The organism is Microbulbifer aggregans, from assembly GCF_020524005.1.
Lineage (GTDB): Bacteria > Pseudomonadota > Gammaproteobacteria > Pseudomonadales > Cellvibrionaceae > Microbulbifer > Microbulbifer aggregans_A.
Window position 1 is genome coordinate 519,044 of record NZ_JAIVKK010000003.1, and the last position, 57,671, is coordinate 576,714.

General features: G+C 57.5%; 46 protein-coding genes and 1 other RNA gene (2 of these 47 running past the window's edge). 15 read left to right on the plus strand and 32 right to left on the minus strand.

The annotated features are described in order from the left end of the window. Positions 1–400 carry the final stretch of a D-alanine--D-alanine ligase gene (locus tag LC093_RS07080; protein WP_226663601.1) on the plus strand. The gene continues 617 nt to the left of window position 1, outside the view, so the window shows 400 of its 1,017 coding nt (coding positions 618–1,017); its start codon lies off the left edge, out of view; its stop codon occupies positions 398–400. Between the two features lie 18 nt (positions 401–418). On the opposite strand, the gene LC093_RS07085 is transcribed toward LC093_RS07080, so the two are convergent. Continuing rightward, entirely contained in the window at positions 419–991 is a 573-nt protein-coding gene (locus LC093_RS07085; protein ID WP_226663603.1) for an HNH endonuclease, read from the minus strand. 808 nt (positions 992–1,799) lie between these two features. Between LC093_RS07085 and LC093_RS07090 the strand changes: the two genes are divergently transcribed. Next, positions 1,800–3,284 carry a PQQ-dependent sugar dehydrogenase gene (locus tag LC093_RS07090; protein ID WP_226663605.1) on the plus strand — a complete coding sequence of 495 codons (1,485 nt, stop codon included), beginning with the start codon at positions 1,800–1,802 and terminating at the stop codon, positions 3,282–3,284. Here LC093_RS07090 and LC093_RS07095 read toward each other — a convergent pair. The 4 genes from LC093_RS07095 to LC093_RS07110 form a co-directional block, all read right to left on the minus strand. Continuing rightward, a complete protein-coding gene (locus tag LC093_RS07095) occupies positions 3,281–3,829 on the minus strand; it encodes a response regulator transcription factor (protein WP_226663608.1) in 549 nt (182 codons plus the stop codon). The genes LC093_RS07090 and LC093_RS07095 overlap by 4 nt on opposite strands. After that, complete coding sequence (locus LC093_RS07100; RefSeq protein WP_226663610.1) at positions 3,826–5,130, minus strand: ATP-binding protein; 1,305 nt, start codon at positions 5,128–5,130, stop codon at positions 3,826–3,828. Before LC093_RS07100 ends, LC093_RS07095 begins: the two co-directional genes overlap by 4 nt. A 108-nt stretch (positions 5,131–5,238) precedes the next feature. After that, entirely contained in the window at positions 5,239–6,744 is a 1,506-nt protein-coding gene (locus LC093_RS07105; protein ID WP_226663612.1) for a PepSY domain-containing protein, read from the minus strand. An 11-nt stretch (positions 6,745–6,755) separates the two neighbouring features. Continuing rightward, complete coding sequence (locus tag LC093_RS07110) at positions 6,756–8,891, minus strand: TonB-dependent receptor (RefSeq protein WP_226663830.1); 2,136 nt, start codon at positions 8,889–8,891, stop codon at positions 6,756–6,758. A 189-nt stretch (positions 8,892–9,080) separates the two neighbouring features. Here LC093_RS07110 and xseB point away from each other — a divergent pair, with 189 nt between their 5' ends. The 4 genes from xseB to LC093_RS07130 all read left to right on the plus strand — a co-directional run bounded on the left by xseB (position 9,081) and on the right by LC093_RS07130 (position 14,979). Next, positions 9,081–9,338: an exodeoxyribonuclease VII small subunit gene (gene xseB / locus LC093_RS07115; protein WP_226663614.1), complete on the plus strand. Its 258-nt coding sequence runs from the start codon at positions 9,081–9,083 to the stop codon at positions 9,336–9,338. Positions 9,339–9,356: 18 nt separating this feature from the next. Next, positions 9,357–10,244: a farnesyl diphosphate synthase gene (locus LC093_RS07120; protein ID WP_226663832.1), complete on the plus strand. Its 888-nt coding sequence runs from the start codon at positions 9,357–9,359 to the stop codon at positions 10,242–10,244. A gap of 539 nt (positions 10,245–10,783) precedes the next feature. Then, entirely contained in the window at positions 10,784–12,703 is a 1,920-nt protein-coding gene (dxs, locus tag LC093_RS07125) for a 1-deoxy-D-xylulose-5-phosphate synthase (protein WP_226663616.1), read from the plus strand. 389 nt (positions 12,704–13,092) lie between these two features. Further along, entirely contained in the window at positions 13,093–14,979 is a 1,887-nt protein-coding gene (locus LC093_RS07130) for a DUF885 domain-containing protein (RefSeq protein WP_226663618.1), read from the plus strand. A gap of 85 nt (positions 14,980–15,064) precedes the next feature. Here the strand turns inward: LC093_RS07130 and rsgA are convergent, their stop codons facing one another. Beyond that, on the minus strand, positions 15,065–16,108 hold the full coding sequence (gene rsgA, locus LC093_RS07135; RefSeq protein ID WP_226663619.1) for a ribosome small subunit-dependent GTPase A: 1,044 nt from the start codon (positions 16,106–16,108) through the stop codon (positions 15,065–15,067). Between the two features lie 1,171 nt (positions 16,109–17,279). On the opposite strand from rsgA, the gene pulA reads away from it, so the two are divergent. After that, positions 17,280–20,594: a pullulanase-type alpha-1,6-glucosidase gene (gene pulA / locus LC093_RS07140; protein ID WP_226663620.1), complete on the plus strand. Its 3,315-nt coding sequence runs from the start codon at positions 17,280–17,282 to the stop codon at positions 20,592–20,594. Positions 20,595–20,732: 138 nt separating this feature from the next. Here the strand turns inward: pulA and ribA are convergent, their stop codons facing one another. The 19 genes from ribA to LC093_RS07235 form a co-directional block, all read right to left on the minus strand. Further along, positions 20,733–21,341 carry a GTP cyclohydrolase II gene (gene ribA / locus LC093_RS07145; protein WP_226663621.1) on the minus strand — a complete coding sequence of 203 codons (609 nt, stop codon included), beginning with the start codon at positions 21,339–21,341 and terminating at the stop codon, positions 20,733–20,735. 20 nt (positions 21,342–21,361) lie between these two features. Then, positions 21,362–21,976 carry a TIGR02281 family clan AA aspartic protease gene (locus tag LC093_RS07150; protein WP_226663622.1) on the minus strand — a complete coding sequence of 205 codons (615 nt, stop codon included), beginning with the start codon at positions 21,974–21,976 and terminating at the stop codon, positions 21,362–21,364. 51 nt (positions 21,977–22,027) lie between these two features. After that, entirely contained in the window at positions 22,028–22,513 is a 486-nt protein-coding gene (locus LC093_RS07155; protein ID WP_226663623.1) for a phosphatidylglycerophosphatase A, read from the minus strand. Between the two features lie 17 nt (positions 22,514–22,530). Then, complete coding sequence (thiL, locus tag LC093_RS07160) at positions 22,531–23,484, minus strand: thiamine-phosphate kinase (protein ID WP_226663625.1); 954 nt, start codon at positions 23,482–23,484, stop codon at positions 22,531–22,533. A 10-nt stretch (positions 23,485–23,494) separates the two neighbouring features. Next, positions 23,495–23,935 (minus strand): transcription antitermination factor NusB, encoded by a 441-nt coding sequence (gene nusB, locus LC093_RS07165; protein WP_226663627.1) that lies wholly within the window; start codon positions 23,933–23,935, stop codon positions 23,495–23,497. Between the two features lie 18 nt (positions 23,936–23,953). Then, positions 23,954–24,424, minus strand: a complete 471-nt coding sequence (gene ribE, locus LC093_RS07170) for a 6,7-dimethyl-8-ribityllumazine synthase (protein WP_226663629.1) — start codon at positions 24,422–24,424, stop codon at positions 23,954–23,956. A 230-nt stretch (positions 24,425–24,654) separates the two neighbouring features. Then, a non-coding RNA gene (locus LC093_RS07175) (sX9 sRNA) lies at positions 24,655–24,729 on the minus strand. 61 nt (positions 24,730–24,790) lie between these two features. Next, positions 24,791–25,906, minus strand: coding sequence for a bifunctional 3,4-dihydroxy-2-butanone-4-phosphate synthase/GTP cyclohydrolase II (ribBA, locus tag LC093_RS07180; protein ID WP_226663631.1), 1,116 nt, complete (start codon positions 25,904–25,906; stop codon positions 24,791–24,793). 172 nt (positions 25,907–26,078) lie between these two features. Then, positions 26,079–26,741 carry a riboflavin synthase gene (locus tag LC093_RS07185; RefSeq protein WP_226663634.1) on the minus strand — a complete coding sequence of 221 codons (663 nt, stop codon included), beginning with the start codon at positions 26,739–26,741 and terminating at the stop codon, positions 26,079–26,081. An 11-nt stretch (positions 26,742–26,752) separates the two neighbouring features. Further along, positions 26,753–27,862 carry a bifunctional diaminohydroxyphosphoribosylaminopyrimidine deaminase/5-amino-6-(5-phosphoribosylamino)uracil reductase RibD gene (ribD, locus tag LC093_RS07190; protein WP_226663834.1) on the minus strand — a complete coding sequence of 370 codons (1,110 nt, stop codon included), beginning with the start codon at positions 27,860–27,862 and terminating at the stop codon, positions 26,753–26,755. A gap of 14 nt (positions 27,863–27,876) precedes the next feature. Further along, positions 27,877–28,362 carry a transcriptional regulator NrdR gene (nrdR, locus tag LC093_RS07195; protein WP_226663635.1) on the minus strand — a complete coding sequence of 162 codons (486 nt, stop codon included), beginning with the start codon at positions 28,360–28,362 and terminating at the stop codon, positions 27,877–27,879. 441 nt (positions 28,363–28,803) lie between these two features. Continuing rightward, a complete protein-coding gene (locus tag LC093_RS07200) occupies positions 28,804–29,901 on the minus strand; it encodes an extracellular solute-binding protein (protein WP_226663637.1) in 1,098 nt (365 codons plus the stop codon). 365 nt (positions 29,902–30,266) lie between these two features. Continuing rightward, the gene (gene glyA / locus LC093_RS07205; RefSeq protein ID WP_226663639.1) at positions 30,267–31,532 is read right to left on the minus strand and encodes a serine hydroxymethyltransferase; all 1,266 of its coding nucleotides are present in this window, start codon (positions 31,530–31,532) and stop codon (positions 30,267–30,269) included. Positions 31,533–31,828: 296 nt separating this feature from the next. Next, positions 31,829–32,611, minus strand: a complete 783-nt coding sequence (locus LC093_RS07210; protein WP_226663641.1) for a heme ABC transporter ATP-binding protein — start codon at positions 32,609–32,611, stop codon at positions 31,829–31,831. Positions 32,612–32,622: 11 nt separating this feature from the next. Then, on the minus strand, positions 32,623–33,684 hold the full coding sequence (locus LC093_RS07215) for a FecCD family ABC transporter permease (protein WP_226663642.1): 1,062 nt from the start codon (positions 33,682–33,684) through the stop codon (positions 32,623–32,625). A 153-nt stretch (positions 33,685–33,837) separates the two neighbouring features. Next, positions 33,838–34,695, minus strand: a complete 858-nt coding sequence (locus LC093_RS07220; protein ID WP_226663645.1) for a heme/hemin ABC transporter substrate-binding protein — start codon at positions 34,693–34,695, stop codon at positions 33,838–33,840. 68 nt (positions 34,696–34,763) lie between these two features. Continuing rightward, entirely contained in the window at positions 34,764–35,204 is a 441-nt protein-coding gene (locus tag LC093_RS07225; protein WP_226663647.1) for an ExbD/TolR family protein, read from the minus strand. Continuing rightward, positions 35,201–35,902 carry a MotA/TolQ/ExbB proton channel family protein gene (locus LC093_RS07230; RefSeq protein WP_226663649.1) on the minus strand — a complete coding sequence of 234 codons (702 nt, stop codon included), beginning with the start codon at positions 35,900–35,902 and terminating at the stop codon, positions 35,201–35,203. Before LC093_RS07230 ends, LC093_RS07225 begins: the two co-directional genes overlap by 4 nt. Before the next feature lie 39 nt (positions 35,903–35,941). Beyond that, entirely contained in the window at positions 35,942–36,685 is a 744-nt protein-coding gene (locus LC093_RS07235) for an energy transducer TonB (RefSeq protein ID WP_226663650.1), read from the minus strand. A 307-nt stretch (positions 36,686–36,992) separates the two neighbouring features. On the opposite strand from LC093_RS07235, the gene LC093_RS07240 reads away from it, so the two are divergent. From LC093_RS07240 to LC093_RS07265, 6 genes are all read left to right on the plus strand, one after another. Continuing rightward, the gene (locus LC093_RS07240; RefSeq protein WP_226663652.1) at positions 36,993–39,083 is read left to right on the plus strand and encodes a TonB-dependent hemoglobin/transferrin/lactoferrin family receptor; all 2,091 of its coding nucleotides are present in this window, start codon (positions 36,993–36,995) and stop codon (positions 39,081–39,083) included. A 63-nt stretch (positions 39,084–39,146) separates the two neighbouring features. Next, positions 39,147–39,386 (plus strand): hypothetical protein, encoded by a 240-nt coding sequence (locus LC093_RS07245; RefSeq protein ID WP_226663654.1) that lies wholly within the window; start codon positions 39,147–39,149, stop codon positions 39,384–39,386. Continuing rightward, positions 39,376–39,888, plus strand: a complete 513-nt coding sequence (gene hutX, locus LC093_RS07250) for a heme utilization cystosolic carrier protein HutX (RefSeq protein WP_226663656.1) — start codon at positions 39,376–39,378, stop codon at positions 39,886–39,888. Before LC093_RS07245 ends, hutX begins: the two co-directional genes overlap by 11 nt. A 15-nt stretch (positions 39,889–39,903) precedes the next feature. Beyond that, a complete protein-coding gene (locus tag LC093_RS07255; protein WP_226663658.1) occupies positions 39,904–40,482 on the plus strand; it encodes a HugZ family protein in 579 nt (192 codons plus the stop codon). Positions 40,483–40,651: 169 nt separating this feature from the next. Beyond that, positions 40,652–41,074 (plus strand): hypothetical protein, encoded by a 423-nt coding sequence (locus LC093_RS07260; RefSeq protein WP_226663660.1) that lies wholly within the window; start codon positions 40,652–40,654, stop codon positions 41,072–41,074. Between the two features lie 166 nt (positions 41,075–41,240). Next, positions 41,241–41,819: a hemerythrin domain-containing protein gene (locus LC093_RS07265; RefSeq protein WP_226663662.1), complete on the plus strand. Its 579-nt coding sequence runs from the start codon at positions 41,241–41,243 to the stop codon at positions 41,817–41,819. 55 nt (positions 41,820–41,874) lie between these two features. Here LC093_RS07265 and fnr read toward each other — a convergent pair whose 3' ends face one another. The 5 genes from fnr to LC093_RS07290 form a co-directional block, all read right to left on the minus strand. Beyond that, positions 41,875–42,654 (minus strand): fumarate/nitrate reduction transcriptional regulator Fnr, encoded by a 780-nt coding sequence (gene fnr / locus LC093_RS07270; protein WP_226663664.1) that lies wholly within the window; start codon positions 42,652–42,654, stop codon positions 41,875–41,877. 74 nt (positions 42,655–42,728) lie between these two features. Further along, on the minus strand, positions 42,729–44,135 hold the full coding sequence (hemN, locus tag LC093_RS07275) for an oxygen-independent coproporphyrinogen III oxidase (protein ID WP_226663666.1): 1,407 nt from the start codon (positions 44,133–44,135) through the stop codon (positions 42,729–42,731). Between the two features lie 162 nt (positions 44,136–44,297). Then, entirely contained in the window at positions 44,298–44,987 is a 690-nt protein-coding gene (locus LC093_RS07280) for an OmpW/AlkL family protein (protein ID WP_226663669.1), read from the minus strand. A gap of 275 nt (positions 44,988–45,262) precedes the next feature. Next, on the minus strand, positions 45,263–46,174 hold the full coding sequence (mmsB, locus tag LC093_RS07285; protein WP_226663670.1) for a 3-hydroxyisobutyrate dehydrogenase: 912 nt from the start codon (positions 46,172–46,174) through the stop codon (positions 45,263–45,265). A gap of 117 nt (positions 46,175–46,291) precedes the next feature. Beyond that, on the minus strand, positions 46,292–47,401 hold the full coding sequence (locus tag LC093_RS07290; RefSeq protein WP_226663672.1) for an enoyl-CoA hydratase/isomerase family protein: 1,110 nt from the start codon (positions 47,399–47,401) through the stop codon (positions 46,292–46,294). A gap of 556 nt (positions 47,402–47,957) precedes the next feature. On the opposite strand from LC093_RS07290, the gene ettA reads away from it, so the two are divergent. Beyond that, entirely contained in the window at positions 47,958–49,622 is a 1,665-nt protein-coding gene (gene ettA / locus LC093_RS07295) for an energy-dependent translational throttle protein EttA (RefSeq protein ID WP_226663675.1), read from the plus strand. Positions 49,623–49,767: 145 nt separating this feature from the next. Then, complete coding sequence (locus LC093_RS07300; RefSeq protein ID WP_226663677.1) at positions 49,768–51,639, plus strand: ATP-binding protein; 1,872 nt, start codon at positions 49,768–49,770, stop codon at positions 51,637–51,639. A gap of 189 nt (positions 51,640–51,828) precedes the next feature. On the opposite strand, the gene LC093_RS07305 is transcribed toward LC093_RS07300, so the two are convergent. Beyond that, positions 51,829–54,915, minus strand: a complete 3,087-nt coding sequence (locus LC093_RS07305; RefSeq protein ID WP_226663678.1) for a TonB-dependent receptor — start codon at positions 54,913–54,915, stop codon at positions 51,829–51,831. 625 nt (positions 54,916–55,540) lie between these two features. Then, positions 55,541–57,671, minus strand: the 3' portion of a protein-coding gene (gene katG / locus LC093_RS07310; RefSeq protein ID WP_226663680.1) for a catalase/peroxidase HPI. Its footprint extends 86 nt past the window's final position; 2,131 of the gene's 2,217 nt are visible here — the last part of the coding sequence; the start codon falls outside the window, past its right edge; it ends in the stop codon at positions 55,541–55,543.

Sequence of the window (57,671 nt, forward strand, 5' to 3'; positions counted from 1 at the left end):
CAAGGTACGCGAGCTGGAAGTGGCGGCCTATACCTATCAGGGCGAACTCAATATCACTGCGCCCGGTGAAGTCTGCGCACCGTCGGATACGTTTTACAGTTACGAGGAAAAGTATGCGGAGGGCAGCCGCGCGCAAACCCATGTTGTCGCGCAGGGGCTCAGCGATGCACAGCTGAGCTGGATTCATGAAGCGTCAAAACGCGCTTTTATCGGCCTACAGTTGAAAGACCTGTCACGTATCGACTTCTTCCTGACTGATGAGGGTGATATCTACCTTAACGAGGTCAACACTTTCCCGGGAATGACGTCCATTTCCATGTTCCCGAAAATGCTGGAAAACCACGGCCACGACTTCAACACCTATCTCGGCGGACTGATCCGCGAAGCCGTACAAGGCTGATTGACCACAGGCAGGCGCTCAGGAAGCCTGTAGCCACCGGTTCTGGCGCGGCCGCGAAAACTGGCCGCGCAGGAACTCCATCTGGTCCCCACGAATTCGCACACTATTGATCAACGCCAGGTACTCCGCGGCATTCGGCACAAACGGCAGCGCCAGCAGCTCCATCTCGATATCCTGCAATAGACGATTGCCCTTATGCTGATTACAGCGGCGGCACGCAGTCACTACATTCTCCCAAATATCTTTACCGCCACGGGAGACCGGGTGTACATGATCGCGGGTGAGCTCGCTGATAAAGAAGCTCTGCCCGCAGTACAGGCAGGTGTGTTCATCCCGGGCGAACAACGCGCGGTTGGTCAATGGTGGCCGGCGCCGCGGGCGCGCCATACGCTCACCGCCGCACGCGATAATGGCCGCCAGATCCAGTGTCGAACGCTCACCACTGCGGTTAATGCCACCATGCACGGTCTGCACTATCCCGCCCAGAGTCCAGGTCACCAGCTCGCGTACGTAAAGACACGCGGCCTCCTCCCAACTCAACCACTCCAGCGGCTGCCCCGCCAGATTCAGTCTCAGTATTTGCGCTTGCACGCGTCCACCTCCTGTTCGGCTGTCCGATATAGATGCTGAAAACAACAAAGCCCCGCGGCGGTACCGACGGGGCTGTGCTGGGAAAAAATTTGCAGGGAAAAAATAGAATGCTGAGAGGAAAACGTAGAAAAATGGAGGCGACGCAGGCTTGGCCACCGCTGAGGGAAAGGTGGCTGCGGGTATATCAGTGGCACCAAGAAATTACTGAATGCTTCATCCTCCGCGGTCGGTAAATTTCGACCAGCTAGTGGTGATTAAAGCCGAGTATTGTTACGGTTTCCAGACAACGCAGGGGAAACCGTGCACAAATTGTGCCGGCGAGCGGTCTTTTCTTATCGGGGAGCCTAATGAATGGAAACACGGATGGGGAGAGTGATGTGTACAGGGCTGCGCACTGGCGAAAATATTTCCACAGGGCAAAATGTAAAACACCGCCTGGGCAATCCGGCCCAAGCGGTGCGTCTCACAGGATGGTGCCTAATCCTTTAGGCTGGCAGCTCGATTCCAATCCTTGGAATCAGTCCCTTGCCGCCGATGTGTTCCCTATGTCGTCCTTGCAATTACATTATGGACACTCACGGAAATTAGAGTAGTGGGAAAGTGCTGAACTTGATGTAAGAGATGTCGTACACCAGTGTGACGCGCGTCACACTTTTAAGGGAAGACCTTCAGGCGGGGCAGGCAAAGCTGCACACTTGGTACATATGTGCGAAATGCTGCGCCTTACTATAGTTGCTTTTGTTACGAGTTCAAGACAGTAATGGATAAACGGTCGAGACTAACGCCAATTTTTATCACGCTCGCAAGTGTGGCACTTATTGCTTTTATTGGGCTGATCGTCGCCGCGACCAGCGGCTGGATACCCGGTATCAATGTCCCCTGGAAGCAACTGGTCGGCGCCAGCACCGACCAGCAGACAGTAGAGCACGAACTTAAGGTTGCCGAAGGATTCCGCCTGGACCTGTTCAGCCAGGATGTGCCCAATGCCCGTTTTATGGCCACCACCCGTCACGGTGATCTGCTGGTATCCCAACCCAAACTTGGCCGGGTCAGTCTGCTGAAAGCGGACCGCAATGGCGATGGCCAGTCCGATCACCAGCGTATTCTGATTGAAGACCTCAAGCGCCCTCACGGCCTCGCGCTTTACGAAGACTGGTTGTACATCGCCGAGAGTGACGGCGTTGGCCGGGTGGCCTTCGACCACTCTGACGGACGCCTCGCCGGCCGCTACCAAAAGATCGTCACCGGGCTGGGAGACACCGGCAACCACTGGACCAAGACCATCGGCCTCGGGCCGGACGGCTGGTTTTACCTGTCCAGCGGCTCCACTTGCAACGTGTGTATCGAGGAAGATCCGCAGCGGGCAACGATCATGCGCTTCCGGCCAGACGGTAGTGACTTCCAAATCTTCGCCACCGGCCTCCGCAACAGCGTGGGCTTCGACTGGTCGCCCAAAGACGGCGCGCTCTACGCCACCGACAACGGCCGCGACTGGCTCGGCAATGACTTCCCGCCATGCGAGCTGAACCGTATCGAGCAAGGCCGCTTTTACGGCTGGCCCTATGCCAACGGCAATCGCGTACCCGATCCGGACTTTGGCGTTGGTAAGGGCGAGCAGGTACAACAACGCATTGCCCAGTCTGTACCGCCTGTCTACGAATTCCGCGCCCACAACGCCCCTCTGGGGATGCGCTTTTTACGCAGCCCGGAGCAGCCACCCAAATATCGCGAAGCGGCTCTGGTCGCCCTGCACGGCTCCTGGAACCGGGATGTAAAGGACGGTTACAAAGTGGTATCCCTGCACTGGGATGAACATGGGGAAATCCATGCGCAAGACTTTGTCTGGGGGTTTCTCGACAGCAGTAAAAGCAACGTGTTTGGCCGCCCGGTGGATGTGGTGGAAGATGTGCGCGGCAATATTTATATCTCGGACGATTACGCCGGCGCGATATACCGGGTACAACCCGGCACGGCCAACGAGGTATCGGTTGCGACGCGACCACCAATCAGCGCGCCCAAGAAGCCCCTGGCCATCGATGGTGATGCCGCGCGCCAGGGCGCACAGATTTTCGCCCGCCGTGACTGCGCCCGCTGCCATACCCAGGCGCCACTGCGCGACCTCAGCCGCAAATACTCGCTCAAGCAGCTCGCGGATTATTTCGACACCCCCACGCCGCCCATGCCCAACTACGGTTTCAGCAACAGCCAGAAACGGGCCCTTGCCCACTACCTGATGGAGCGGGAATTACATAGTCAAGGCAGCCCGGGTGAGCCGCAGGATTATTTGCGCTAGTGCCCACTGGGGCGTTTCTGAAGTTTCCGCTGCAAGGTGCGCCGGTGCATGCCAAGGGCGCGGGCGGTAGCGGAAATATTGCCATCGTATTCAGCTAAAACCCGCTGTATATGCTCCCACGCCAACCGGCTCACGGATGGCGGACTGACGGAAACTTCGGGCAGCGCCACCTCCCGTGGTGCACCGCGCAAGGCGGTGCACAACTGATCGCCGCTGGCGGGCTTGCACAGGTAATCGTCCGCACCCAGCTTGATCGCGGCCACCGCAGTGGAAATGCTCGAATAGCCGGTAAGCAGCACAATGCGCGCACGTGGATTGGCCGCGCGCAACGGAGCGATCAGCTCGAGACCGCTGCCGTTGTGAATTTTTAAATCCAGCAGCGCATAGTCAAACGCCTCGTCACCGATTAGTTTCTGTGCGTCTTCCACACTTGTGGCCAGGCAAATATCGAAATTGCGCCGCGCCAATGCCCGCCCCAGCATATCCCGGGTATTGGGTTCGTCATCTACGATTAACAGCCGCTCGGTAACCTGCTGCCTGCTCACAAAACCTCTCCCTGATTTGTGCTGCCCGCATCCGCCTGGCTATGCCCCACCGGCTGTTCCCATCGTGCATGCTTTGCCGCAGGTGCTAATAAAGGCAATTCAATTGTGGCGACCGTACCCCGGCCGCTGGCTCTCGCCGACAGGTGCAGCCGCCCACCCAGTTGCGACAGGGCCGCCTCACTCAAGATGAGGCCTATCCCAAAGCCGCTCGAAGAACTGCCAGCCCCCAACCCCGGCCCGCTGTCGATAATGCATACACGCAGGCGTTGTGTAGTCCAGGTGGCCTCCACCAATATGGGTACTGATTGCTCTCCGGCACTGGCATCGGCGGCATTATTCAGCAGGTTGATCAATGCCTGCTCCAACGTCAGCGGTAACCTCGCGGCCATGTCCGCCGGACCGCTGCTGGATAATTCATAGTGCACTTCTGGGCGCAATAATTGCCAACGTTCCAGGGCACGCTGAAGAAATCCGGCAACACCCTGGACTTCATCCCGGCTTTCCGGATCGCTGGCACGGCGCTTCAACTGCGCCAGTGCTTGTTTACAAACATCTACCTGCTGCCGAAGCAACGCCAGGTCCGCTTTGGCATCAGCATCCTGATTTCCGCGCGCCTGTAATTCTTCCACCACAAGCGCCATGGTCTGCAACGGTGACGCCAGCTCGTGAGCGGTACCCGCAGCCAGGGTACCCAGTGCCAATACCTGGTCTCGCCGAGCCTGCGCCTGTTGCAACTGGTGCAAACGCCGGTCCCGCTCGCGCAGTGTGGATGCCATGCTGTTAACGAACCCGGCGATCAATAGGGAGGAAAACGCAAAGGTCGCCCACATTCCCACAAGGTGCCGGTAAAAAGCCCCACCGGCTGCGCCTGTATGCGCTTGATGGTCTTGCTCGGTGCCGGGAAACGCCAGGATCAATGCGGTATATATGGCGATACTCACCAACGCCATCATCCAGCTGTAAAAGCGTGGCATAGTGGCCGCCGCAATGGTGAGTGGCACCAACAGATAAGTGATAAATGGGTTGGCCGCGCCACCGCTCAGTGCCAGCAGCGGCGGTAGCCACAGCCAATCCATCAGCAGGTGCGCAAAAAATTCGAGGCGCCGTATGGCAACCTGCCCGCGAGTACGCCAACCGCTGACCAGCGCGGTACAAACGCCGAGTACCACGCAGGCAAGCGCGCCGCCAGAGAGGGAATGCCCGAACCACAGGCTGCTGCCGGCGTAACCACAAAGTGCCAAAGCCCGCAGCACCGTGAGGCGCCGCAGGTTTGTCATCACGATTTGGTCCAGGGGGCTCATGGTTGTGGCACTCGAAAATAAGTTGGGCTGGCTATTTTGTCGCGCTCCGGCGCAGGGGGCCAGCCCCTGGTTTCCAGTCAACACTCCGCGGTAAACACATTGTTGGTCTCAGGCAATCTGCGGTGCCTGCGAGCCCACAGCCACTTTTGACCGGCGCTGCCTACGCCGCGCCAACAGAACGCCTCCCAGTACACTGGTTACCAGCAGTAATAACAGGGTGCAGACAATCAGGCTGTCGCGCACCTCGCGCCCGGTAAGCGGCGTCAGGTGATTCCATTTATGCAGCAGCGAGAAACTCAAGCGCTCCGCGCGATCAACGTTGCGCGATTGATCCACTAACACCCCGGTCACCGGGTCGACAAAAATGGCCGTAGCGTTTTCATCTTCCGCATCAATTCGCCACACCGGCAGTCGTTTGTTGCGAAAGTCATAGTCCGGGCCATAGCGCGTGATGAGGCGTGCATTACTAAAATCCCCCCCATCCTGTCCGGCAAAATGTCCGGCCAACAGCAGTGCCTGTGCGCGGTCATCGTGGCCATCCAAACGCTGGCCCGAGCGGGCATCCACATACAGGGCCCCGGCTTCGCTGGGACGACCGTCAAAACGCTGGTTGCGGTTGCGGGGCGCACTGTCGATATCCGCAGCAAACCCCACACGGTATAGCGGCGTTCCCTCAGGGCCCGTTACCAAAGAAATATTGTTGATCGCACGCCCGTCCAGTTCGCGCAACCAATCAAATTCACCGCTGTACGCACCGGAATTAGCTACCTGCCCAAGACGCAACCCCTGTACCGGTTCAACCAGGGAAAATTGCATCAGGTGATAAAAACCGCTGGCCGACCAGCCCAGTAACGGCAGCCAGAGTAGATACCCCAACAGCCGGTGATAGCGCCGCTTACCATCGCTGATACGGCGGTGCCTGAGCGCCAACACCAGCGCAAGCCCGGTTGCGGCAAAAGCCAGCAGGGTCAGCATAAACAGGGCCACGACAAGCACGCGGCCATATTTCAGTCCTCCCAGCCAGGCAAAAGTGTGCAGTTGCCGGAATAGGCCCTGCATGGAGGTTTTGCGGTTGTCGCTAAGGGAAGCCAGCGCTCCCGTCTCGGTGTGCAAAAACAGCGTCAGCTTGTCCTCTCCAGCATATTCCACCCGGTAAACGGGTAGTAACCGGTTTACCGCTGGGTAAGCATGGTCGAAAACGGTCTGTAGACGCACGCTGCCAATTTCTGCTTCCGCGCGACCACTGTAGTGTCCGGCGAGCCAGCGCGCTTGCTGCATATCCCAATCCGCCAGCGGGACACCATCCGCAAGGCGATAGTAGCGCCGCGGCAATACGTCACTCCCGGTAACCTGTAGTAGCGCCCCCTGTGTGGAGGGAACCACCTTGACCACTTTGGCCCCGGCGGTGACTTCCGAGGTTGCGAGCAATTGTGGCAAGCCGGCAAAGTCTTCCGGTGCCAGGGTCATCGATGGCGGAAAGAAGCGTGCCGCCGAAGGACCGAACCAGGCCATTGCCGGATGCAGAATGCCAGACAGTGCCCATACCATAATCCCCACCAGCGCCAGCCAACCCAACTTGTTATGCCACTGCAACCACTGCTTTTTTAATTTCATGTTCGTGGCCCTCAGAAGCGATAACGCATGCCGGCAAAGAGTGAGCGCGGCATACCCGGGCGATACGCCAGGTCAGGATCCCCGACCTGGTTCGAGGTATAGGTGGAATAGCGCTCATCGGTAAGGTTGGAGATCCGGGCATATACCGAAAGGTCTTCACTGAATGTGTGGCTGGCGCGCAGGTTTAACAGATCGTGGCCGGCGTATTCGGCGGTATTGGTTTCGTCGGTGAAGTAGCTGCCGATATGCGACCATTCCAGCTCCATCCGCAGCCCGGCGAGCCATTGCGGCAGATAGGCCACGGTGACATTGCCGATCGATTCCGGTGCGCGGCTGATGTCATTGCCGGCGAAGTTCAAATTTTCCTGCACGTAACATGGGCAGGAGACATCGAAATGGCCGTAGATATAGGCATAGTCCCGGTATTTCTGGCGCATCGCCGCATACGACAAGGCAAGCTCCCATGCCTCACCGATGGCAGTCTGTACACTCAGCTCCACGCCCTGGTGGCTGGTTTCGCCGGCGTTGGTCGTCTTGCGGTCGCGGCCTTCGATATAGCTGACAATATCGTTTTCCGTGGCCATGTCATACAGCGCGAGCTCGTAATTCACCGACTCGCCCAGCAGACCGCGCAAGCCGACTTCCTGGCTGACACTGGTAACGGGTTCCAGCTCGGTGGTGTCGCGGGAGGAACCGGGGCGAAACAGGGTACCAACCGTGGGGGCTCGAAAAGCATGGCGGTAACTCAGATACAGCTGGTGACTTTCTGCAAGCTGGTAGACCGCACCCAGTTTCGGGCTGAGATTATCGTAGTCCCGTGACTGGGACTGCGGGCGGAAATGCGAGGAATCGGTATTCGGCGTATCGAGCTGATCCTGGTAATCCACTTCAAACAGGTCGTAGCGCACCCCTGCGTTCAAGCGCCAGCGCTCACTTAAGGCAAGCTCCCCATGCACATAAGGCGATACAGACGTCTGTTCGGCTTCAAAGCGGTATGTCAGTTCGCCGGTGCGCTGGTAACCGGTAAATATCTCGCCGTCGCGCTGCACTGCAATGCGCTCTTCACGGTATTCAGACGGTGAGTAATCAGCGTCTACCCCCAGGATCACTTCCCCCCGACCGAAGTCGCGGCGGTATTTCAGCAGCAGGCCGTAAGAGCTGAATTCGCTGTCGCGGATATTCGGGTCGTAGGTCACCATCCAGCTCGGCATCATCGCCATGGTGTTGCGGCGAATAAACGGCGTTGCCGTTACCAGACTCTCGGCATTCGACGTATACGCCAGCTCCGAGGACAATCGCAGTGCCTCCACTTCGCGATAGCCGATATCACCATGATAAAAATTCTTCTGTACGCCATTGCGGTAATCCTCCTCTTCCAGCGCCGACACCCCGCTCTGGTCGATAGACGAATACGACAGCACGGTCTTGCTGCCCCAACCTTGCGCGAACGCACTGTCGAGACGCCCGCTGATCGACGTCCGTGAGTATTCCGCCGCTTCACGGAAGCCCTCACTGCTAGTGCTGTTCAGATCCAGGCGAAAGGCGCTATCGGCTCCAAGCCCATTGCCCGCGGAAACCAGTGCGCGCTGCCAGCCATCGGCACCCAGCTCGGCATTCAGGTTTACTTCCGCCGATTCCGGGGCGGCTTTGGTCACCGCATTGATCACCCCGCCTATCGCATCACTGCCATAGAGTGCTGATGCGGGTCCCTTCGTCACTTCCAGCTGTGCGCTTTGCGGCACATTAATTTCATACAGCCCGTTGTGATTGAAAAAGCCGGTGGGGCGGGTAGGGATACCATCCTCAAGGAACAGGTAAACCCCCGCGGTGGAAATCGGCTGGCGAATGGACGTCATATGCCCTTCCCCGCCCAGGTTATTCACGTGGACTCCGGCAACCCGGTTCAGCGCATCCGCCGGATGTGCGGGGGCGATATGTTGCAGCTGTGCCTCGGTGACCACCCCCACGGATTCCGCCAGTTCCGAGCGTGATTTGGCTTCGCGGGTGGCGGTCACGATTACCTGTTCCAGCACGTTGGATGTGTCCGCGGCGGCAACACGGGTTGCCGGGGCTGCGAGCAGCAGCACCAGGACCAGCGGTACAGCAGTAGCATTGGCGGCTGGGCACGCGCGGGGGATAGAGGGCATCGACACGGCAACTTCCTTTTGTCACGGTTATTTAGCGCTCGAAATGCTATCGGAAAGCCCACTCCCGAAGGTGCGCCATATTGTCGCAGGCAGTGTGACCGCTCCCCCAAACCACGCACCAATTGACCCTCTACCCGGCAGCGGCTAAGGTTGCCCCGCACTGAGAGAGCCCTTCAGAGAGACAAGGCCATGGCAGCAAAAAAGAAAGCCGCTACCTTCGAGAGCGCACTGGAAGAACTGGAACAACTGGTGGAACGCCTGGAAAGTGGCGACCTGCCGCTGGATGAAGCACTGGCAGACTTCGAGCGCGGCGTGAAGCTCACCCGTGAGTGCCAGCAGAAACTCGCCAGCGCCGAGCAGAAGGTGAAGGTGCTGATGGAAGAAGGCGGCAAGGTCCAGGAGCTGCCTTTCGATGCCGAAGATGATTTCCCGGGAGACGCGGAGTAAGTGAGCGCTTCCAACACCATGCCTGCCGCGCTGCAGGTGTTTCTGCGCACGGCCGGTGGCCGTGTGGAGCAAACGCTAAAAGCGGCTCTTGCCGACACTTCCCCCGCTGAAACCCTGTTTGCAGCCATGAACTACTCCGCCCTCGGCCCCGGCAAGCGCCTGCGCCCGGCACTGGTCTACGCGGCGGCCCAGGCCCTGACCAGTGAGGAAGTGCTTACTGCCTGCGACCCTGCGGCGGCGGCACTTGAGTGTATCCACGCCTATTCCCTGGTCCACGACGATTTGCCGGCGATGGACGACGACGCCCTGCGCCGTGGCCGCCCCACGTGCCATATCGAATTCGACGAAGCCACCGCAGTCCTGGCCGGCGACGCGCTGCAGACCCAGGCCTTTGAACTGTTGGTTGGTGCGCCTATGACCAGCGACCTCAAGGTCCAGCTGATCGCCGAACTCGCCCGCGCCTCCGGCGCCCGCGGCATGGTCGCCGGGCAGGCCGTCGATCTCGCCGCTGTGGATAAGTCGCTGTCATTGGATGAACTTAAGCAGATGCACCGCCTGAAGACCGGCGCCCTGATCTCGGCCAGCGCGAGAATCGGCGCGCTGATCGGCGGTGCCGACAGTTCACAACTGGAAGCCATCACCCGCTACGCGGAGGCGATCGGCCTGGCGTTCCAGGTCCAGGACGACATCCTCGACGTCACCGCCGACACCGCCACCCTCGGCAAAACCCAGGGCGCCGACATTGCCCGCAACAAACCCACCTATGTGTCGCTTCTGGGACTCGACGGCGCGCGCGCAAAATCAGACGAACTGCACCGGGAAGCCAGTGAAGCGCTGGCTGAACTCGGCGGACAGACGCGGATACTGCAACAGCTTGCGGACTATATCGTGCACCGGGATCACTAATTTTCGGCGTTGATCTGCCCAAGCAAGTCACCTTACGAAGCACCAACTTTAAATCGAAAGCCGAGTGCCGGGGATTCGTTTTCAAAAGCGTCGGCGACAGGGACGTCGCCGACGCAGCGTACAGGGATGTATTCACAGCGGTTTTGAAAACGAATCCCCGGCGCTTGGGTGCCACAGGACTCATTACAGAGCACCTCCCTGGCCCGCAGACGACTCCGTAGCGTATTCCGAGGCGGGCCTGCTACCGGGGGCCATTTGCAAGACACGCCGTAAACCCATCCATGGGGGCTCGTCTGCGGCCGTCCTGGCCGCAGACGGTCTCGCAAATGGCCCCCGGTATCAGCCCCTTCACTTCTCATATCTGACTTCGCCGCACCAGATACTACTTTGCAGCCTCCACCGCCCTCCCCACAGGATGCAATCTCCCGCCTGTGGGCATACAATCCCCTACCATTATCAGTTGCAATTGATACATTGGGCCCAGTGCCAGTTAACGGCACAGGAAACGCCGCCCAAATGCCCGAATTCCAGGACTTTTGATGTTCGACCAGATACCCCGCACGCGCCCATTCACGCCGCTGCTCGACCAGATCGATGACCCGGCCCAGCTGCGCGCGTTACCGGAAAAACAACTGCCAGAGGTGGCGCGCCAGTTGCGCGAATACCTGCTCTATTGCGTCGGCCAGACCGGCGGACATTTCGGCGCCGGTCTCGGCGTTGTCGAGCTCACTATTGCTCTGCACTACATCTACAACACCCCAGAAGACCGGCTGGTATGGGACGTAGGCCACCAGACCTATCCCCACAAGATCCTCACCGGCCGCCGGGAACAGATGCTCACCATGCGCCAACAGGGCGGCCTGTCCGGCTTCCCCAAGCGCAGTGAAAGCCCCTACGATACCTTCGGCGTCGGGCATTCCAGCACCTCCATCAGCGCCGCCCTCGGCATGGCGCTGGGTTCCCCGGACGAGCGCAAAGTGGTCGCTGTTATTGGCGACGGCGCCATGACCGCAGGTATGGCCTTCGAAGCCCTCAACCACGCCGCCCACACCGGTAAAGACATGCTCGTCGTGCTGAACGACAACCGCATGTCCATCTCCAAAAACGTCGGCGGCCTGGCCACCTATTTCGCCCGTATCCTCGCCAGCAAGACCTACCTGAGCATGCGCGAGGGCAGCCGCAAGATTCTGTCTGCGATTCCCAAAGCCTGGCAGCTGGCGCGGCGTACCGAGGAACATGTGAAAGGCATGATCACCCCGGGCACTTTGTTTGAAGAGCTGGGCTTCAATTATGTGGGCCCGCTCGACGGCCACAATATGCACGACCTGGTGCACACGCTGCGCAACCTGCGCAACCAGCGCGGCCCGCAACTGCTGCATATCGTCACCACCAAGGGCAAAGGTTTTGGCCCTGCCGAGGAAGATCCGGTGGGTTACCACGCGCTCAACAAACTTGAGCCGGAACCCAAGGTTCAGGTGTCCGTGCCCGGTGAAATTAAAAAGAAACTGCCAAAGTACCAGGATATCTTCGGCCAGTGGCTGTGCGACGCGGCAGACGCCGACGACAAACTGATCGCCATCACCCCGGCCATGTGTGAAGGCTCCGGCATGGTCGATTTTGCCGAGCGCTTCCCGGATCGCTTCCACGACGTCGCCATCGCCGAGCAGCACGCCGTCACTGTAGCCGCTGGCCTCGCCTGCGAAGGGCAGAAACCGGTGGTAGCGATTTACTCCACCTTCCTGCAACGTGGCTACGACCAGATGGTGCACGATGTGGCGATCCAGAACCTGGACGTAACCTTCGCCATCGACCGCGCCGGCCTCGTCGGCGAAGACGGCCCGACGCACGCGGGAAGTTACGATCTCACGTTCATGCGCTGCCTGCCGAACCTGATCATCGCCGCACCCAGCGACGAGAACGAGTGCCGCCAGCTGCTGCACACCGCCTACGAGTTCGCTGGCCCGGCCGCGGTACGCTACCCCCGCGGCACCGGCCCGGGTGTGGAAATTGATGAGGCTTTGACGGAACTGCCCATCGGTAAAGGCCGAGTGGTTCAGGAAGGCAAAGAAGTGGCGATCCTGAGCTTCGGCACTCTGCTCACGCCCGCGCGCGAAGCCGCCGAAAAACTGGGCGCAACCGTGGTCGACATGCGTTGGGTGAAACCGCTGGACGAAGCACTGATCGACGAGCTCGCCGACAGCCATAGCCTGCTGGTAACGTTGGAAGAAAACACCATTGCCGGTGGTGCCGGTAGTGCAGTCGCGGAATACCTGAATCGCCGCGTAATTCCGGTGCCGCTTTTACAGCTCGGCCTGCCGGATAAAGTTATCGAGCACGGCAAGCACCCGCAGTTGCTGGCGGAAATTGGGCTTGATGCCCGAGGCATTGAAGAACAAATCCGCGAACGCCAATTGCTAATGCACCAGGCGCAATCAAACGGGCAAGCTGCGGCGATATAAAGCTTACGAAGTGAAGAACTCGAACTTAAGGCCGGGTGCCGGGGGCGGGTTTTCAGGATCGTCGCAAACAGGATGTTTGCGCCGAAACTCCCAGGGATGGGTTGAAGGGGGGCGCCTAGCCTGGTCCTTAAAACCCGCACCCGGTGCCCGGCCGCCACTGTACTTCGAACCGAGCTCCTATTTAGGACTCCGAAAGAAACGAAGTGGCGTCGGACCACAGGGCAAGGCTTTTCGGAACCGCTGTAAATACATCCCTGTACGCTGCGTCGGCGACGTCCCTGTCGCCGACGCTTCCGAAAAGCCTTGCCCTGCGCCCCGCCTTAAATTCAAGCTCCCAACTTCGTTGCAACCGCACGTTAAGAAAATATAAAACAGAGACAGGAAGTACGATGTCCTTTTCAAAATCTTTAAAAAAAGTTCTGACTTCTAAAGTCACTTATATCGCCGCCTCGGTCATGGCCGCGAGCCTGAACGTGCAGGCTATGGACCCCAAAGTTTTCGACAAGGCCATGAAGGCCCTGCCGAAAAAAGACCCAAGCGCTCAGCTCAAGGCCCTGCAAGACTTACGCTACCGCTGGATCATGGAAAGCTACCCGGAATCCGCCACCTATGAAGGCTACCCGGGTGTCGAGCGCAACTGGACCGATCAATCGAATACAGGCATTGAACGCCGCAAAGGCCAGACTCGCGACCTGCTCACCGCCAGCCGCCACCTGGACAAAGACAAACTCCCCGAGGCCGAACAGCTCGATTACCAACTGCTGTACCAGGACCTGCTGTTACAGGTGAAGGGTTACCAGTTCCCCGAACACCTGCTGCCGGTCAACCATATGAGCGGTGTCCAGCGTAACGTGCCGGCAGTGCTTAACGCCATGGCCAGACGCACCAGCACCGACTATGAAAATATCCTCGCGCGCCTGGACAGCCTGCCGACGCTCATCGAGCAGACCCAAATCCTGATGGAGCGCGGTGTGAAACGAAACCTCACACCGCCGCAGATCACCCTGCGCGACCTGCCCGGACAGATCCGCGCGTTGATTCCAGCGGATCCGCAACAGAGCCCACTGCTCAAGGCCTTCAACGAAATGCCCCAAAGCATTTCAGCGGCACACCAGAACCGTCTGCGCACGCGCGCCTACAATATCTATCAGAAATCACTCGTACCCGCATGGACGAACTTCGCCGAGTACATCGAGCGCGATTACATCCCCAAAGCCACTACCGATACCGCCTTTACCAAAAATGAAGACGGTATTCGCTGGTATGCCTACAAAGTCCGCGAAGAAACCACTACCGATCTGAGTCCGGAAGAAATCCACCGCGTCGGCCTCGCAGAAGTCCGCCGTATCCGCAGCGAAATGGATGCGATCATCAAGAAGACCGGCTTCACCGGTGACTTCAGGGAATTTACCGAATTCCTGCGTACCGACCCGCGTTTCTATTACAGCACCAAGGAAGACCTGCTGAAGAATTACCGCGATATCGCCAAACGCATCGACGGTGAACTCCCCGCCCTGTTCGGCACCCTGCCGCGGCTGCCCTATGGGGTGAAACCCATCCCGGGCTATTCGGAAAAGTCCCAGACCACAGCCTATTACCAGCCGGGGTCCATGGAGGCCGGGCGCGCAGGGGTGTTCTTTGCCAACACCTATGACCTGAAAAGCCGGCCAACCTGGGAAATGGAAGCGCTCACCGTACACGAAGCCATGCCCGGCCATCACCTGCAGATCGCCCTGGCTCAGGAGCAAACAGACATTCACCCGCTGCGCCGAACCAAGATGTACACCGGGTTTGTCGAAGGATGGGGGCTCTACTCCGAGAGCCTGGGTTACGATCTGGGACTCTACAAAGACCCCTATAACGAGTTCGGTGCGCTGACCTACGATATGTGGCGCGCTGTGCGCCTGGTAGTGGATACAGGGATGCACCAGCTGGGCTGGACCCGGGATGAGGCGATCGCCTATTTCATGAATAACAGCGCCAAGCCCGAGCATGACGTGGTAGTGGAAATTGATCGTTACCTGGTTTGGCCGGGACAGGCACTGGCTTACAAAGTCGGTCAGATGAAGATCAAAGAGATCCGTGCACGGGCAGAAGAGGCCCTGGGAACCAACTTCAATATCCGCCAGTTCCACGACGCCCTGCTGGGCGCCGGCGCGCTGCCGCTGAATGTTCTGGAAAGCCGTATGAATAGCTGGATTGAGGCCCAGGGCGGTGACATCAGCAAGGCTGAGCCGCTGGAAGCGACCCCGGTTGGCCAGGCCGCATCCAGCTAAGTCTCTCAAGCCCACGCTGTCGGAGGTAAAGACCGCCGACAGTGCAAAGGGGGGCCACTATTCGCGCCCCCCTCGCAGAATTCAGCTACTCATCCTCCCCGCTTTTCCGCGCGCGAGCATGTCCCTGCACGGAACGATAAAACTGACCCAGAGCCCGATCGTCTGCGCGGGTTTGAGCCAGCGTGCGGTTGTTGCGAGCCACTTCCCGCTCCAGCTTGTGCCAATTATGCAGACGGCGCTCATCCAGTTCTCCGGATTCCATCGCCTGACGCACCGCACAACCGGGTTCGGATTCGTGGGCACAATCGGCGAAGCGACACTGCTGCGCAAGCTCACCGATATCAGCAAAGGTTTCCGCCAAACCATGTTCAGCATTCGCCAGACCAAGTTCGCGCATGCCAGGACTATCGAGCAACAGACCACCGCCAGAGATCGAATATAACGCGCGATGACGAGTTGTATGGCGGCCCTTACTGTCGTCTTCACGGATACCGGAAGTCGCCGCCAGCTCCGTACCAGCAAGGCTGTTGAGCAGGGTCGATTTGCCGACGCCAGAGGAACCCAGCAGAGCCAGCGTTTCACCTGGGCCACACCAGTCGCGCAGTGGCGCGATACTGTCTGTATCGAGTGCATTGACGAGAACCACTGGCAGGTCCCGGTGATGGCGCAGGGCCTCCCGGTATTGCTCATGGTCATCGCTCAAGTCTGCCTTGGTCAGTACCAGACATACCCGGCAACCCGCTTCCCGTACCAGGGCGAGGTAGCGTTCCACCCGAGACAGGTTGAAATCGTGATTGCAGGAAGACACGATTAACACGTTGTCGACATTCGCAGCGATAAGCTGAACGCCCTGCCCGCCCGGCGCCATACGCCGGAACAGGCTGCTGCGCTCAAGGCGGCGCTCAGGCTTGCGCGTGGCCCGGTTCAACAGCAGCCAGTCGCCCACCGTGGGCTTCTCCTCGGCGTCTTCGAACAGTCCACCGCTCACCAGCACGGATTCTTCGCCCTGCTCGCCGGCCACTTCAATCTGGGAGCGGTGCACCGCCATTACCCGTACCGCTTCGCAATCACCGAGTTCTTCCAAGGACAACTGCTGCTGGAAAAAAGGTTTCCAACCAAGCTGTCGCAAGGGATTTTCCCCTGCCGACGGACCGCTTTGCGCACCAGAAGTTGCACCGCGCCGGAACGCCGGGCGGCGTGAAATAAGAGATTTACTCAAGGTTCTAAACCCTCAAATGTACCCTGCTTTTTTTGCTCAGGCAGGCATACGTCTATCAAGCCTCAGACCACAGTCTGGGCAGTATGGGATAGGGTTTCCAGTGGGGTGGGAAACCCGACAAAAGAACATTGCCGGGCAGGTGCGCGTCAGTCGCGGCTGGCCCGACGGGGGTTGGATACACTCATCAACAATCCTCCGCTGGTGGAATTTTCGCGAAATTTAACAGCCAACTCGCTCAACCGCAATAGCTCGAAATACATGCAGCCGAGAAAGGACCTGACGGCACACAATCGGTACAGGAAGTACCGTCGCGGTCAAAGGGCGGCGCGAGCGATCGAAAACCCAGCAGAGCCACGCCTCTGCGCCAGCGTTTTCGACCGCGTCGGATTTAAAAATGACAAGGACGTCATTTCCTAATCCGGCACACAAACAGTACAGGAAGTACCGTCGCGGCCAAAGGCCGGCGCGAGCGATCGAAAACCCAGCAGAGCCACGCCTCTGCGTCAGCGTTCTCGATCGCGTCGGATTAGGAAATGACACGGACGTCATTTCCTAATCCGGCACACAAACGGTACAGGAAATACCGTCGCGGCCAAAGGCCGGCGCGAGCGATCGAAAACCCAGCAGAGCCACGCCTCTGCGTCAGCGTTTTCGATCGCGTCGGATTGGGAAATGACACGGACGTCATTTCCTAATCCGGCACATAAAAAGAAAAGCCGGCTTAAAGCCGGCCTCTATATCGGATCGCTGTCGGTACATCACCTTTCTCGACCAACAACGTTCAGACTGTTTGAGTATAGACGGACTCCCTGACCCCGCCACTCCCTGAGTGACTGTACTTGCGCTTCCCTGGCAACTCCCGGGATCAGCGTCTTGCTCGAGTACAGAATGGCGTTATTTCGTTTCTCTGAAGTGACGCTTTTGTGAAGCATTCATGACACTCCTCTCCCTACTGCTGGCGCATTTTTCCTTCAACCTCACCAGGGGAGGAGGACGTTTCCATATGACTTCCGTTCAATAGACAAGGGGAAGCGATGCCCCTCCACCACTCAATAACAATAACCACCCAGAGAGAACCGCGATGCAAACAACATCCGCCGCCCGCTTGGCCCTAAGTGTCAGTCTCGTCTCACTTACACTCATCCACGGGCACAGTGCCACCGCCGCTGACACACCGAATCCAACCCAGGTGAATATTCCCGGTAACCTACAGCAAGAACTCGGCTGCACAGGTATCTGGCAACCGGAGTGCGCCAACACCCAGCTGCAATACGACGCCGCGGATGACAAATGGCAAGGCGAATTTCTGGTACCCGCAGGCAGCTGGGAGTACAAAACGGCACTTAATGGTGGCTGGGATGAAAACTACGGCCTGAATGGCTATCGCAATGGTGCCAATATCCCGTTACAGCTGGACGAAAGCCGCCCGGTAAAATTTATCTATGATCACGAGACCCACTGGATAACGGATAACGTCAACAGCACCATCGCCACGGTTGCCGGCAACTTTCAGTGGCAGCTGGGCTGCCCCGGTGACTGGCAGCCAAGCTGCTTACGCAGCTGGATGCAGGACACAGATGGCGATGGTATCTACACCTTTCTGACCACGGGTATCGAGGCTGGCAATTACGAATTCAAAGTCGCTCTCCATGAAGGGTGGGACGAGAGTTACGGCAATAATGGCGGCAACATTGCGTTTACCGTAAAAGAAAGCGGCGACGAAATTTATTTTGCTTTCGACAGCGCCAGCAAGCAGGTAACGATCAGCACCAATGGTATTCCCCGTGGTGACCTGACCCAGGAAAAAGCGCACTGGTTGGACACCGGGCATTTCGCGTGGCCAGTAGCCACCAGTGAAGGGGACAAGGTAAAACTCCTGTACAGCGCCGATGGCAATCTCAGCATAACCCCGGATGGCATAGCCGGAATCGACGCCGAGTACCCGCTAGGCATTTCCGGGTCCCTTCCTGGTGACATACAGCAAAAATTCCCGCACCTCGCCGCACTAACGGCGCTCACCCCCGAGAACGAAATAAACCCGACGGTACTGGCTACCGGCCAACTTGCCCTGGCGCTATACGACAGTGACGACAAATTGAAGGATGCTACCGGTATCCAGCTCGCGGGCATGCTCGATCAACAGTTCGCCTTTGACGGGCCGCTCGGCGCACGAGTCGGCGATGACGCCATCGATTTCAGTCTCTGGGCTCCCACTGCCCGCACTGTAAAACTGCACCTGTTTACCGATCCACAGGCAACAACAGCCGACCAGGTCATCGCCATGCAGCGCGATGGAGGCACCTGGCACGCTACTACCGACAAAACCTGGGACCGCGGCTTCTACCTGTACGAGGTCGAAGTCTTTTCCTATTTCAGTGATGCCGTGGAATCCAATCTGGTAACCGATCCCTACTCCCTCGGCCTGTCCACCAACAGTGGCAAAAGCCAGGTCATCAACCTGAATGACCGGGACCTGAAACCCCGTGGCTGGAATCATCTGCACAAACCTGCACTGAAAAACCCGGAAGATATCTCGGTTTACGAACTGCACGTACGTGACTTCTCGATCGCCGACAATTCCGTGCCGGAAACAGAGCGCGGCACCTTCAAGGCATTCAGCCACCAGGCCAGCCACGGCATGCGACACCTGCGCAAACTTTCCCAGGCGGGTCTGACCCATGTGCACCTTCTGCCGGCCTTCGACTTCGCCACCGTAAATGAACACCGTGACCAGCAGCAGGATACCCCGGACCTCTCGCATTTCGCCGCGGACAGCAGCGAACAACAGGCCGAAGTGAATGCCATCCGCGATGCCGATGGCTTCAACTGGGGCTATGACCCATTGCACTTCACCGTGCCCGAGGGCAGCTACGCCACCGCCCCGGATGGGACTGCCCGCATCCGTGAGTTCCGCGAGATGGTACAGGGCCTGTCCCGTTCAGGACTGCGCGTGGTTATGGACGTGGTCTACAACCACACCAGCTCTTTTGGGCAATACCAGAACTCGGTACTGGATAAAATCGTTCCCGGCTATTACCACCGCCGCAATAGCGAGGGCGGCGTTGAGATGAGTAGTTGCTGCGCCAATACCGCCAGTGAACATCGTATGATGGAAAAGTTGATGCTGGATTCCATGGCCGTATGGGCGAAGGACTACAAGGTCGATGGTTTCCGCTTCGACCTGATGGGCCACCACAGCCTGGATAACCTGCTGAATACCCGCACAATGCTCGATGCCCTCACGCAGCACACAGACGGTGTTGAAGGCTCACAAGTCTATCTGTATGGCGAAGGATGGAATTTTGGAGAAGTGGCCAATGATGCGCGCTTTGTCCAGGCACGCCAGGGTAATTTGGCCGGAACGGGTATTGGTAGCTTCAACGACCGGTTGCGGGACAGCGTGCGCGGCGGCAACCCGTTTGGCGGTTTTGAGGAACAGGGATTCGGTACCGGGCTTTTCACCGACAGCAACGGTAAATTCTGGGGGGACGAACGCCAGACCCTGCTCACCCTCGCAGACAAGGTGCGCGTGTCCCTCGCAGGCAACCTGAAGGCGTACACATTTACCGATTCCTACGGCAACGAGATAACCGGCGAGCAGCTTATTTATAACGGCCAACCGACCGGCTACACGGAAGACCCACAGGAATCCATCAACTATATCGCCGCACACGACAACGAAACCCTGTTCGACGGCATCCAGATCAAGGCCAGCAGCACTGCCAGTATCGAGGACCGCGCGCGCATCCAGGCTTTCAGCAACTCCCTGGTACTTTTTGCCCAGGGGATCCCGTTCATCCATGCCGGCCAGGATTTCCTGCGCTCGAAGTCCATGGATCGCGACAGCTACAACTCCGGTGACTGGTTCAATGCGCTCGACTTTACGCTCGAGTCCGGCAACTGGGGCAAGGGCCTGCCGATTGCGGATAAGAACGAGGACAACTGGTGGATGATGCAACCGCTTCTCGCCAACCCCAGCCTGGCGCCACAAAAAGCGCACCGTTTGAAAACCAGTGCCATCTTTCGCGAACAACTTGCCATTCGAAACAGCTCACCTCTGTTCCGTTTAAATACCAAGGAAGAAATCCAGAAGCACCTGAGTTTCCTGAATACCGGCGCCGAGCAGGTACCAGGTTTGATCGCAATGCAGCTGAAAGATACCGACGGCGAGATCGACCCGCGCTATGAGCGTATCGTGGTGCTGTTTAATGGCGACAAGCAAAGCGTCACTTTCTCCAGCGAGACCCTGGCCGGTGCCCACCTGAAGCTCCACCCACTGCAACGCAGTTCGGCCGATCCGGAAATGAAACACGTCGGTTATGACGGGAAAACTCAAACCTTTACTCTGCCCGGAAGAACAACCTCGGTATTTATCGAAGTTCGAAACGCGAAATAAGGAGCGCAGTAAGCTAAGGCCACAAAATAAAACCGACCTTAACTTCCCCCAAAAACAAATAGGCCCCGAAGCAGGACTGTGCATCGGGGCCTATTTTTTTATGGGGTAGTTATCGAGGACTTACAGCGAAAATACTCGTTATTTTTCCGTGTTTTCGTCGTCTTCAAAGAGATGACCCAATTTGCCTTTTTTGGTGGAAAGGTAATTCACATTGTGCGGGTTGCGGCCGGACTGGTGTGGCAGGCGTTCGGTGACTTCAATACCCAGGTCCTGCAGGGCTTTTACCTTGCGCGGGTTATTCGTCATCAGGCGGATCGACTTGATTCCCAGATGCTCGATCATGGGCTTCAGGATCGAGTAATCGCGCATATCCGCACCAAAGCCCAGCTGCTCATTCGCCTCTACCGTATCCGCACCACAATCCTGCAGCTTGTACGCACGAATCTTGTTTAGCAGGCCAATGCCGCGCCCTTCCTGGCGCAGATAGAAAATCGCACCACGGCCTTCGGAGGCAATACGATGTAACGCATGTTGCAGCTGCGCGCCGCAGTCACAGCGCAGGGAAAAAAGTGCATCGCCGGTCAGGCACTCGGAGTGGATACGGGCCAACACCGGCTCATCGGTATCCAGGTCGCCCATAGTCAGGACAACGTGTTCCTTGCCGGTTTCCACTTCTTCAAAACCGTGCATCGCAAACATGCCCCAGGAAGTCGGCAGTTTGGAGGATTCCACATAGCGAATGGTCAAGCTGATACCTCATCAATCCATCAATTGCGCGCGCGCAGCAACAACAAACCACCCTGCTGCTGCATATCCACGCGGCTTAAAAAACTGTTACCCAGCAAAGTGACTTCCGGGAAATCATTCCCCAGCACTGTCGCCTCGACGTTGTGCACTTTGATGCCACCGATGGTGACGCTATCTAATTGCACCTGATAGGCTTTTTCCACACCACTGGCAGTAGATACATTTAGCGGCCGGGCACGGCTCAGATCCAGTCCCAGGTTGCGGGCCGTAGGGTAATTAAACGCGATACTGGTGGCACCGGTATCCACCATCACAGTCACCCTGCGGCCATTAATCCAGGCCGTGGTGCTGTAGTGTCCACGACTGTCCGGCGTCAGGCGTACTTCGGCCCTGTCGACTTCGGCATAGCTTGCAGCAACCGGCGCATCCATTGTCAGCCGTTGCTCACGGTCGTCGATACGAATCAACGCAGCTTTGCTGGTTACTGAAACCAGCTGTATCCCTTCTGGAGAGCTCGCGCCGGATTTAAGCAACCGCTGGCGACCATCGATCTCGAACATGGCACTGCTGCCGAAAATCGCCTGTAGCCGCACATCCTGTGCGCTGACATCGTTGCCCAGTACTGCCACCAACACTGCTGTGATCCACCTGTACATATTTTTCAGCGGCATCCTGCCAGAGCTCCGTTATATGAAACGCAACGCCAGCACAGTGCCCTGAAGCACCAGTCCGGCATAGATACCCGCCAGTATATCGTCGAGCATGATTCCCAGACCACCGTGCACCCGGCGGTCCGCCCAGCCAATGGGCTGGGGTTTGGCAATATCGAAAATACGAAACAGCACAAAACCATACAGCACCCACAACCAGCCAGCCGGTGCGAGGAACATGGTGATCCAGAAGCCGACAAATTCGTCCCAGACAATGCCGCCGTGATCATGCACCCCGAGCTTGCGGGAGGCTTCACCGCACAGGTAGCAACCGAGGATCGCGGCCACGACCACAACCGCAATATAGGCCGGAGCAGACAGAAACTGCATGCCCCACCACAGTGGGACAGCGGCGAGCGTGCCAAACGTCCCCGGGGCTTTTTTTGCCAGTCCGGAACCAAATCCGAAGGCGAGAAACAGCACCGGGCTGCGCAATAGTTGGGAGAAGGTCGGCGTGTTCATTGTATTTTTCCTGCCGCTTAAAAATGCTGGTAGCCGGCATGCTGCGGCTGCCACCGATTGCCGCCATAGCTGCAACGCACACCCAGCTCAGCGGTCAACCGACCAATCGCGGTAATCGGCAGTTGCAGTGCAGTAACGGCATTCACGTGTTGCTCTGGCACGGTAAAACAAAGTTGGTAATCGTCACCACCACTGGTCGCCAGTTGCAGAGCACGTTCTGCACCTGCAGTCTGAGCCAGTGCGGCAATGGGTAACTTGTCGAGGTTCAGTTCAGCACCCAACTGGCTAGCGGTACAAATATGCCCGAGGTCAGCCAGCAGGCCATCGGATATATCCAGTGCAGCGCTCGCATAAGCGCTCAATTGTCCCACCAACTCAAACTGTGGCTCGGGAAAGTAGTACGCGGCATCCGCCAGCTGTTTCTGCCCTTCGCTCCCCTCCAGGTCACCAAGAACCAGAGGTAGCGCGGCCGCCGCAGCCCCCAGACTGTGGCTGACAAACACCTGGTCGCCCTCACCCGCACCACTGCGTAGCAGCGGTTGTGCGGTCGCTCCGGTCACCTGAATGGTGATCGACAGCGGACCTTTTGTGGTATCGCCGCCAACCAGCACTATGCCGAACTTTCGCGCGGTATCCGCGAGCCCACGCGCAAAGCCTTCTAGCCAGCTTGCGTCGCTCTCGGGCAGTGTCAGTGCGAGGGTGAACCACAGGGGTTCCGCGTTCATTGCCGCGAGATCACTGAGGTTTACCCGCAGGGCACGGCTGGCAATACGGTAGGGATCAGCTTTCGCGGGGAAGTGCACGTCTGCCACCAGCGTATCGACGCTGGTGGCGAGTCTTTTTCCGGGAGGCGGGATCAGCAGTGCGCAGTCATCGCCAATCCCCAGTTCAACACCGGCCGCGGGATCAGATCCGGAAAACTGGGACAGGAAATACTCCTGAATCAGTTCGAATTCACCGGGGCCGGCCATAACTGCAGTATCAGCCTTTGTCGGCTTTTACTTCGACGCTGCGCTCTTTGGCAGCGACTTTGTCGAGAATACCGTTGATGTATTTGAAGGCATCGGTAGGGCCGAATTTCTTGGCCAGTGCCACGCCTTCGTTGATGACGACTTTGTAAGGTACGTCGACACGGTTTTTCAATTCGTAGGTGGACATGCGCAGCAGTGCCCGGGATACCGGATCCAGTTCTTCGACTTTGCGATCGAGGAATACGCTGTAGGTCTCTTCTACGTCATCGAGGTTTTTCGCTACGCCGTGCAGCAGCTCGCGAAAATAAGCCACGTCGGTTTTGCTCATGTCGTTGTCGGCATGAAACTCGGCCTCGATGGCGTTGAGGCTGGAGCCAGCCATTTGCCATTGATACAGCGCCTGCATGGCGTAGTGGCGGGCCTTGCGGCGGGCGGATGCGGTTACAGTCATCTCAGTTCAGTCTCAAAATCAGATTTTGCCCAGCAGGGACACCATTTCCAGCGCGGTTTCGGCGGCTTCACAGCCTTTGTTACCAGCTTTGGTACCGGAGCGCTCGATGGCCTGTTCAATGGAGTCTACGGTCAGTACACCGAAGGTCACAGGAACGCCGGTGTTCAGCGATACCTGAGCGAGGCCTTTGGTGCATTCGCCAGCGACGTATTCAAAGTGCGGGGTGCCACCGCGGATAACCGCACCAAGTGCGATTACTGCGTCGAATTTTTTGGTCTCGGCAATTTTCTGCGCAGCCAGCGGGAATTCAAACGCGCCCGGAGCGTAGTAGATGGTGATGTCTTCTTCTTTGATGCCTTTGCGACGCAGGGTATCCAGCGCACCGTCTTTCAGGCTCTCTACCACAAAGCTGTTCCAACGGCTGACCAGCAGTGCAAATTTGCCAGTGCTGCCAATGAAATCCCCTTCGATCACTTTGATATTGCTCATGGTCTTTTTTCCATTTGTGCTTTTCCACCTCGGGCCGATATTGTGCTTCGGTCCCACTTCAGTGGCGGCAGAGCACCGGGACGTTGTTTTCAGAACCGCTGTGAATACATCCCTGTACGCTCTGTCGGAAACATCCCTGTTTCCGACAGTTCTGAAAACAACGCCCCGGCACCCTGCCTTCGATTCAAGTTCCGGGTTCGATAAACCCTTTTTTAAAACCTCATGGGAAATGCTAAAAAACGTTGCGAGCGGGTGCCTGGTGGTGGCCGCCGGAGCGCAGGAAGCGGAATGTACACGTAGTACATGAGCATTCCGAGCACCGCCGGTCGCTGCCAGGCGCCCGCGTAGTAGTTTTTCAGTGTTTCCCTAAATTTCTTCCGCGTTCAGGTATTCCTCTACTTCCAGGTCGAATCCGGAAATAGCGCTGAATTTGAACGGCGCGCTCATCAGGCGCATTTTGCGTACTTTCAGGTCCCGCAGGATCTGTGAGCCGGTACCGACCTGCTTGTATACCAGGTCCTGGCTCGGGCGCTGTTGCTTGCCGCTGATCAACCAGTCGATGCTGTCTTCAATCTCATCGGTGGTTTCGTTATGGCAAATCACAACCACCACACCTTTGCCTTCCTCGGCCACTTTTTTCAGGGCACTGCGGAAGGTCCAGGGCGCAAACTTTTCATCGCCGCGGCGCAGGCTGAATACATCGCGCAGGGTACTGGCAACATGTACGCGCACCAGCGTCGGCTCTTCCGGCGTGAAGTCGCCGAGGCAGAAGGCGAAATGGCGCTCGCGGCGGGCTTTGTCGAGGTAAGTGCGCAGTTTGAACTCACCGAATTCGGTGTGCACCTTGCGATCGTTTACACACTCGACGGTTTTCTCGTTGAGCGCGCGGTAGTTGATCAGGTCGGCGATGGTGCCAATCTTGAGGTTATGGAGCTGGGCAAACTTTTCCAGGTCCGGACGGCGCGCCATGGTGCCGTCTTCATTCATGATCTCGACAATAGCGGCGGCGGGCTCAAAGCCTGCCAGGCGCGACAGGTCGCAGCCCGCTTCGGTGTGGCCTGCGCGGCTCAATACACCGCCGGCTTGCGCCTTGATCGGGAAGATGTGGCCAGGCTGTACGATATCCGACGGCTTGGCATTGCGGGCAACCGCCGCGCGAATGGTACGTGCGCGGTCGGCGGCAGAAATACCCGTGGTAACACCTTCGGCGGCTTCAATGGAAACGGTGAAGTTGGTACTGAACTGCGCGCCGTTGTCGCGGGACATCAGCGGCAGGTCGAGCTGCTCGCAGCGCTCGGCGGTCAGGGTCAGACAGATGAGACCGCGGGCGTGAGTGGCCATGAAGTTGATATCTTCCGGGCGCACCTGCTCGGCGGCGATCACGAGGTCACCTTCGTTCTCGCGATCTTCGTCGTCCATCAGGATAACCATTTTGCCCTGACGGATGTCGTCGATCAGTTCTTCAACGCTATTCAGTTCCATAAATCTCTCAATGCATATTTGGCGGGAATGTTGATACCCGCCGGGTATTCCCCTGTAGGAGCCAGCTTGCTGGCGAACCTCTTCGATTCTTCCCGCCTGTAGGAGCCTGCTTGCAGGCGAATCACTTGGATCCTGTTCGCCTGCAAGCAGGCTCCTACAGGCGAGTGGGTTCTTACGCCTTATAAAAGCCGTGCTGCGCCAGAAACTCCAGCGTCAGTCCATCATCTTTTGACTTGGCGGCGGCATCTCCCAAGAGTAGCCGCTCCAGGTAGCGCGCGATCAGGTCTACTTCCAGGTTCACCCTGGTGCCAGCCTGGTATCCGCCGATCACGGTTTCCGCAATCGTGTGCGGCACAATAGTAAGTTCGAACTCAGCGCCATCTACCGCATTCACTGTCAGACTGGTGCCGTCCACGGTGATCGACCCTTTGTGGGCGATGTACTTGGCCAGCTCATCCGGTGCACGCAGGCGGAATTGTTCTGCCCGGGCGGTGGTTTTGCGCCAGACCACTTCACCAATACCATCCACATGGCCACTCACCATATGGCCGCCCAAACGGGTCTGTGGCGTGAGGGCTTTTTCCAGGTTGACCTTGTCGCCCAGCTTCCAGCTACCTACACTGGCAACGGCCAGGGTTTCTGCGGAAACGTCCGCCCAGTAGCCGTCACCCGGCAAATCCACCACAGTCAGGCAGACGCCATTGGTGGCGATACTATCGCCGAGTTTTACATCGGAGAGATCCAGCTTGCCGCTCTTAACCCGCACACGCAGATCACCACCACTCGGTTGCAGGGCGGTGATTTCTCCGACGGCTTCAATAATTCCGGTAAACAAATCGGCTACCTTCAGCGTTCAATATCTGTTGTTGCTGTAATACGCCAATCGTGACCGACTGCGCGCATATCGGTGATGGTGATCGGCAGCATGGAGCCCATGCGCTCAATCGGCAGTTCAAACAGCGGCCGTGCGCTGGAACCCAGAATCTTTGGCGCCACATAGACGATGATTTCATCCACATGGCCCTGGTACATAAAGGCACCGGAGAGGGTCGCGCCACTCTCGATCAGCACTTCATTACACTCCCGCCGCGCCAGCTCTTTCAGCAGCTCACCCAGGTGCACGCGGCCGTCTTTGTCCGCGGGCAGCACCAGTACCTCGGCGCCAGTCTTCTCGAGACGCGCACGGCGCTCGCTGTCAGCGGCTTCGGTTGTGACCACCAATGTGGGGCCAGTGCCATACAAAATAAAGGCCTTGGCCGGCGTGCGCAGTTTGCTGTCGACGATAACCCGCAGGGGCTGCTTCTCCGCAGCGGCGGCGGCAATCTCCGGCGGCAGCGCCATTTCTTCCGGGCGCACATTCATGTTCGGGTTGTCGTAGCGCACGGTATCGACACCGGTGACGACGGCACAGCTGCGAGCGCGCAGGTTCTGGACGTCGGCCCGGGCCGCAGGACCGGTGACCCATTTGGATTCGCCACTGGCCATGGCGGTACGGCCGTCGATGCTCATCGCCGACTTGCTGCGCACCAGTGGCAGCCCCAGAGTCATGCGCTTGATAAACCCGGGGTTCAGCGCGCGGCAGGATTCTTCCAGCAACGGCCCTTCCACTTCAATACCCGCATCGCGCAGTTTTTGTAACCCATTACCGCTGACGCTGGGGTTCGGGTCTTCCATGCCAAAAACCACCTTGGCCACACCGGCAGCCACCAGGGCATCGGCACAGGGGCCGGTCTTGCCGCTGTGACTACAGGGTTCCAGGGTCACATAGGCGATATTGCCCTTGGCCTTGTCACCAGCCGCTTTGAGGGCCTCGATTTCCGCGTGGCCCTCACCGGCGCGCTGGTGCCAGCCCTCGCCGAGGATCTTGCCATCGGCATCGGCAATGACACAGCCGACACGGGGGTTCGGCATGGTGGTGTACAGGCCGCGCTCTGCCAGCTGAATGGCGCGCGCCATCAATTCTCTTGGCGTCACTTCGCGTCTCCGGATTCAGTGCTGGATTTGCCGCGGGTGGTGAGGCGCTCAATCTCGTCGCTGAATTCGCTGAGGTCTTCAAAACGGCGGTAGACGGAGGCAAAGCGCACGTAGGCAACCTGATCCAGCTCGCGCAGCTGCTCCATGACCAGCTCGCCAATATGCATGGCCGGAAGCTCTCGCTCACCGGTGGCCTGCAGGGCGTGCTTGATCTGGGCGACGGCGGCTTCCACCCGCTCGGTACTGACCGGGCGTTTCTCTACAGCGCGCTGGATACCGGCGCGCAATTTGTCTTCATTGAAGGGCTCACGCTGGCCGTTCTGTTTGACGACCCGCGGCAGTACCAGCTCTGCGGTCTCAAAGGTCGTGAAGCGCTCGTGGCATTGCAGGCATTCGCGACGACGGCGCACCTGGTCGCCATTGGCAACCAGACGAGAATCTACGACTTTGGTTTCTTCTGCGCTGCAGAACGGACAGTGCATGGGGAGTTGGCTCTATCAGAAAATGCGCGGGAGTTTACCACATGGCGACAAATTAGGCCTGATTTGCCCACACCTTCCCAAGTACTACGAATATTCGGGCGAAGGCGTTGATACCGGGTATAGCCTTGCGAGACCTTCTGCGACAGGGATGTCGCGGAAGAGCCCCCAGGGATGGGTGCACGGCGTGTCTCGCAAGGCTATACCCGGTAGCGGCGCCGCCACGGAGCCCCCCGAAAGCACTAGCAGTCCCCGCTGGCGCAAGGGCACCGGGTAGGGCTTTTCAAAATCGCTGCGAGTACATCCATGTACGCTCCGGCGCCGCCATCCATGGCGACGACGGTTTTGAAAAGCCCTACCCGGCACCCTTGCTTCGCATTGAACTCCTGCACTTCATGACTAACGAGCACACGGCAAGAGTGGAAAATTGAGGCTTAAACCCAACTAGATCTCTTCCCGCTCGATGATCCGCTGCCACAGCTTATGCCGCAGTGCCAAAACGCGGTTGGTGGTGGCGGCCGGGATCCAGGTGCGTTCCAGTTCCTGCGGGCGCGGGTAAACGATCGGGTTGCTCAGCAGCTCCGGATCCACCAGCTCCTGAGCCGCCATATTGGCGTTGGCGTACTGGGTCTCATTGCTGATAGTGGCAATCACACTCGGCTGCATCAGGTAATTCAGGAACTGGTAGGCCGCATCAACGTTCTGGGCGTTGCTGGGGATGGAAACAACATCGATCCACAGGGGGAAGCCTTCCTTCGGCATGACATAGCGGATATCAAATGGCTTGCCCGCATCCTTGGCCTGCTGCTGGGCCTCCAGCACATCGCCGCTCCAGGCATGTGCAATGCAGCGTTTGCCGCTGGCCAGGTCTTCCACATATTCGCCGGAGTCAAAGTCGGTGATGTGCAGGCGCACTTTGGACAGCAGGTTCGCCACCATGTACTGGTGGGCGATGCTCATGGAGTTGGGGTCTTTGTCGAGATATTTGAGCGCAACGTCGAAAATCTCTTCAGGGGAACGCATCAGTGTCGCATTACAGTGATCAAGCTTGCCGAGGTTTTCAGGGTCGAACAGTAAATCCCAGCTGTCTTCCGGAAGTAGACCACCAAACGCCTTTTCCACCGCCTGCACGTTATAGCCGATACCTACCGTGCCCCACAGATAAGGAATTGCGTACTCGTTAGCCGGATCGAACAGCGCCAGGCGCTCCATAAACTTGGGGTCGTTCTGGAACCAGTTGTCGATACGATTGCGGTTCAGCTTCTGTAGCTGGCCAGCCGCAATGTACTTGGGGATATTGTCAGAACCCGGCACGATCACATCGAACTGGCGACCTTCTTTAAGCCAGATTTCTTCCAGCTCCTCGATATCGTCGAATTCGAAATAGTGCACTTTGATGCCAGTCGTGGCTTCAAAGTCGGCGATGGTGTCTTCCGCGATGGACTCCGACCAGTTGGCGAAGTGCAGCTCTTTCGCGTGAGCGTTCAGGCTCAGACCGATTACAGCCAACAGGGTGGCCAATACATGGGATATTGGACGCATGCTCTACTCTCGTTCCGCAGTAATACTGCGCGGTTGGTTCACAGCTTCCGCAGTGCATTCCTACCACTACACAGAAGCGTCGAATCCTGAAACCGCTTGGACTCGAAAGTGCCTGCACCCAACCGGGCAACCAGGGCAATTAGCAGCACATCCTTGATGCTATTTGTGTGCGGTGCAAAAACTGCACCGCCGCAGCCCGACACAAAACTGAAGATCAATTCGGTTCTGTCAGGCCTGAAGGGGGCGTATTAAACCAGAAAGAGCTAATCATTTCCCGAAAATACCGCCAATTTCCCAAGATTCAGCGCCTAAAAAGAAAAACGGCCCCAAAAGGGGCCGTTTCCTGAAAGCGAAAGACCGGGATATCAGCCTTTGTAGACCGGGAACTTCGCGCAAATTTCCAGCACCTTGCCTTTCACGTCGGCAATGGTCGCTTCTGCATCGCCCTTCTCCAGCGCATCCAGAATGTCGCAGATCCAGTTGGTCAGCAGCTTGGTCTCTTCCACGCCGAAACCACGGGTAGTGATGGCCGGGGTGCCGACGCGCAGGCCGCTGGTGATGAACGGGGAGCGCGGGTCGTTCGGAACCGCATTCTTGTTCACGGTGATGTTGGCGTTGCCCAGGGCTTCGTCCGCATCTTTACCGGTGTATTCCTTGCCGATCAGATCCACCAGCATCAGGTGGTCGTCGGTACCGCCGGAAACGATGTTGATACCGCGGTCGAGGAAGGTCTCGGCCATGGCGCGGGCGTTCTCTACCACTTTCTTCTGGTAGGCCTTGTATTCCGGGGTCATGGCTTCCTTGAAGGAAACCGCCTTGGCCGCGATCACGTGCATCAGCGGGCCGCCCTGACCACCGGGGAATACCGCGGAGTTCAGCTTCTTCTCGATCTCTTCATTGGCTTTGGCAATGATGATGCCGCCGCGCGGGCCACGCAGGGTTTTGTGGGTAGTGGAGGTCACTACGTCCGCGTGGGGCACCGGAGACGGGTATACGCCTGCGGCAACCAGACCGGCAACGTGCGCCATATCAACCATCAGGTAAGCGCCTACTTTGTCGGCGATCTCGCGGAACTTGGCCCAGTCCATGATACGGCTGTAGGCGGAGAAACCGGCGACGATCATCTTCGGCTTGTGCTCCAGCGCCAGGCGCTCTACTTCGTCGTAATCCACCTCGCCGGTTTCCGGGTTCAGACCGTACTGCACCGCGTTGTAGATCTTGCCGGAGAAGTTCACCTTGGCACCGTGGGTCAGGTGGCCGCCGTGGGCCAGGCTCATGCCCAGAACGGTGTCGCCCGGCGCGCACAGCGCCTGGTAAACCGCGGCGTTGGCCTGGGAGCCGGAGTGCGGCTGCACGTTGGCGTAATCCGCGCCGAACAGCTCTTTCGCGCGCTCGATCGCCAGGGCTTCTACCTTGTCGACGTACTCACAGCCGCCGTAGTAGCGCTTGCCCGGGTAGCCTTCCGCGTACTTGTTGGTCAGGCTGGTGCCCTGGGCTTCCATCACCATAGGGCTGGTGTAGTTCTCCGAGGCAATCAGCTCGATGTGTTCTTCCTGGCGGCGGTCTTCGTCCTGAATTGCTTCCCACAGATCGGCATCGTAAGAAGCGAGAGTGACTGATTTATCAAACATGGTATTCCCTCGGATATTGCGCAGGCAGTTGAACCGCTGCCAGCTATAGCGACTAAGCATAATCTCGACAGAGGGGCTTACCTATTCATCCTGACTATTTAGTACAAATCAGGTGTCCGACCGGTCTGCCCGCCCCAGAAAGCGGCGCATTGTACACCATGCACGGGACTGGGGCGCAAAGCCCGGACATGAAAGAAATTCATTTCAGCGTCCGGCTCCGTTCAAGTTGCCGGCGTGTGTGAAAATATCGACAGAAACGGACCAATTGCCGCAAAAAGCGACCAATACCCGCCAAATTAAAGCAAAGCGCGGTAACCCTCCATATCCACCAACTGGCCGCGATACCCGTAGACACGCTCCACCAGCTCCGGTTGCAGCAATTCGGTCGGGTGGCCATCGGCCTGTACGCGGCCGCGGGCCAGCATCACCATGCGGTCGGCGTAGCGTGCGGCCAGGTTGAGATCGTGCAGCACCGCCACTACCGCGGTATTTTCCCCGGCCATTTCCCGCGCCAGTGCCAGCACATGGTGCTGATGCTTGAGATCCAGCGCGGAAGTCGGCTCGTCCAGCAGCAGCACCCGCTCTTCCCCCGGATTCGCCAGACTCAGTTGCGCCAGCACCCGCGCCAGATGCACCCGCTGCTTTTCCCCACCGGAGAGACTTGGAAAGAGGCGATCACGCAGATGCCACACATCGGCGCGCTGCATAAACTGCTCAATGCGCTCACCCTGCTCCAGCCGTGACAGACTACCGGGCGCCAGGCCCAGCTGCACCACTTCGCGGCAGGTAAAGGCAAAACTCAGGTTCGAGTGCTGGGGCAAAAGGCCGTAACGGCGCGCCAGCTGGCGCTGGTCACTCTGGCTGCGATACCAGTCGGCCTGGGCGCGACCGAACAGAGTGATCTGCCCGGAATGAGGTTGCTCGCCGCTGACCGCGCGCAACAGCGACGTTTTGCCACTGCCATTGGGCCCGAGCAGCGCGGTCACCTCACCAGAATGGAAGACAAGGTTGATATCCGCCAGTAGCGGCTCCGCCGCGCGGGGGTAGTGAATAGCGAGATCCGCGATTTGAATCAGCACGCCGTACCTCCTCAGAAAATCTGTCGGCGCTGCTGCCACAGCAGGTAGATAAAGAATGGCGCGCCCATTAATGCGGTGAGGATACCGACGGGCATTTCCGCCGGGCTCACCAGCGTGCGTGCGGCCGTATCGGCCACCACCAGCAACAGACCACCGGCCAACACACTGTAGGGCAGCAGGAAACGATGGTCCGGCCCGCGCAACAGGCGAATCGTATGCGGCACCACGAGACCGATAAACCCAATCATCCCCGCGACGGAGACTGCCGCCCCCATGGCCAGTGCGGTAAACAAGATCATCAGGCGTTTCAGGCGCACCACATCCACCCCCAGATGACGGGCTTCGGACTCACCCAGCAGCAGTGCGTTGAGCGCCGCAGCACGCCGCCACAGCGGTATCGCTACAACCAACAACACCGCCGCAGCCATCGCTACGGCACTCCACGTAGCGCCACCCAGGGAGCCCATCTGCCACAGGGTGATATCCCGCAGCGCACGATCATCTGCCACATAATTGAGCAACCCAATGGCCGCACCGGCAAGTGCATTAATGGCTACGCCAGCCAGCAACATCATCACGACCGACTTACCGCGGTCGCCGAGGCGGTAGACCAGCCAGGTGGTGAAGGCCCCGCCGAGGCTCGCCGCCGCCGGCAGCAGCAGCCAGTGCACTTGCTGAAACAGACCTCCGGCCAATGTGGCAGCGGCCGTACCGCTGGCAAACACCAGTACAAAAGCGGCACCCACCCCGGCACCGGCACTGACGCCGATAATCCCCGGGTCCGCCAGCGGGTTGCGAAACAGGCCCTGCATTACCGCACCACACAGGCCGAGGGTACCGCCGACGATCAGCCCCAGAAGCAGGCGCGGCAGACGGATCTCGCCGAGCACCAGTGCGTGCTGTTGCGGGACATCACTGTCCAGCAATCCGGGCCAGCTCCAATCCATCAGTCCGACCAGCACCTCGCGCCAGCCGATGGCAATCGCGCCCACGCCCAGGGACACACAGCTACCCACCAGCAACAATGCAATCAGCGCCGGCAGCAGGCTTTTATCACTCAGACGAAATTCCACCGCAGGGGTACCTCAACTGCTTGTGTTCCAAAATGTGCACGTAGGAGCCTGCTCGCAGGCGAATGTTTTAAGCAGGCACCGGCCCTGTTCGCTTGCAAGCAAGCTCCTACAGGGCACGATCCAACATCCGGCGGCAGCCCGTCGTATCCCGGTCTATTTACCAGCAAACTTTTCATTCAGCTTTTTGGCTTCGTCCAGGCTGGAGAGACCAAGGCCACCCAGCAGCGCAAAGCCGTCTACAGCAAGAAACGCCTGCTTTTTACCGGCCGGAGTGAGTTTCAAAAGCGGCTGCCACTCCAGCAGCGCAGCGCCATTGTTCAGGGTCTCGGCCTGATCACTGGAAAACAGGATCCAGTCCGGGCGCAGCTGCAGCAGCGCTTCATCCGACAGCGCTTTGTAGCCGGCAAAATCCACGGCGTTCACTCCACCTGCGAGTTCGATCAGACTGTCGGGACTGGTGCCGGTGCCGGCGGCTTTCAATCCACGGCCCTGCTGAGCGCGCACAAACAGAATTCTCGGCGGGTTGGCAAGGTTGGCCCGCGCCGCGCGTAGCGATGCCAGTTTGCCGGTCACTGATGCCTTGATCTCATCAGCGTTTTTTCCCAGCACACCGGCCAGCTGGCCGATGTTCTCCAGCAGCTGATCGCCATTTTCCGCCTCCGGCAATTGCAGGATGTTCACGCCAGAATTTTCCAGCAGCGTCAGCGTATTCGGCGGCCCCATATGTTCGCCGCCGACCAGTAGCTCAGGATTCTGCGCTAACAGTCCTTCCACTGGTAATTGCCGGTAGTAACCCACCACCGGCAGCGCCCTGAAATCCGCCGGCAGTCGCGTAGAGGAATCCACCGCAATCAGGCTGTCTCCGGCGCCCAGCGCCAACACCAGTTCGGTGACCGAATGGCCGGCACTGACGATACGCTCTGGCGTTTCCGCGAGCGCATTGCCCGCAACCAGTAGAGTGCCAGCGGCCAGCAGGCTTTTGCAGCTTATCCACAGCGGAGCTTTCTTCATTCGATTCCAGATTTGTTGCATGCGTCGATCCGTTGGAAAAGTGTTATTAATTAGGTTTAGCAGCGGGATTAATGTGAAGTCACCGAGTCGGGCTGCAACGCAATCTCCGCCACTTCTATTCCTTCTTTTTGCAGCAGTGCGAAAAGAACCAGCATCCGTTGAACCGGCACATTGCGATCACTGGCGAGCGCCACCGGGCGCTTTGGCTCCGCGCGCAAAGTGGCCACCAGATCCCGCTCGAATTCAGGCTGGCTTTGGTAACCGCGGTCTCCGATTCCCCACCGTTCGTCTCCGCCGTTCAACAATGAAACGGTCAATGGATCTACCGGCATGGCCGCAGTGGCGAGTTCACTGGCCGGCAAGTCCATGGGTAGAGATGTAAGGCGCATGTTTGCGGTCAGCAGCAGAAACACCAGGACGATAAAAATGATGTCCAGTAACGGGGTAAGGTCTGGCGCAAGATTCGCTAGCGAGAAAGTACGCCGGTCCGGTGGATTGATATTGATCACGATGCGCTCACCACCTGGGTGCTGTGTGGTTGTTTATCTGCTCGCGCACACGAATCACGCTTCTGGCAACAGGGGTCCAGCCCTTCGAGCCACAGGTTGCCACGGTTGAACAGGTGCTCCAGGTCCGCCACCACGCGATCACTCCAGATCGCCAGCAGGTGTGCGCCGGCAATCGCTGGCAGCGCCACGATCAACCCGGCCGCGGTTGTGCTGAGCGCCATACCGAGACCATCGGCCAGTAACGCCGGTGTCACCGGCTCATTGGTCCCCGACAGCTCCGCAAACATACCGATCAATCCCAGCACCGTACCCAGCAGCCCCATCAGCGGGCTGATTACACCAATCACCATCAGCAGGCGCAGGCCACTGTGCAACTGGCGGCGCTGATCCTGCAGCCATACTGCGGCCACCTCTTCCCGCTGCGGCTTTGCGGCATTGCGATGCTCCAAAAGCAGTGCGGTAGCGCGGCTGGTCAAGGCGCGCTCGCGGGCACAGTGCGCGGCCAGCTGATTCAGCTCTTCTTCCTGCGCACACTGCAAGCGACGCAATGCCTTGCCGATTCCCCGGTGGCCGGTTGCCAGCAACAACCAAAGACGTTCACCCAATACCGCCAACGCAATGGCCGATACCGCCAGCAGCGGCCAGCCCATCGGCCCCAACTGCGCGAACAATTCCGAATTCAAGGGATTGGTGACCATAGTTTTTTTACGCTTGTGTCCGCTCGGGGTTAGAAAAATTCAAAGTGAAAACCGGATCGGCAGGCGCACTCGCGACTGGCGCGCGCGGCCATTTTCCCGGTATGGCAAAAAATCCCAGTGCGCGACGGCATCCAGTGCAGCCTGATCCAGGCTCTCGATACCGGACGACTGCAACACTCTGCGCACCCGCTGCACGCCATTACCATCCAACTGCACTTCCACCACCACAGTGCCCTGCTGGCGTCGCTGGCGAGCGAGCTCCGGGTAAACCGGAGGGCTCGGAGGGCTTGCAAACGCGGGCCGCTCTACCAGTACCGGCTCTTCACTCACGCTCGCCTGATCACTCGGCTGTTCACTCGCCGCTGGCGACGCTGCAGGCAAAGTATCCGTGGCATCCACTGGCTCCGGTGGCTGTCCGGCACTCACTGGCTGCGGATCATTTTTCACCGGCACCGGTGTAGCCTGTCCCGATACTTTCGTTTCCAGACTGCGCTTCGCCGGCAGCTCTCGCTGCACTATCGACTGCACTTTCGGCGTCGCTTCCGGCGAAGGTTTTTGCGGCAGCGGCAACTCCGCCTTAACCATTGTTGCTGGCTCCACTGGACTAACCGGCGGAGCCGGCTGTGCACTTTGTTGCGCGCGTGGCGCAATCAGTTTCATCGCGCCTAACTGCAATGCCACGCTGCCTCCGGGTGCAGTAAGTACCGGCGCAGGCGTTGCCCGCAGCAACCACAGGTGCAGTACCAGTGAACAGAAAACAGCGACCGTCAGGCGGATTTTCACGGCGGCGATTTTTCCCCATTGGTATTTGTTGTTTTGGATCCGAACAAAAAACAAGCAACAACAATACGTACGAGCCACCTGTTCGATGAACTGCCGCGGAGATTAGCAACTTCAAAAGTTAATATCAAATGATAACTATTCGTATTTACAATACGTTTTGCAAAACCTATGATGCGGCGCAGTCGTACAAGTTATCCACTGCCAGTGCCGCAACACTTCCCCGAAACGCACCCGATAAGAAACAGCGCGAAAACGGACAGCGAAGCGAGCAACCGGCAGGCAATCCTAAAAAGCAGGGGGAGCCTTTATGGGCCATCAAAATACACGTCACGCACGCAGTCATTCCGCCAACAAGTCCGCCATCAAGCCTCTGGCTGCGGCCATGCTTGCACTCAGTGGAGCCAATGCACTGGCACAGGAACAGACCACCAGCGAGGCACCGGTTATTCAGTTTGGGGAAGTGGTAGTTGCTGCGGACCGAAACCCGGCCGCCAGGGAAAAAGATGAGAGTGTCATTGTGGTCGACCGGATACGTCTCGAAGAGCAGCAGCCGGAAAGTATTAGCCAGGCACTGAAGTACGAACCCAACATCCAGATTGAAGGCGGTCCGCGCTATTCAAACCAGGCACCGAATATCCGCGGTCTTTCCGGTGTGCGGGTGCTGCAGACCATCGACGGTGCGCGCCAGAATTTCAATTCCGGCCACCGCGGCACTTACCAGATCGACCCGGAATTACTGAAACAGGTAGAAGTAAAAAAAGGCCCGGCTTCCACCCTGTGGGGCTCCGGCGCCATCGGCGGTGTTGTTGCACTAACCACCAAAAATGCCAATGACCTCCTCAACAATGGCCAGACCATCGGCGGCTATGTGAAAGAAGAATTGGGCTCCAATGGGGATTCCACCGAAACCACCGCGGCGGTATACGGCCAGTCCGGCCGCTTCGATTACCTGGTAAATGGTTCTGTTTCCGAGCACGACAACCTGGAAATCGGTGGTGGTGATGAATTGGAAAACAGCGCCAGCGAAAACACCGCCCTGCTCGCCCGCGGTGGCTGGCAAATCGCCGACGACCAGCGTTTTGATATTGCGTTGCGCCACAATAACCGCGAGGAAAACGTCCCCTCCAACCCCAGCGCGAATGTGGGCAGCAGCTCGCCGCTGATCGAACGGGATATCACTGACCGTAACGTGACCGCCAACTACCTGGTGCAGGCGCTGGAAGGCCAGCACACCTCCAAATTCACTCTCTACCGCAATGAAACCCGGTTCGATGAATTCCGCCCTACCCAGGGCGAGGCCGGTCAGACTGACAATACCGAAGTGAATACCACCGGTATTGCTATTACCAACGCCACCAACAGACTGGGCGCGCAGTGGGTGTACGGTGTGGACTGGTACCAGGACGAAGTCATTACCCTGCGCGACGGCGACAACCGTCCCGCCAATATGAACGCCGACACCGACGTACTGGGTATTTATGCACAGGCGGACTTTACCTTCGCGGACGTACTGACCCTGAGCCCGGGTGTGCGCTACGACCGCTTCGAAGCCAAGAGCCAGCAGCTGGCCGGTTCCTCGCGGGAAGACAGCGCCGTATCCCCTGCCTTCGCCGCCTCCGTGAAAGCCGCCGAGTGGATGAACCTTACCGCCAGCTACGCCAGGGCCTTCCGCGCGCCAGGCACCGAGGAGATGTACACCGAAGGCACCCACTTCTGCTACGGTGATTTCAGCTTTATGGGGCTGGGTTACCTGTGTAATACGTTTATCCCCAACCCGGATCTGGATGCGGAAGAAGCGCAAAATACCGAGCTGCGTGCGGACTTTGCGTTTAACGGCCTCGCCAGTGACAGCGACCAGCTCACCGCCAGCGCGGCGATCTTCCGCAACAAGGTGGATAACTTTATCGAGCAGCTGGTGGTCAACCCGCACGCCATGTTCGGCTTCCCGATGAACACTACCTACCAGAATGTGGACGAGGCGGAGATCAAGGGCTTCGAACTGGGCGCCAATTACCTGCTGAATGACCTGGAACTCGGCCTGAGCTACGGCCAGAGCGAGGGCCGGGACCTGACCGACAACAGCTACCTGAGCAACATTCCCGCCGACAAGTGGGTACTGGACCTGGGTTATTACTTCCTGCAACGGGACCTGAAAGCGGGCCTGCGCACATCGGTAGTCTCGGCACAGGAACAGCTGCCGGAAACGGAAACCCGTGAGTTCGACAGTTACACCCTGGCGGATGCCTATGTGACCTGGGAGCCGGCGACCGGCAGCATGAACGGGTTCAAGCTGGGCCTGGCTGTGGATAACCTCGCCGACGAGGAATACCGCGTGGCCTTCCAGCAACTGTATATGCCCGGCCGCAACATTAAACTTTCCGCCAGCTACCGCTTTTAAACTCGTTTAAACCGACAACAAGCGGAGCATAAAACCAGCAGCTCGCACGTGGCGCCAGTGGGGATGTTCTGGCAAACGATTGCCGACGAGGTTGTTTGCCAGGACATCACCACTGGCGCCACCCCCGGTCAATACGCCCTGCACATCGATGGTGCTGCGCTGGAACACGTACTACGCACGGCGCCGGACCAGCGGGGCCATTGCGCAAACAACCTTATCGGCAATCGTTTGCGCAATGGCCCCCACTACTCCGGCTTACTCTGTGCTAACGACGATATTTTTAGGATTTTTTATGGGAAATAAGGTTCAGGAATTACTCGCTGCGGAGCCCGGACTTACGCTGGAGCAGATGGCAAAAAGCCTGGAGTGCAGTGTGCAAGCGGTGATCACCGGTCTGCCTGCTGACATGTTCGCACTTGCTGGCAGCGAAGCGGTCTGGCAACTGATTGAAGAATTGCCGGACTGGGGCAAGGTCACCGTGATCGTGCAGAACGAGGGCTCGGTCTTCGAGTTCAAGGGTGAATTCCCCAAGGGCAGCATTGCCCACGGTTACTACAACTTTATGCACCACAAGAATCCGTTTCACGGCCACCTGCTGGTAGACGGGTTAACCGCCGTTGCCTTCGTCAGCAAGCCACACCGTGGCGCAGAGAGCCACTCCATGGTCTTCCTGTCCCCGGCGGGCAACTGCGTATTCAAAGTTTTTCTTGGTCGTGATGCCGAGCGCAAATTGATCCCGGGGCAGCTGGCGCGATTCCAACAACTCAAGCAGCAGCTGGGCACTGCTGCGGCCGAAAACACCTGACAGGGGGAGAGGACCATGACCGAACAACAAGCCAAACCAACAGAAAACAACGCCATGCCAAAAACCAACGACGGCGCCGACCTGGTGGCAGAGGTGCGCGACTTCATCGGCACCCGCAAGCTACTCAACCTCGCCAGCCTCACCCCCGAGGGGCTGCCTCACGCCAGCACCGCGCCGTTTCTGGCCGCCGATGGCAACTTTTACCTGTTTATCTCCGATCTTTCTGAGCATGCAGCCAACCTGAAAGCTAACTGTAAGGCTTCTGTGATATTTAATGCAGATGAGGCGGAAACCAAGCAGGCATTTGCGCGCTTGCGGGTGACCTTCAACGTCGATGCCGGCCTGATCGGTCGCGAAGTGCCACTGTGGCAGACGCGGCTTGAGCAGATGCGGGAAAAATTCGGGCCGGTCATTGACCACCTGAAAAACCTGGAAGACTTCCACCTGTTTGAGCTGAAACCCAGCGGCGGACGCTATGTAAAAGGTTTCGGCCAGGCCTACGCCCTGGAAGGATTGGAAAAGCAGGTCGCGCTGCACCTGAAAGATGGCCACCGCGAAAAGGGATCTGATACACCGCTAAAAAACGCAGGCTGATCGCACAACGCTTGCACCGGTTTCCGCCCTGCGCCTCCTGCCTTAGCGGCAGGGGGCTGATCACTGCAACATATTTGTCACCAGTCTTTAACCATTCTGTTGCTAAGGTTGCGAGCATCGCCCACCAAGGGACGATGTAAATCACAACAAAGAATCAGGGGGCACAACCGTGCGACTCACTATCAAGCCGATGGTTGCTTTCGTAGCAACCGGCCTCAGCGCGCTGTTACTTGGCGCCTGTGCATCCAACCCGACAGAAACCATTTCCGTACGCGGTACCGTGCTGGAAGAGGACGGCAAGTACTACCTGCAAAGCGCAGACAGCAAATACTTCCTGAACTCCATGCCGCAATTACGCTACGGCCGCTATGTGGGCAAGACCCTGGCAATCGAAGGCGAGATTCCCAACCAGTGCACACAGGTCTGGGACGACGCTATCATTCGTGTCGGCAACGATTCCGAACTGGTAGACCTGAACAAGGTCGACTGGTCCCAGTGTATTGCCGCGGAAAAAGTGCACCTGGTTACTGCCCAGGGCGAACAGCAGGTATACGACTGGGAAAAAATCGAACTGGAAGATTACTTCTTCTGATTTGTAATTTTACCCGCCAAAAATACCATTTTACTTACCGCAGTATTTCTCCTTTTGGCGCAAGCCACAGCACCACTCTGCTGTGGCTTGATCCACATCAAGCGCTTTGCCTCGCAACACACCAGAATGTAGATGCACATAATCAGTCTCAGTCAAGGAGCGCGATATGAATGGCATCTACTGGCAGCTTTGCGATGACCACAAGCACATGCAGAAACTGCTCGATGTTTTCGAGAACCTGCTGCAACAGCTGGGCAAGCGCGAGCGCGATCCCGCAACGCTGACTCTGATCCTTGACGCCCTGGATTACTTCTCCGTTTACCCGGATCAATGGCACCACCCGGTGGAAGACCTCGTATTCGAGCGCCTGCTCGGCAAGCCGATCGATATACGCGACGTGGTCGACACCGTGCTGCGGGAGCACCAGGCGATCGCCGCGGCCACTCGCCGTATGAACACACTGTTTTATGCGGTCGCCAACGATGCGGCGGTAGAAAGGGAAAAACTGTTTGGCGCTGCGCGGGAATACATCGAGCTGCAGCGCCAGCACCTGAAAAAAGAAAATGAAATTTTGCTGCCGCTAGTGGCTCAGTACCTGAGTGCCGCAGACTGGGAAGAAATCGGCTTGCAGCTGGACGAAAAAGAAAGCGTGCATTTTCACCAGGGGGTCAAGCGGATTTATGAAGCCCTACTGGAAAATCTCACCGAACCCACCAAGGTTATCGCTATGCCCATGGCCAGCTAATAAGCTGGCCATTCTGCACTGAGCCTTTTCAGTGGAGCGAAGGGTGTGTTGTGGATCAGTTTTCGTAACTGCAGTGGGTGCCCGCCAGTTCGCTGAGGGCAATCAAATCGAGAATGGTAACCGCGCGCCCCTGAACCTTGATCAGTCCCTGTTTCTGGAAACGGGAAATCAGGCGGCTGACGGTTTCTGCGGTAAGACCGAGATAGTTGGCAATATCGGTGCGCGGCATCGACAGTACAAACTCACTGGCGGAGTAGCCTCGACGTGCATAGCGGCTGGAAATATTCAGCAGCAGCGCCGCCAGGCGCATATCCGCCGAGCGCTTGCCGAGCAGCAGGAGTACGTCGTTTTCCTGCTTCAGCTCTTCGGAAAAAATAGTGTAAATCTGTTTCTGCAGTGCCGGAACTTGCTGGGCCAGGCCTTCGAGCTGGTTGAATGGCAATACGCACACACTGCTGTCTTCGAGTGCCTCGGCGTAGCTGGGGTGAGCATGGCCACTGTAGCCATCCAGGCCCAGCAATTCGCCCGGCAGGGCAAAGTGAGTAACCTGGGTATCGCCGTCCGCGCCGATCACCACAGATTTGAAACTGCCGGAGCGGATCGCATAAAGATTGGAGAAGGAATCACCTGCGCGAAACAGTACGTCCCCCGCTTTGAGAATTTTCTTTTTACGCGTAACCTGCTCCAGGCGCTGGATATCTTCATCAGCCAGGCCCACGGGCAGGCACAGTCTTCTGACCGAGCAATTGCCACAACTGACTGCTGAAGAGTTCTCTTTCATTTTCGATCTACGCCGCGTTCCAGTCTTCAAAACTGCGGCCGATTGTATCCCCATCCCCAATTTAAAGCACCCGCTCTGTCAAAAACCCGAAAAAAGAGAATTATTTCCTCTGAATTAGAACGTCCGCGTCAAAGCACCCGCGAATAGGTCGCATTGGTCTCTGCGCCGTGCAGATAGGCATCGAACGCCGCGGCGGCATTGCGCAGGAACCAGCGTCCGCGCTCAGTGACGTGAAGGTCAGTTGCGCTGTCGCGCAGCAGACCGTCGTCGAACATTGGCTGCAGCCGCGCCATATCGTCACGGAAATATTGCCCGAACGGCACGCCAGCGCGCGCCTCCAGCGCCTGTTTACTGACCCTGAGGTGACACATCAACTCCATGATCAGCCACTGGCGCAGGCGGTCGTCGTCATTCAGCTGCCATCCGCGGCAGATGGCCTCACCGCGCTCGGTAATAGCGGCGGCGTACTCTTTAAGGCTGTGCTGGTTCTGCCAGTAGCCGTCGCGACTGTAGCTGATGGCGGAAGCGCCCAGACCGACCAGTGCGTCAGCCGGCATCAGGGTATAGCCCTGGAAATTACGCGCCAGGCGCCCTTCCTGCGCCGCCAGCGCCAGACTGTCGTCCGGGCGCGCGAAGTGGTCCATACCGAGGAATTGATACCCTGCCTCAGTCAAGCGCTGGGTCGCAGCCAGCTGCATCGCTATCTTGGCAGATGGCGATGGAATCAGGTCGGTATCGATCAGGCGCTGGGCCTTAAAGCGGTGCGGCAGATGCGCATAGTGATAGAGGGCTATCCGATCCGGTGCCAGCTCCAACACTTTATCCACAGTGCGCTCCAGGCTTTCCACATTCTGGCCCGGCAGCCCATAAATCAGGTCGTAGGAAATGGAGCCAAATCCACGGTCACGTGCCCGCTCGGTCAGTTCCTGTACCTGTTCGGCGGTGCACACCCGGTTGACCGCCTGTTGCACTTCCGGATTGAAGTCCTGAATGCCGAGGCTCAGGCGATTGAAACCGAGGCTACGCAGGGTATCCAAGGTTTCCGGCTCCAGCGTGCGCGGATCCGCCTCTACGCTGTACTCCACATCCTCGCCCGCGCGCAGATCAAAGATTTCGCCGAGGCCATTGACCAGGCGCTGCAGATCCGAATCGCTCAGGAACGTCGGCGTACCACCACCCAGGTGCAACTGTATAACCGGCGCCCTGGCGACCCGGTCGCGATACCACTGGGCCTCACGCAATACATTTTCCAGGTAGCTGGATGCCAGCCCGTATTGCTGGGTGATGACCTTGTTGCAGGCGCAGAAGTAGCAAAGTGAGCGGCAAAAAGGGATATGCACGTACAGCGAAAGGGTTTTCACCTGCTGCAGCGCAGCCCAGGGTTCTGCCCCCTCGAGAGGCCCAAATCGATCCGCAGTGGGATAGGACGTATAGCGCGGGCACGGACCGGCATAACGGGCCAGCAGTTCCTGTGAGAGCCCCGGTGAATCCGGTTTGAGTGGAGTGGGAATTGCGCTATCGCAATGAATGGCCATCTGCGGAGAACCTCTGGTCCTGAATTCTGATCGGGTGAGCGGATTGGGGAAAATTACCTGCAGAACCGCTGCCGGCGCTTGATCTCGATCAAACGCCGGCAGCTTTTAATTACGACTTCCAACGAAGACTTCCCTGAATCCGTGGAAAACTCCCGCTGTGCCTCAGAAGCGGTAGCCGAAGCCGGCGGTATAGACCAGCGGGTCCAGCTCTACATTGGCAGTCACCCTGCCCACGCCAGGTACATCGACTTTGGCCTTGGTGTCGATATCCATCCACCACACCGCGAGATTGAACAGCCAGCGCTGGTCCGCGCCAAAGGCGACATCCACGCCGGCCTCCGCGGCAACGCCGGTGGAATTTTTCAGGGAAAGTTCTGCGTCACCGGTGGCACCCAGAGTCGCGAAAATATCATTGGCAGCACCGCTGACTTTTTCGTCGAAGAAGGCGGTGTAGTTAAGACCGAGGCCAAGGTAAGGCTGCACGGCGGAAGTCGATGCCAGCGGGTAGTATTGCAACAACACGGTCGGCGGCAGGTGTTTGGTTTCCCCCAGGTCGAAGGTTTCGCCCAACCCCGATACTTTCAGGTCGTGGCGGAACGGTGTAGCCGCAACCACTTCTACACCCCAGCGATCACTCAGCATATAAGTCCCGATAAGGCTCAGTGCGGAGCCGTCTTCCACACCCGCAGCGGTACCATCCAGCGTTGCACCACCAAGGCCCAGCGCACTGGAGCTCACATCCGGGCTCACCGTGGCAACACCACTACGCAGAATAAAATCACCCTCATCGTAAGCAAAAGCAGAACCGGAAACGAAAGCGGCCAGTGCAATACCAAGTGCCATTTTTTTCATGATTATCTCCAATTATAAAATCCTTGCTGTGCTGCTCGTGGACAGGCTTTTAGCGTTATTGGTATCGCGTTCCATCGAGACCGGTGCAGATTAACCAGCACGCGTCTCCCATCTCTTGATTCAAATCAAAAGAGTGATGCGTTGCGAAACAGGAAAAAGAAACAGGCAGGAAAAATGTTGAAAGGAGAGCGGAAACAAGTCGAGGAAACTTTGCGAGGCAACGCAATGCCTGCCCCGCAACCTTTTTTAAAAAGATAATCTTGGTGAAGAGATATTCAGTTGCCGGCGGGACGGCGGAACAGATTCTGGATACTGGAAAAATCCAGCTGACGGTTACCCGGGTCGCCGCCGTGTAGCTGGTACAGGTTTTTCGCAAGAGCGCCCAGCGGCGTGGAAGATGCGCTGCCAGCAGCAGTATCCATGGCAAGACCCAGGTCTTTCAGCATCAGTGCCACGGAAAACCCGCCTTCATAGTCATGGGAAGCCGGTACATTTTCCATCACACCCGGATAGGGATTGTATTTCTCCAGCGACCAGTTGCCGCCGGAGCTGGCGCACATGATCTCGGACAGCACTTTCGGATCCAGCCCGTTGTCCACCCCCATTTGCAAGGCCTCGGCGGTGCCGATCATATGGATCGCAAGCAGCATGTTATTGCAGATTTTGGCCACCTGCCCGCTACCGGCCGGGCCAGCGTGGAAGATATTAGCACCCATCGCCGCCAGTACCGGCCGCGCGCGCTCCAATGCTTCCGCCTCACCACCACACATAAAGGACAGCGTACCGGCGGCCGCCGCAGCCGTGCCCCCGGAAACCGGCGCATCCAGAGCGGCTATATCGCGCTGCGATGCCGCGGCGACAATCTGGCGTGCATCGCTGGCGGCAATGGTGGAGCACTCGATCAAAAGCGTTTCAGGCCCCATCACCTGCAAAAGCCCACGCGCGCCGAGGTAGAGCGAACGCACCGCTTCGCCATTGGGCAGCATGGAAACCACCACATCCGCCCCTTCAATGGCCTCGTGGGCCGAAGCCGCTCTCTGACAGCCGTGGTCAACGGCGCGTCTCAGCATCGCTTCCGACAGGTCACAGGCAACCACGGTAAATCCGGCGCGCACAAGGTTCGCGGCCATGGGCCCGCCCATATTTCCCAGGCCGATAAAGGTGATTTTTTTATTAATCTCATTCATTGCTTGCTTCCTTACGTGATCCGTACGTATTTCTTGTTTTTACCCGACTCAATCCGGGCTGCTTATTTTTTGTGACAAGCCATTTCAGGTCTTTGTATTGTCTTTGTGCTGCCCTGCTCAGCGAAGATCTGACAGTGGGCTTTCGCCTTTCCACGGCGGCTCAAAACAGGCGGCCACTTGCGCCCCGGTTACGTCATCCAATACCGCCGGCTGCCATTTCGGGTCGCGGTCCTTATCGATCAACAGCGCGCGTACGCCTTCCTTAACCTGGCCGTTACCGCACATATTGACGGCCAGGGCCAGTTCCATACGCAACACATCGGCCAGCGACATATGCCGCGCGCGACGCAGCTGCTCCCACACGACCCCGGCCGTCAGCGGACATCCCGCCGCCAGGGTCCGGGCCGCACGCTGCAACCACGGATCATCGCCGCTGTAGTTGACGATGGCGTGATATACCTCAGGTAACGTCGCACCATCGGTGAGTTCCTGAATGACGTCGTAGTGCGTGCACAGGTTCGGCGCCGGCTGATCGCTGGCCGCCAATTCACGGGACTGAATGGCTTTGCTCACCAGCACGTGGTTGTGTTCCGAGTCTGCGCTGAAGTCGAGTTCGGCCAGCCCTGCCAACAGGTCATCCTTGCCGGAGGAAGGCAGCAGACGATCCGCCATGCCACAGTAAAGGGCGTCGGTGCCATTGAATTGAGCCCCAGTGAGGCCGAGGAACAGCCCTGTGCGGCCGGGCATACGATTCAGGAACCAGCTGCCACCCACGTCCGGGAACAGGCCAATGGTGATTTCGGGCATGGCCATGCGGGTGGTTTCAGTAACGATACGGTGGCTGGCACCACTCATGATGCCGATGCCACCGCCCATGACAATACCACTGCCCCAGACGATGATAGGTTTGGGGTAGGTGTGGATACGGTAGTCGAGGCGGTATTCGCGGGTGAAGAAGTCCTGCACGAACTGGCTGGCACCCTGCTCGCCATAGCTGCCGGATGCCTGGTGCAGCGCAACCACATCACCACCGGCGCACAGGGCCTTGCCGCCGGCGCCTTCGATCCAGATACAGGCGAGGCTGTCGTCCTGTTCCCACTCGGTAAGCTGGGCGGCCATGAGGTCGATCATGTCCAGGTTGAGGGCATTGAGGGCTTTGGGCAGATTCAGCGTCAATTTGCCGATGGGGCCTTGGCGCTCGACGATGATTGGTGAGTCCTGGGTCATACTGGGTCCCGGCTGTTTACTTATTTGGGACAAAGTTAAACATAGATGTGGTGAGGTGACATTACTTCCCTCTTTTAATTTGAAGCGTTTTCGCGGGACCTGTGCCCCGCAGTTCGTTCTTAAGCGGGCCCTGTGGCGGCAGAGCACCGGGTAAAGGTTTTCAAAACCGCTGTGAATACGTCCCTGTACGCTGCGTCGGCGCCGTCCATGGCGCCGACGCTTTTGAAAACCTTTACCCGCCACTCAGCCTTCACGTCCGACGACGAGCTTCGTAGCCTGTCAGCCTCGAACTTGCCAGAAACTACAAAGCATGAAGCGAAGGTGTTGCTAGTGGGGAAAGGTTGCGAGACCTTCTAAAACAGGGATGTTTTAGAAGAGCCCCCATGGATGGGTTCACGGCGTGTCTCGCAACCTTTTCCCACTAGCAGCGCCGCCACCAATCGCCCCAAAAACCACAATAGGACTGCCCCAATCTCCCCAGATCAACAGCAGGTTGAAGTTTTCCAACAAACTGATAACTTGCGCGCAAATTCTGACCGACAGGAATCGAGCTCTAATGGCTGAATACGTATACACAATGAACCGCGTGGGCAAAGTTGTTCCGCCCAAGCGCGAAATTCTGAAAGATATTTCCCTGTCCTTCTTCCCCGGCGCCAAAATCGGCGTACTGGGTCTGAACGGCGCCGGTAAGTCCACCCTACTGCGCATCATGGCCGGCGTCGATCAGGACTATAACGGTGAAGCTCGTGCCATGCCCGGCATCAAGGTCGGCTACCTGCCTCAGGAGCCCCAGCTGGATCCCGCCAAGACCGTGCGCGGCAACGTCGAAGACGGTGTACGTGAAGCCATCGACGCCCTCGCCGGCCTCGAACAGGTCTACGCCGACTACGCCGAGCCTGACGCCGACTTCGACGCCCTGGCCAAGAAACAGCAACAGTTCGAAGACGTCATCCAGGCCTGGGACGCCCACAACCTGGAACACCGCCTCGAAGTAGCCGCCGACGCCCTGCGCCTGCCGCCGTGGGACGCGGACGTCAACAACCTGTCCGGTGGTGAAAAGCGCCGTGTGGCACTGTGCCGCCTGCTGCTATCCCGCCCCGACATGCTGCTGCTCGACGAACCGACCAACCACCTGGACGCCGAATCCGTATTCTGGCTCGAACGCTTCCTGCACGACTTCGACGGCACCGTGGTAGCCATTACCCACGACCGCTACTTCCTCGACAACGTCGCCGGCTGGATTCTGGAACTGGACCGCGGCCACGGTATTCCCTGGGAAGGTAACTACACCACCTGGCTGGAACAGAAAGAGAAGCGCCTGGAGCAGGAACAGAAAGGCGAGCAGGCTCGCGCCAAGGCCATGCAGAAAGAACTGGAATGGGCCCGCCAGAACCCCAAAGGCCGCCAGTCCAAGAACAAGGCCCGTCTGTCCCGCCTGGAAGAAATGCAGTCACAGGAATTCCAGGCCCGTAACGAGACCAACGAAATCTACATTCCACCGGGCGAGCGCCTCGGTGACAATGTGATCGAGCTGAACCATGTGAGCAAGGCGTTCGGCGATCGCGTGCTGATCGACGATCTGTCATTCCGCGTGCCCAAAGGCGCCATCGTCGGCATCGTCGGTGGTAACGGTGCGGGTAAATCCACCCTGTTCCGCATGATCAACGGTAAAGAACAGCCGGACTCCGGCGAGATCAAGATCGGTGAAACCGTGCATATCGCCAGCGTCGATCAGAGCCGTGAAAACCTCGACGACAACAAGACCGTGTGGGAATGCATCTCAGACGGCCAGGACATCCTGAAGATCAACAACTACGAAGTGGGCTCGCGCAACTATATCGGCCGTTTCAACTTCAAGGGCAGTGATCAGCAGAAGCGCGTGGGCGAGCTTTCCGGTGGTGAGCGCGGTCGCCTGCACCTGGCCTATACCCTGAAACAGGGCGCCAACGTACTGTTGCTGGACGAACCGTCCAACGACCTCGATATCGAAACCCTGCGCGCCCTGGAAGAAGCCCTGCTGAGCTTCCCCGGCTGCGCGATGGTAATTTCGCACGATCGCTGGTTCCTGGACCGGGTAGCGACCCACATCCTGGCCTACGAGGGTGACAGCAACGTAGTGTTCTTCGAAGGCAACTACACCGAGTACCACGAAGATTTCGTGGCGCGTAACGGTGAGAATGCCACCCCACACCGCATGCAGTACAAGAAGCTCAAGACCTGATCGGTCTAAGCCCCCAAAGCCCGCAATTATTGCGGGCTTTTTTGTATCTGCTATTTCACCACGGTATGCACGAGTGGAAATATTGCCGGCACTCAACAGTTTGAGTAGTGTTTGATCCCATACCAACGCTAACAAAGATCACATCATGACGCTTTCAACCGGGGCGCGGTTGCCGCTCTTTCGCCATGTTGTCGCGAACTCTCTTGCCATTCTAGCCTTAATGACCATTTGTGAATGGTTGATTACAACGTGGTTACCTCAAGAAAAGCTACCGCTCGGCTCGATCTTACGCGTGCTGTTGGCCACATCCGCAGTTGGTGTCATCAGCTACCTGCTGTATCGCAAACAACAACACCACACTAGCCAATTAATGGCGCAATTAGCCCACAGCGAGAGTGTTAATCAGGAATACCAGCAGCAACTCAGCGAGCATGAAGCTACAGAGCGCGCCCTATCCAACCAACTACAATTTCTGCAGGTACTGATTGACGCCATTCCCGCACCTATTTTTTACAAGGATGCAGAAGGTATTTACAGCGGATGTAATCGCGCGTTTGAAGCCTTTTTGGGTAAACCCCGGGAGGAAATTGTTGGGCGTTCAGTTTACGGCGTATCTCCCGGCCCCCAGGCACGGGTTTATCACGAGAAGGATATGGAGCTGATGCATCAGCGAGGACATCAGGTTTATGAATCTTCCGTAGTCTATGCCGACGGTACACTACACGACGTCATCTTTAATAAAGCAGCCTACGAGACAAAAGATGGCCAGCTGGGTGGCCTGATCGGGGTAATCCTCGATATCACGGAGCGCAAGGCGCTGGAGCGGGAGCTGGTTCAGGCAAAAGAAAGAGCCGAATTTTTCAGCCGCTCGAAAACCCAGTTCCTGACGAATATGAGCCATGAAATTCGCACACCGCTCAATGCCATCGTCGGCTTTAGTCAGGTGCTACTCAACCGCAGCGGAACGATTGAACTACCACACGACTTCCGGGATTTTCTTGAAAAGATCACCATCAGTGGCCAGGGGCTGGCGATACTGGTCAACGACGTACTCGATATATCCCGGATCGAGGCGGGAAAAATAGAGGCGGTCGATGAGGATTTTAATTTACGCAGAATGCTTAAGAGTATTCTGGTGTCCTGCGAACCTCAGGCATTCGCCAAAAAAATCAAATTCAACTGTGATATTGATCCGCGCCTGCCTGACTTCATTCGTATGGATCGGGGTAAGCTTTCGCAAATCCTGATCAACCTGATTGGCAACGCGATAAAGTTTTCTCCAACCGATACGGTTGTCGAACTCAAGTTTCACAAGCTGGAAAACAACCAGTTTCGTCTTGATGTAATGGATTATGGTATTGGTATTCCGCCTGAACAGCAGGCCATTGTCTTCGAGCCTTTCGAGCAAGTGGACAAGTCTCATGACGGACAATCCCGAGGTACCGGCCTGGGACTACCCATAGCCCGCAGCCTGGTGGAATTGCTCGGGGGTAAAATAGGCCTGGAAAGTACGAAAAATACCGGCACACGTTTCACAGTGATATTGCCTTTGCAACAAGGAGCGTCGGACGATCACTTTTCCGTAGACAACAGCGACTCCCTTTCTACAGGCACTGTACGAAAAGGGCTCAAGATACTTATTTTTGAAGACAACGCCGTCAACCAGGCTTTGATGCAGGCATTCTGCGACGATCTGGGAGCTCACGCGAGCTTCGTAACTGATGGCCATACAGGCCTTCAAAAAGCCCTCCAAATACAGCCTGACATCATTTTTATGGATATACAGCTTCCCGGCCTCGATGGCATAGAGGCCACACAAAAAATTCGTCAAATGCGACAAATTTGCAATATCCCAGTCATTGGCCTGTCCGCAGCCGCATTTACTGAGCAAAAGAATGCGGCGCTAAGTGCAGGCATGAACGACTACCTGGCAAAGCCTGTTGCATTTCCACAACTGATTTCTGCGATCAATAAGAACCTGAACTTCCCCCGCCCTGTTTGTTTCCAGCGCAGCTGAGGGTCTGCATCAACCCGCGGATCCCGCTGGCATTACCTTATTGATGTTTGATTCAACCCTGCACATATTTTCCAGAACCAATAAAAAAGCCCCGATCAAATGATCGGGGCCTGGTAAGCGCCAGCCGCTTAGAAAGGCCCCCTGGGAAGGGAGCCGTTCAGGCAACTGTATTTGCCAGTTTATGGCTTATTAGAAGTTCAGGGTCGCAGTCAGCATTGCATAACGCGGTGTCTGGTATGCGAGCGGCACTTTATAGGTATTGCTCACAGTGTAAGGACCATCTTCAGAAGTAACATCCAGCTGGGTAGCCTTCTGCTCGTCCAGAACGTTAAACACCTGCAGGCTCAGGGTCAGCTTGTCGTCAAGCATCGCCGGAACATAGGTCAAGCCCAGGTCCAGGTTACGAGTCCAAGGAGTACGCTCTTTACCCGGCTCGGCCACGCTGCCGAAGCAAGTGTGGTAGCTAGGACCGTAACCCACCGGATCCGCCGCATCGCTCGCTTCGTCGATGGTGCCATCCGGGTTGTAAAGACCCAGACAGCTAACCGGCATACCAGACTTGATGCTCATGTTGGCGCCAATCATCAGTTCCTCGGTCAGCGCGTAGCTGCCGCGGAGTTTCAGCTGATGACGACGGTCGTTGGCCAGGTAGCCATCGGAGAACGCCATGATCTCCGCCACGTCCCAGTCCTGGGTCTTGGAGATATTATCCTGACCAAACTCGGACTTAACCTGGCCTTCGTTGTTACCCTGCAGCTTGCTGTAGGTGTAGTCGACGCGAGCTTCCCACTTGCCGTCGAACGGGCGCTCCAGGAACAGGTCAACCGCGGTGTACTCACGCTTCAGGTCAGGCATGCCCCAGTCGTCAGCACTCATGGTCACGTCATGGTATTGACCATTCGGAGTACCATCTGCGTCGATGCTCTGCAGGCTGATGGTGTTGGTACCGCCCGGGTTGAACATGTAGCAGTAAGCCACCGCAGCGCGTTCGCCAGCCTCATTTTCGGTCAGGTATTTACCGCCGCTATAAGCGTACGGGGTAAAGCCTGATTTCTCCATGAGGGTATAGGGGTCACACACATCATCAATGGAAGATTTCAGGTCGCGGAAGGTGAACTTGGCACCAAAGTTCCACTCTTCACCCAGGGTCTTCTCGAAACCAGCCAGGTATTCATCCTGATACATGTTTTCCAGATCAGACGGCGCGAAGGACTTCGGATCCACCGGATCGCCGTATTCTCCGTTGGAAGATACCGGGCCCGGGCTCAGGTGTTCATCAACGATCGGGGAACCATCCGCGTTAATACCGGAGTAGGTGTAGTAATCGCGGGTGTAAGTAGAAGCCGAGGCGCCACGGATGGCGACGTTGTTCGGCATGGCCAGGTAGTAGCGGCCAGCATTGGCGAATACTTTCAGAGAAGAATCGCCCATTACGTCCCAGGATACGCCCAGGCGCGGCGCCCACTGGTCGTCAGACTCGAGGTAAGCTTTGCCTACGTTGTTGTAGTTGGTGAACTTGTCGTTACGCAGACCAAGTGACAGCAGAACATCATCGGTAACCTGCCAGCGGTCTTCGATGTAGTAGGCATCCTGCTCCAGCTTCATGCTGGTGGCATCTTTGTAATACAGCTGGTAGGCGTAGTAGCCATCACCGCCCGGAGCCGCAACGTTCAGGGTGGAACTGATCGGAGCATTCGGGTCTGAAGCAATGAGGTAAACCCAGCGGTCGGTAATGTATTCAGTACCTTCGTTTACGGCCTCGAACTCCATATTGTCGATACCGAACGTCAGGGTGTGATCACCCAGCACCCACTCAAGGTTTACACGAAGACCGTCAGTGGTATCTTCCGCGTCGCGCTGGGAGTAGCCACCGGCAAGGCCTTCGATTGGAGTACCGCCGTTAAGCGCCGGATTCTGATAACCCGCATAAGTGATGTACGGAGAAGTCACGTCACCGGATGGCTTATCGTAGTAGCTGAAATCACCATGGCCATACATGGCATTCAGCGTCAGGTTGTCGGTCAGGAAGCCGGTGTAGTTTACGATGGAGAACTTGCTCTCGTGACCTTCGTCATTCGGTGAAGCATCCAGTCGCTCACCGCGCGTACCGGTCTCAACGTCGTAGGCGTTGTAACTGCCGCTGTAGTCCTCTTTTTCACTCATATAAGTGAATTCGAGGAGATGGCCGTCGGTGATGTTCCAGTCCAGCTTGGCGTAGAGTTTATTGGTATCTTCTTCACCATTGGCAACACGCGGGTTTTGCAGCGCGTTGGGCGAATTCTGGATGTCTGTGATTTCGCTTTCGTAGGACAGGAAGCCGTACAGCTTGTCCTGGATAATCGGACCGCTGACATAAGCACTGTAGGTGGTGCTCAGGGCATAGTCGTCATCCTTACGCTCGTAGAGCTGGCCAGCAAGCTCAGGGTCGGTATAACCATAACCTTCCGGCAGTTCCATATTCTGGAAATGGCCTTTGGTACCGGTCGAACGCAGTGCTTTCGGCTGGTAGGCAACCTGAGTACCGTAACGTACTTCATCGTCACCACGCGCGCCCACCTGGTTGATTACACCACCAGAAGAACGGCCGTACTTGGCTCCGTAGCCGCCAGTATAAGTTTCCTGCTGATTGATAGCGCCAAAAGGCAGACCAAAGCCGCCCAGGTTGGACAGCGGATCATTCGCCAGGAAGCCGTTGATGTAATAGGCGTTTTCGGAGATACCCGCACCACCGAAAGAAACCATGTCGCCGAAGTAACCTGAAGCACCGCCATTAACGCCCGGAGCCAGCAGTGCGATATCTTCTGCGGAGCGGCCAATCGGCATACGCTGCAGATCTTCAGCGGTAATTACTACGCGAGTGTCGGTGGAGCTTACGTCGATATCGGGCAGACCAGCCTGACCAACAACTTCCACCATTTCCAACATGGAGTCTACGAAAGATACGTCGCTACCAGCACCAACAAGTACCGGTACGTTGCGCATACCAACCGTTTCGTCACCCTGCTTTGCAGTTACCACGTAATCGCCCACCGGCAGCGAGCCGATGTTATAACGACCGGACTCATCTACGGTCACAGTACGGGTGAAGCCACTTTTGCTCTTGATTACAACGGTAGCGCCTTCCGGTGCATTACCATAAATAGAACCCGTCGTGCTTTGCGCATATACCCCACCCGCAATACACATACCAAGCGCAACGCTCAACGCAGAACGCACGAACTTGGACTTCGCTTTAGCGTTCACGTTCTCGCCAACAGACTGTTTGGATTTACTCATGTAATCCTCTCGTTGAATTATTATGGGTGGCCTTTACAGGCCCTTTCCTTCTGTCGCATGAAGAAGGCTCCCCAAAGCCATCTTCTGCCCAACACAAAGAACTGACGTACAAACTCCCCCACTACCTCAATTCAGCCCCTGATCCGACATTACTGACAAAACTCCCCTCAATCAGTTGGTCGCACCGTTATGGTGCGAGAAAAATCGAAAAAAACCTGATATTTCAAGGAACTACAAGCTGTCTAAACTAAAAATGCATCACTTTCGATCGCAGAGTGAATTTTTGCCCCAACCTGGAACGGAAAGAAGACAAATAACAAGGAGTCACAAAAGGCACGACATCCAACCTAAAAAATCGTTAAAAAGGAGATGTTTTTTTTGAATTACACAAATAGAGAGAATATATTCGCTTTTTAAAAAAAAGGTAAAACAGGTGCATCCAAAATGCGTGTGCAGCCTTAAAAAGCCCTTAATCATCACTTTGCTATGGAATTACCGGCTTCAGGGCCCGCCGCCCGATAGGCAGAATAAGAATTTTCAAAACAAAAAAGGGCGACCCGAGGGCCGCCCTTTTTTATTTGCCGCAATTTAGTTGCAGCGATTAACCATCCTGTGAAGGATCGGATTACTTCAGATCGAAACGATCCAGAGTCATCACTTTGGTCCACGCATCGACGAAGTCGTTTACAAACTTCTCGTCGCTGTCGTTGCTTGCGTAAAGCTCGGAAAGTGCGCGCAGTTCGGAGTTGGAGCCGAAGATCAGGTCTACCGGGGTGGCAGTCCACTTCACTTCGCCAGTCGCGCGATCTTTACCTTCGTACAGACCATCTTCCTTGAAGGACTTGGACCACTTGGTGTCCATATCCAGCAGGTTTACGAAGAAGTCGTTGCTCAGGGTGCCCGGCTTGTCGGTGAATACACCGTGCTTGGAGTCGTCGTAGTTCGCACCCAGGGTACGCATACCACCAACCAGCACTGTCATTTCCGGTACGCTCAGGTCCAGCAGGTTGGCGCTGTCGATCAGCATATCAACCGGCATCATGTGCGCTTCTTCGCTGTAGTAGTTACGGAAGCCGTCAGCTTTACGCTCCAGGTAACCGAAGGACTGAACGTCGGTCATTTCCTGGGTGGCATCGTTGCGACCCGGCTTGAACGGAACGGTAACGTCGTAACCGGCTTTTTGGGCAGCCTGCTCGATCGCAGCGGCACCGCCGAGAACGATCATATCCGCCATGGATACTTTCTTGTTACCCCACGCGCTGCTGTTAAATTCCTGCTGGATTTTCTCCAGCTGGCCCAGAACCTTGTCCAGTTCCTGCGGGTTGTTCACAGCCCAGTCTTTCTGCGGAGCCAGACGGATGCGAGCACCGTTGGCACCACCGCGCATGTCAGTGCCGCGGTAAGAAGACGCAGAAGCCCATGCAGTGCGCACCAGCTCAGATACGCTCAGGCCGCTGTCCAGCACCTTGGCTTTCAGGTTTTTCACGTCGCGATCGCTGATCAGTTTGAAATCCACTTCAGGGATCGGATCCTGCCAGCTCAGTACTTCCGCCGGTACTTCGTCGCCCAGGTAGCGCGCGCGCGGGCCCAGGTCGCGGTGAGTCAGCTTGAACCACGCCTTGGAGAAGGCCAGCTGGAACTCTTCCGGGTTCTTGTGGAAACGCTCGGCGATTTCCTTGTACTTCGGATCAAAGCGCATGGACAGATCAGTGGTGAACATCATCGGCGCGTGACGCTTGCCTTCAACGTGCGCATCCGGAACGAACTTCGCCTGCTCGGCGTTTTTCGGTTCCCACTGGGTGTGGCCAGCCGGGCTCTTGGTTTTCACCCACTCGAAACCGAACAGGTTGTCCAGGAACTGGGAGCTCCAGGCGATCGGGTTGGCAGACCAAGCGCCTTCCAGACCGGAAGTGATGGTGTCTTCAGAGTGGCCCTTGCCACACTTGTTTTCCCAACCGAAGCCCTGCTGTTCGACCGGGGCACCGCCCGGCGCTGCGCCGACACATTCCTGCGGCTTGTGCGCACCGTGGGCTTTACCGAAGGTGTGACCACCGGCGATCAGTGCAACGGTCTCTTCGTCGCTCATCGCCATACGGCCGAAGGTGTCACGAATACGGTGACCGGCAGCCAGCGGATCCGGGTTGCCGTTCGGGCCTTCCGGGTTTACGTAGATCAGGCCCATGTGGTCGGCGGCCAGCGGTTTTTCCAGCACTTTGCCGTTGAAGCGCTTGTCATTGGCAACCCACTCACGCTCGGAACCCCAGTAAACAATGTCTGCTTCCCAGTCGTCTTCACGGCCACCGGCGAAACCGAAGGTTTTGAAACCCATGGATTCCAGGGATACGTTACCAGCCAGTACCATCAGGTCAGCCCAGGAAATCGCATTGCCGTACTTCTGTTTTACCGGCCACACCAGGCGGCGGGCTTTATCCAGGCTCACGTTGTCCGGCCAGCTGTTCTGCGGCTCGAAACGCTGCTGACCGCCACCGGCGCCACCACGACCGTCGTAGACACGGTAGGTACCGGCACTGTGCCAGGCCATACGGACAAAGAAAGGACCGTAGTGACCGTAGTCAGCCGGCCACCAGTCCTGGGAAGTGGTGAGGACTTCCCTGAGGTCTTTCTTGACCGCTTCCAGGTCCAGCTTGCTGAACGCTTCGGCGTAGTCGAAGTCTTCACCCATCGGGTTGGACTTTTCTGCGTTCATACGCAGCGGTTGCAGGTCGATTCGGTTCGGCCACCAGTCCTGGTTGGAC

Bases quoted from the DNA above. Each gene is read 5' to 3' on its own strand.
- dxs (WP_226663616.1), top strand. From the start codon at position 10,784: ATGTTCGACCAGATACCCCGCACGCGCCCATTCACGCCGCTGCTCGAC.
- xseB (WP_226663614.1), top strand. From the start codon at position 9,081: ATGGCAGCAAAAAAGAAAGCCGCTACCTTCGAGAGCGCACTGGAAGAA.
- LC093_RS07200 (WP_226663637.1), bottom strand. From the start codon at position 29,901: ATGCGTCCAATATCCCATGTATTGGCCACCCTGTTGGCTGTAATCGGT.
- pulA (WP_226663620.1), top strand. From the start codon at position 17,280: ATGCAAACAACATCCGCCGCCCGCTTGGCCCTAAGTGTCAGTCTCGTC.
- LC093_RS07110 (WP_226663830.1), bottom strand. From the start codon at position 8,891: ATGCCCTCTATCCCCCGCGCGTGCCCAGCCGCCAATGCTACTGCTGTA.
- ribE (WP_226663629.1), bottom strand. From the start codon at position 24,424: ATGAGCAATATCAAAGTGATCGAAGGGGATTTCATTGGCAGCACTGGC.
- nusB (WP_226663627.1), bottom strand. From the start codon at position 23,935: ATGACTGTAACCGCATCCGCCCGCCGCAAGGCCCGCCACTACGCCATG.
- fnr (WP_226663664.1), bottom strand. From the start codon at position 42,654: ATGGGGATACAATCGGCCGCAGTTTTGAAGACTGGAACGCGGCGTAGA.
- LC093_RS07105 (WP_226663612.1), bottom strand. From the start codon at position 6,744: ATGAAATTAAAAAAGCAGTGGTTGCAGTGGCATAACAAGTTGGGTTGG.
- LC093_RS07240 (WP_226663652.1), top strand. From the start codon at position 36,993: ATGGGCCATCAAAATACACGTCACGCACGCAGTCATTCCGCCAACAAG.
- hemN (WP_226663666.1), bottom strand. From the start codon at position 44,135: ATGGCCATTCATTGCGATAGCGCAATTCCCACTCCACTCAAACCGGAT.
- ribBA (WP_226663631.1), bottom strand. From the start codon at position 25,906: ATGGAACTGAATAGCGTTGAAGAACTGATCGACGACATCCGTCAGGGC.
- LC093_RS07230 (WP_226663649.1), bottom strand. From the start codon at position 35,902: ATGGTCACCAATCCCTTGAATTCGGAATTGTTCGCGCAGTTGGGGCCG.
- ettA (WP_226663675.1), top strand. From the start codon at position 47,958: ATGGCTGAATACGTATACACAATGAACCGCGTGGGCAAAGTTGTTCCG.
- LC093_RS07290 (WP_226663672.1), bottom strand. From the start codon at position 47,401: ATGACCCAGGACTCACCAATCATCGTCGAGCGCCAAGGCCCCATCGGC.
- LC093_RS07155 (WP_226663623.1), bottom strand. From the start codon at position 22,513: ATGAACACGCCGACCTTCTCCCAACTATTGCGCAGCCCGGTGCTGTTT.
- LC093_RS07220 (WP_226663645.1), bottom strand. From the start codon at position 34,695: ATGAAGAAAGCTCCGCTGTGGATAAGCTGCAAAAGCCTGCTGGCCGCT.
- hutX (WP_226663656.1), top strand. From the start codon at position 39,376: ATGGGAAATAAGGTTCAGGAATTACTCGCTGCGGAGCCCGGACTTACG.
- LC093_RS07245 (WP_226663654.1), top strand. From the start codon at position 39,147: ATGTTCTGGCAAACGATTGCCGACGAGGTTGTTTGCCAGGACATCACC.
- thiL (WP_226663625.1), bottom strand. From the start codon at position 23,484: ATGGCCGGCCCCGGTGAATTCGAACTGATTCAGGAGTATTTCCTGTCC.
- mmsB (WP_226663670.1), bottom strand. From the start codon at position 46,174: ATGAATGAGATTAATAAAAAAATCACCTTTATCGGCCTGGGAAATATG.
- glyA (WP_226663639.1), bottom strand. From the start codon at position 31,532: ATGTTTGATAAATCAGTCACTCTCGCTTCTTACGATGCCGATCTGTGG.
- LC093_RS07130 (WP_226663618.1), top strand. From the start codon at position 13,093: ATGTCCTTTTCAAAATCTTTAAAAAAAGTTCTGACTTCTAAAGTCACT.
- LC093_RS07300 (WP_226663677.1), top strand. From the start codon at position 49,768: ATGACGCTTTCAACCGGGGCGCGGTTGCCGCTCTTTCGCCATGTTGTC.
- LC093_RS07265 (WP_226663662.1), top strand. From the start codon at position 41,241: ATGAATGGCATCTACTGGCAGCTTTGCGATGACCACAAGCACATGCAG.
- ribD (WP_226663834.1), bottom strand. From the start codon at position 27,862: ATGGCGCGCGCCATTCAGCTGGCAGAGCGCGGCCTGTACACCACCATG.
- LC093_RS07120 (WP_226663832.1), top strand. From the start codon at position 9,357: ATGCCTGCCGCGCTGCAGGTGTTTCTGCGCACGGCCGGTGGCCGTGTG.
- LC093_RS07255 (WP_226663658.1), top strand. From the start codon at position 39,904: ATGACCGAACAACAAGCCAAACCAACAGAAAACAACGCCATGCCAAAA.
- LC093_RS07305 (WP_226663678.1), bottom strand. From the start codon at position 54,915: ATGAGTAAATCCAAACAGTCTGTTGGCGAGAACGTGAACGCTAAAGCG.
- LC093_RS07280 (WP_226663669.1), bottom strand. From the start codon at position 44,987: ATGAAAAAAATGGCACTTGGTATTGCACTGGCCGCTTTCGTTTCCGGT.
- nrdR (WP_226663635.1), bottom strand. From the start codon at position 28,362: ATGCACTGTCCGTTCTGCAGCGCAGAAGAAACCAAAGTCGTAGATTCT.
- LC093_RS07100 (WP_226663610.1), bottom strand. From the start codon at position 5,130: ATGAGCCCCCTGGACCAAATCGTGATGACAAACCTGCGGCGCCTCACG.